Source organism: Deltaproteobacteria bacterium (assembly GCA_016874755.1).
Classification (GTDB): Bacteria; Desulfobacterota; Binatia; order UBA9968; family UBA9968; genus DP-20.
The window spans coordinates 1-57,671 of record VGTH01000023.1 but is presented as its reverse complement, the minus strand read 5'-3'; the positions used below and the strand labels follow the sequence as shown (position 1 = coordinate 57,671).

General features: G+C 57.7%; 53 protein-coding genes, 1 tRNA gene, 1 other RNA gene and 1 pseudogene (1 of these 56 running past the window's edge). 32 read left to right on the top strand and 24 right to left on the bottom strand.

All coding sequences use genetic code 11. The features are described 5' to 3' along the window. From FJ145_15110 to FJ145_15100, 3 genes are all read left to right on the top strand, one after another. Window positions 1-1,611: the 3' portion of a HAMP domain-containing protein gene (locus tag FJ145_15110; protein MBM4262745.1), read on the top strand. It extends 258 nt beyond the left edge of the window; the window shows 1,611 of its 1,869 coding nt (coding positions 259-1,869); the start codon falls outside the window, past its left edge; the stop codon is at window positions 1,609-1,611. A 154-nt stretch (window positions 1,612-1,765) separates the two neighbouring features. Continuing rightward, entirely contained in the window at window positions 1,766-2,380 is a 615-nt protein-coding gene (locus tag FJ145_15105) for a DUF47 domain-containing protein (GenBank protein ID MBM4262744.1), read from the top strand. A gap of 20 nt (window positions 2,381-2,400) precedes the next feature. Beyond that, window positions 2,401-3,393 (top strand): inorganic phosphate transporter, encoded by a 993-nt coding sequence (locus FJ145_15100; GenBank protein ID MBM4262743.1) that lies wholly within the window; start codon window positions 2,401-2,403, stop codon window positions 3,391-3,393. A gap of 148 nt (window positions 3,394-3,541) precedes the next feature. On the opposite strand, the gene FJ145_15095 is transcribed toward FJ145_15100, so the two are convergent. From FJ145_15095 to FJ145_15065, 7 genes are all read right to left on the bottom strand, one after another. After that, entirely contained in the window at window positions 3,542-3,904 is a 363-nt protein-coding gene (locus tag FJ145_15095) for a hypothetical protein (protein MBM4262742.1), read from the bottom strand. A 125-nt stretch (window positions 3,905-4,029) separates the two neighbouring features. Beyond that, complete coding sequence (locus FJ145_15090; GenBank protein ID MBM4262741.1) at window positions 4,030-4,335, bottom strand: hypothetical protein; 306 nt, start codon at window positions 4,333-4,335, stop codon at window positions 4,030-4,032. 3 nt (window positions 4,336-4,338) lie between these two features. Further along, window positions 4,339-4,959, bottom strand: a complete 621-nt coding sequence (recR, locus tag FJ145_15085; GenBank protein ID MBM4262740.1) for a recombination protein RecR — start codon at window positions 4,957-4,959, stop codon at window positions 4,339-4,341. A 127-nt stretch (window positions 4,960-5,086) separates the two neighbouring features. Continuing rightward, a complete protein-coding gene (locus FJ145_15080) occupies window positions 5,087-5,398 on the bottom strand; it encodes a YbaB/EbfC family nucleoid-associated protein (protein ID MBM4262739.1) in 312 nt (103 codons plus the stop codon). Window positions 5,399-5,428: 30 nt separating this feature from the next. Further along, the gene (gene dnaX / locus FJ145_15075) at window positions 5,429-7,141 is read right to left on the bottom strand and encodes a DNA polymerase III subunit gamma/tau (GenBank protein MBM4262738.1); all 1,713 of its coding nucleotides are present in this window, start codon (window positions 7,139-7,141) and stop codon (window positions 5,429-5,431) included. A gap of 110 nt (window positions 7,142-7,251) precedes the next feature. Further along, an RNA gene (gene ffs, locus FJ145_15070) (signal recognition particle sRNA small type) lies at window positions 7,252-7,350 on the bottom strand. A gap of 49 nt (window positions 7,351-7,399) precedes the next feature. Then, window positions 7,400-7,490 (bottom strand) — tRNA-Ser (locus FJ145_15065). 141 nt (window positions 7,491-7,631) lie between these two features. On the opposite strand from FJ145_15065, the gene FJ145_15060 reads away from it, so the two are divergent. The 14 genes from FJ145_15060 to FJ145_14995 all read left to right on the top strand — a co-directional run bounded on the left by FJ145_15060 (window position 7,632) and on the right by FJ145_14995 (window position 21,006). Continuing rightward, window positions 7,632-7,817 carry a 4-oxalocrotonate tautomerase gene (locus tag FJ145_15060; protein ID MBM4262737.1) on the top strand — a complete coding sequence of 62 codons (186 nt, stop codon included), beginning with the start codon at window positions 7,632-7,634 and terminating at the stop codon, window positions 7,815-7,817. A gap of 33 nt (window positions 7,818-7,850) precedes the next feature. Further along, entirely contained in the window at window positions 7,851-9,011 is a 1,161-nt protein-coding gene (locus tag FJ145_15055; GenBank protein ID MBM4262736.1) for a tRNA-dihydrouridine synthase, read from the top strand. 5 nt (window positions 9,012-9,016) lie between these two features. After that, a complete protein-coding gene (gene maf, locus FJ145_15050) occupies window positions 9,017-9,646 on the top strand; it encodes a septum formation protein Maf (protein ID MBM4262735.1) in 630 nt (209 codons plus the stop codon). A gap of 61 nt (window positions 9,647-9,707) precedes the next feature. Beyond that, window positions 9,708-10,139, top strand: coding sequence for a PPOX class F420-dependent oxidoreductase (locus FJ145_15045; protein ID MBM4262734.1), 432 nt, complete (start codon window positions 9,708-9,710; stop codon window positions 10,137-10,139). Window positions 10,140-10,203: 64 nt separating this feature from the next. Next, window positions 10,204-11,193: an LLM class flavin-dependent oxidoreductase gene (locus tag FJ145_15040; GenBank protein ID MBM4262733.1), complete on the top strand. Its 990-nt coding sequence runs from the start codon at window positions 10,204-10,206 to the stop codon at window positions 11,191-11,193. 18 nt (window positions 11,194-11,211) lie between these two features. Next, the gene (locus tag FJ145_15035) at window positions 11,212-11,922 is read left to right on the top strand and encodes a hypothetical protein (GenBank protein MBM4262732.1); all 711 of its coding nucleotides are present in this window, start codon (window positions 11,212-11,214) and stop codon (window positions 11,920-11,922) included. After that, complete coding sequence (locus FJ145_15030) at window positions 11,870-12,757, top strand: 3-methyl-2-oxobutanoate hydroxymethyltransferase (GenBank protein ID MBM4262731.1); 888 nt, start codon at window positions 11,870-11,872, stop codon at window positions 12,755-12,757. Before FJ145_15035 ends, FJ145_15030 begins: the two co-directional genes overlap by 53 nt. A 3-nt stretch (window positions 12,758-12,760) precedes the next feature. Continuing rightward, window positions 12,761-13,756, top strand: a complete 996-nt coding sequence (locus FJ145_15025) for a DUF3834 domain-containing protein (GenBank protein MBM4262730.1) — start codon at window positions 12,761-12,763, stop codon at window positions 13,754-13,756. Further along, complete coding sequence (locus FJ145_15020; GenBank protein ID MBM4262729.1) at window positions 13,749-14,069, top strand: hypothetical protein; 321 nt, start codon at window positions 13,749-13,751, stop codon at window positions 14,067-14,069. Before FJ145_15025 ends, FJ145_15020 begins: the two co-directional genes overlap by 8 nt. 291 nt (window positions 14,070-14,360) lie before the next feature. Further along, window positions 14,361-14,894, top strand: coding sequence for a hypothetical protein (locus tag FJ145_15015; protein MBM4262728.1), 534 nt, complete (start codon window positions 14,361-14,363; stop codon window positions 14,892-14,894). A gap of 177 nt (window positions 14,895-15,071) precedes the next feature. Beyond that, complete coding sequence (locus tag FJ145_15010; protein MBM4262727.1) at window positions 15,072-16,976, top strand: ATP-binding cassette domain-containing protein; 1,905 nt, start codon at window positions 15,072-15,074, stop codon at window positions 16,974-16,976. A 43-nt stretch (window positions 16,977-17,019) separates the two neighbouring features. After that, the gene (gene polA / locus FJ145_15005; GenBank protein ID MBM4262726.1) at window positions 17,020-19,689 is read left to right on the top strand and encodes a DNA polymerase I; all 2,670 of its coding nucleotides are present in this window, start codon (window positions 17,020-17,022) and stop codon (window positions 19,687-19,689) included. A 38-nt stretch (window positions 19,690-19,727) separates the two neighbouring features. Beyond that, window positions 19,728-20,672 carry an ABC transporter substrate-binding protein gene (locus FJ145_15000; protein ID MBM4262725.1) on the top strand — a complete coding sequence of 315 codons (945 nt, stop codon included), beginning with the start codon at window positions 19,728-19,730 and terminating at the stop codon, window positions 20,670-20,672. Window positions 20,673-20,772: 100 nt separating this feature from the next. After that, on the top strand, window positions 20,773-21,006 hold the full coding sequence (locus FJ145_14995; GenBank protein MBM4262724.1) for a hypothetical protein: 234 nt from the start codon (window positions 20,773-20,775) through the stop codon (window positions 21,004-21,006). Between the two features lie 280 nt (window positions 21,007-21,286). On the opposite strand, the gene FJ145_14990 is transcribed toward FJ145_14995, so the two are convergent. Next, entirely contained in the window at window positions 21,287-22,330 is a 1,044-nt protein-coding gene (locus FJ145_14990) for an ABC transporter substrate-binding protein (GenBank protein MBM4262723.1), read from the bottom strand. A 150-nt stretch (window positions 22,331-22,480) separates the two neighbouring features. Between FJ145_14990 and FJ145_14985 the strand changes: the two genes are divergently transcribed. From FJ145_14985 to FJ145_14950, 8 genes are all read left to right on the top strand, one after another. Further along, window positions 22,481-23,329: a hypothetical protein gene (locus tag FJ145_14985; protein MBM4262722.1), complete on the top strand. Its 849-nt coding sequence runs from the start codon at window positions 22,481-22,483 to the stop codon at window positions 23,327-23,329. 111 nt (window positions 23,330-23,440) lie between these two features. After that, window positions 23,441-24,166, top strand: a complete 726-nt coding sequence (locus FJ145_14980; GenBank protein ID MBM4262721.1) for a hypothetical protein — start codon at window positions 23,441-23,443, stop codon at window positions 24,164-24,166. A 103-nt stretch (window positions 24,167-24,269) separates the two neighbouring features. After that, window positions 24,270-24,770 (top strand): flavodoxin family protein, encoded by a 501-nt coding sequence (locus tag FJ145_14975; protein ID MBM4262720.1) that lies wholly within the window; start codon window positions 24,270-24,272, stop codon window positions 24,768-24,770. A gap of 39 nt (window positions 24,771-24,809) precedes the next feature. Then, entirely contained in the window at window positions 24,810-25,871 is a 1,062-nt protein-coding gene (locus tag FJ145_14970; GenBank protein ID MBM4262719.1) for an amidohydrolase, read from the top strand. Window positions 25,872-25,929: 58 nt separating this feature from the next. Beyond that, window positions 25,930-26,943 carry an LLM class flavin-dependent oxidoreductase gene (locus tag FJ145_14965; protein ID MBM4262718.1) on the top strand — a complete coding sequence of 338 codons (1,014 nt, stop codon included), beginning with the start codon at window positions 25,930-25,932 and terminating at the stop codon, window positions 26,941-26,943. Between the two features lie 67 nt (window positions 26,944-27,010). Further along, window positions 27,011-27,841, top strand: coding sequence for an NAD(P)-dependent oxidoreductase (locus tag FJ145_14960; protein MBM4262717.1), 831 nt, complete (start codon window positions 27,011-27,013; stop codon window positions 27,839-27,841). 120 nt (window positions 27,842-27,961) lie between these two features. Then, window positions 27,962-28,201, top strand: coding sequence for a hypothetical protein (locus FJ145_14955; protein MBM4262716.1), 240 nt, complete (start codon window positions 27,962-27,964; stop codon window positions 28,199-28,201). A 121-nt stretch (window positions 28,202-28,322) separates the two neighbouring features. Continuing rightward, window positions 28,323-28,742, top strand: coding sequence for a TIGR03618 family F420-dependent PPOX class oxidoreductase (locus tag FJ145_14950; GenBank protein MBM4262715.1), 420 nt, complete (start codon window positions 28,323-28,325; stop codon window positions 28,740-28,742). Window positions 28,743-28,955: 213 nt separating this feature from the next. On the opposite strand, the gene FJ145_14945 is transcribed toward FJ145_14950, so the two are convergent. The 10 genes and pseudogenes from FJ145_14945 to FJ145_14900 form a co-directional block, all read right to left on the bottom strand. Next, window positions 28,956-29,942 (bottom strand): glutathione S-transferase family protein, encoded by a 987-nt coding sequence (locus FJ145_14945; protein MBM4262714.1) that lies wholly within the window; start codon window positions 29,940-29,942, stop codon window positions 28,956-28,958. 139 nt (window positions 29,943-30,081) lie between these two features. Beyond that, window positions 30,082-31,764: a GH3 auxin-responsive promoter family protein gene (locus FJ145_14940; GenBank protein MBM4262713.1), complete on the bottom strand. Its 1,683-nt coding sequence runs from the start codon at window positions 31,762-31,764 to the stop codon at window positions 30,082-30,084. After that, on the bottom strand, window positions 31,746-32,483 hold the full coding sequence (locus FJ145_14935) for a hypothetical protein (protein MBM4262712.1): 738 nt from the start codon (window positions 32,481-32,483) through the stop codon (window positions 31,746-31,748). The genes FJ145_14940 and FJ145_14935 overlap by 19 nt, the downstream gene beginning before the upstream one ends. Window positions 32,484-32,485: 2 nt before the next feature. Beyond that, window positions 32,486-33,676 (bottom strand): hypothetical protein, encoded by a 1,191-nt coding sequence (locus FJ145_14930; protein MBM4262711.1) that lies wholly within the window; start codon window positions 33,674-33,676, stop codon window positions 32,486-32,488. Next, the gene (locus tag FJ145_14925) at window positions 33,673-34,992 is read right to left on the bottom strand and encodes a B12-binding domain-containing radical SAM protein (GenBank protein MBM4262710.1); all 1,320 of its coding nucleotides are present in this window, start codon (window positions 34,990-34,992) and stop codon (window positions 33,673-33,675) included. Before FJ145_14925 ends, FJ145_14930 begins: the two co-directional genes overlap by 4 nt. A gap of 271 nt (window positions 34,993-35,263) precedes the next feature. Then, window positions 35,264-36,649 (bottom strand): B12-binding domain-containing radical SAM protein, encoded by a 1,386-nt coding sequence (locus FJ145_14920; GenBank protein ID MBM4262709.1) that lies wholly within the window; start codon window positions 36,647-36,649, stop codon window positions 35,264-35,266. A gap of 115 nt (window positions 36,650-36,764) precedes the next feature. Then, on the bottom strand, window positions 36,765-37,823 hold the full coding sequence (locus FJ145_14915; protein ID MBM4262708.1) for a Rieske 2Fe-2S domain-containing protein: 1,059 nt from the start codon (window positions 37,821-37,823) through the stop codon (window positions 36,765-36,767). A gap of 953 nt (window positions 37,824-38,776) precedes the next feature. Beyond that, window positions 38,777-39,724: pseudogene (locus FJ145_14910) on the bottom strand (fatty acid desaturase). Further along, window positions 39,721-40,362, bottom strand: a complete 642-nt coding sequence (locus FJ145_14905) for a nuclear transport factor 2 family protein (GenBank protein ID MBM4262707.1) — start codon at window positions 40,360-40,362, stop codon at window positions 39,721-39,723. The pseudogene FJ145_14910 and the gene FJ145_14905 overlap by 4 nt, the downstream one beginning before the upstream one ends. Window positions 40,363-40,375: 13 nt before the next feature. Next, window positions 40,376-41,458 carry an alpha/beta fold hydrolase gene (locus FJ145_14900; GenBank protein MBM4262706.1) on the bottom strand — a complete coding sequence of 361 codons (1,083 nt, stop codon included), beginning with the start codon at window positions 41,456-41,458 and terminating at the stop codon, window positions 40,376-40,378. 247 nt (window positions 41,459-41,705) lie between these two features. Between FJ145_14900 and FJ145_14895 the strand changes: the two genes are divergently transcribed. From FJ145_14895 to FJ145_14880, 4 genes are read left to right on the top strand one after another with little or no spacing between them, the layout of a single operon-like run. Then, window positions 41,706-42,665, top strand: a complete 960-nt coding sequence (locus tag FJ145_14895; protein ID MBM4262705.1) for an NAD(P)-dependent oxidoreductase — start codon at window positions 41,706-41,708, stop codon at window positions 42,663-42,665. After that, window positions 42,662-43,792 (top strand): amidohydrolase, encoded by a 1,131-nt coding sequence (locus tag FJ145_14890; GenBank protein ID MBM4262704.1) that lies wholly within the window; start codon window positions 42,662-42,664, stop codon window positions 43,790-43,792. The genes FJ145_14895 and FJ145_14890 overlap by 4 nt, the downstream gene beginning before the upstream one ends. Beyond that, the gene (locus FJ145_14885) at window positions 43,750-44,820 is read left to right on the top strand and encodes an ABC transporter substrate-binding protein (protein ID MBM4262703.1); all 1,071 of its coding nucleotides are present in this window, start codon (window positions 43,750-43,752) and stop codon (window positions 44,818-44,820) included. The genes FJ145_14890 and FJ145_14885 overlap by 43 nt, the downstream gene beginning before the upstream one ends. A gap of 47 nt (window positions 44,821-44,867) precedes the next feature. Next, window positions 44,868-45,359, top strand: coding sequence for a hypothetical protein (locus tag FJ145_14880; GenBank protein MBM4262702.1), 492 nt, complete (start codon window positions 44,868-44,870; stop codon window positions 45,357-45,359). A 625-nt stretch (window positions 45,360-45,984) separates the two neighbouring features. Here the strand turns inward: FJ145_14880 and FJ145_14875 are convergent. The 4 genes from FJ145_14875 to FJ145_14860 form a co-directional block, all read right to left on the bottom strand. Next, window positions 45,985-46,434 carry a hypothetical protein gene (locus tag FJ145_14875; protein ID MBM4262701.1) on the bottom strand — a complete coding sequence of 150 codons (450 nt, stop codon included), beginning with the start codon at window positions 46,432-46,434 and terminating at the stop codon, window positions 45,985-45,987. Between the two features lie 356 nt (window positions 46,435-46,790). Continuing rightward, window positions 46,791-48,275, bottom strand: coding sequence for a glutamate synthase subunit beta (locus tag FJ145_14870; GenBank protein MBM4262700.1), 1,485 nt, complete (start codon window positions 48,273-48,275; stop codon window positions 46,791-46,793). A gap of 166 nt (window positions 48,276-48,441) precedes the next feature. Beyond that, window positions 48,442-53,040 carry a glutamate synthase large subunit gene (gene gltB, locus FJ145_14865; protein MBM4262699.1) on the bottom strand — a complete coding sequence of 1,533 codons (4,599 nt, stop codon included), beginning with the start codon at window positions 53,038-53,040 and terminating at the stop codon, window positions 48,442-48,444. A gap of 31 nt (window positions 53,041-53,071) precedes the next feature. Then, window positions 53,072-53,563 carry an Lrp/AsnC family transcriptional regulator gene (locus FJ145_14860; GenBank protein MBM4262698.1) on the bottom strand — a complete coding sequence of 164 codons (492 nt, stop codon included), beginning with the start codon at window positions 53,561-53,563 and terminating at the stop codon, window positions 53,072-53,074. A gap of 404 nt (window positions 53,564-53,967) precedes the next feature. Between FJ145_14860 and FJ145_14855 the strand changes: the two genes are divergently transcribed. From FJ145_14855 to FJ145_14845, 3 genes are read left to right on the top strand one after another with little or no spacing between them, the layout of a single operon-like run. Continuing rightward, window positions 53,968-55,026, top strand: coding sequence for a polyprenyl synthetase family protein (locus FJ145_14855; protein ID MBM4262697.1), 1,059 nt, complete (start codon window positions 53,968-53,970; stop codon window positions 55,024-55,026). A 54-nt stretch (window positions 55,027-55,080) separates the two neighbouring features. After that, window positions 55,081-55,803, top strand: a complete 723-nt coding sequence (locus FJ145_14850; protein ID MBM4262696.1) for a ubiquinone/menaquinone biosynthesis methyltransferase — start codon at window positions 55,081-55,083, stop codon at window positions 55,801-55,803. Window positions 55,804-55,809: 6 nt separating this feature from the next. Further along, window positions 55,810-56,640, top strand: a complete 831-nt coding sequence (locus tag FJ145_14845) for a hypothetical protein (protein ID MBM4262695.1) — start codon at window positions 55,810-55,812, stop codon at window positions 56,638-56,640. A gap of 11 nt (window positions 56,641-56,651) precedes the next feature. Here the strand turns inward: FJ145_14845 and FJ145_14840 are convergent, their stop codons facing one another. Then, complete coding sequence (locus FJ145_14840) at window positions 56,652-56,915, bottom strand: hypothetical protein (protein MBM4262694.1); 264 nt, start codon at window positions 56,913-56,915, stop codon at window positions 56,652-56,654. Between the two features lie 20 nt (window positions 56,916-56,935). Further along, window positions 56,936-57,442: an NADH-quinone oxidoreductase subunit B gene (locus FJ145_14835; GenBank protein MBM4262693.1), complete on the bottom strand. Its 507-nt coding sequence runs from the start codon at window positions 57,440-57,442 to the stop codon at window positions 56,936-56,938. Window positions 57,443-57,671: the final 229 nt, after the last annotated feature.

The following is a 57,671-nucleotide window of genomic DNA, read 5'->3' as shown; positions in this document are numbered from 1 at the left end:
GGCACGGACGGCACCGTGCTCGCCGATTCCGACGAACCGGCCGCCGCCATGGAAAATCACGCAAGCCGTCCGGAGATTCGCGAAGCGCTGGCCGGCGGCACCGGCTCGAGTATTCGCTATAGCTCAACGGTGGGCTATGACATGTTCTATCGTGCCTTTCGCCAGCGCGCGGAGCATCGCCAACAGATCATCCGCGTCGCCATCCCGCTGACCGATATCGACCAGGCCATTCGCACGCTGCGCTCGCAGCTACTGCTGGGCCTGCTGCTGGTCTCAACCGCCGGTCTCCTGCTCGCTTACCTGTTTGCGTCGCGGGCCGCCCGCCGCCTGCGAGCACTGGTCGCCTTTGCCGGAGAAATCTCCGAAGGAACTTTTCCGCAAAGGGAATTTTCCACAAGCGCCAACGATGAGCTGAACGCCCTCGAAGATCAATTGAGCTCCATGAGCCGCCGCTTGAAGAGCGCGCATGGCGAGCTGGTCGGCGAGAAGGAAAAACTCGACGCCATCCTGCATTGCATGAACGAAGGCCTCTTGGTGGTCGATTTGCGCGGCAAGGTTTTGCTGCTTAATGAACAGGCGCGGCTGATATTTCAGATTCCCAGCGGCACCGTATGTGAAGGACTTTCGCTCATGGAGATGTCACGCCACCCCGCCATGCATGAAGTCATCGGCGCCGTGCTGCGGTTCGATTTCACCCACAGCCGCTACGAAACCAATCTCGAATTTCATGAGGGGCGCTGGTTCAGGGTAAGCGGCACCAATTTGCGCGACGCGCAGCTCGACACCATCGGCTTCATCCTGGTGTTTCACGATATCACCGAGCTCAAACGGCTCGAGCGCGTGCGCGCCGATTTCGTTGCCAACGTGTCCCATGAGCTACGAACGCCGCTCACGGCGATTCGCGGCTACGTCGAAACGTTGATCGAGTCGCCGCCCGCCGATCCAGCGGATACGCGGCAATTTTTGGCGATCGTCGAACGGCACTCGGACCGCTTGAGCCGACTCACGGACGATCTCTTAACGCTTTCCGATCTCGAGTCGGGCAATGTCCAGCTCCATCAAACGGCGCTCGATGCGCGCCTTTTGGTGCACCGAGTGCTTGAAGTTGTTTTGGACAAGGCGAAAAAGGCCGAGGTGCAACTCAAAACGAACATTGCGCCAGAGCTGCCGGCGATCTTCGGCGACTCCGATCGGCTGCAGCAGCTGCTGATCAATTTGATCGACAACGCGATCAAATACACACCCCAGGGCGGCAGCGTGACCGTTTCGGCCCGGTCCGCCGAACTGAAAAACCAGGGCAGCGGCATCGAAATCGCGGTGGCCGATACCGGCGTCGGCATCCCTGAGAACCATTTGCCCCGGCTCACCGAACGGTTTTACCGCGTCGATAAGGCGCGATCGCGCGAAATCGGCGGCACAGGTCTGGGCTTGGCAATCGTCAAGCACATCGTGCAGGCGCATAAAGGCGAGTTGCAGATCGCCAGCGTCGTCAACCAGGGAACGACGGTCTCCGTCAGGCTGCCGAGCACCCCAGCGGTCAATGGCGCGGCCAATGAGCTCGCGTCAACCAACCGCCAAGCCTCGCCCAAGGGCAAAGGACTCCGCGCCTAGCAAATCTGTTCTGCCTCACTACATCTTTAAGCCGGTATGAGTCGGTCTGCCTCCATCGTTGTAACCAGTTCGCAATATTCTTGTAACATTTCCTTGAATTCCCGTTGGGGAGTTGGTATCTACAGGCCTCCGAGTTCTCGCGTAAGGCCGAATCATGTTCAATTTTGTCCCGCACAAGGGAAAATTCTTCGATCTGTTCAAGCAGTCAGCGCAAAACGCCTTGGAAGGGGCGCGCGCCCTCAAGGAGATGCTCGACAAGTACGACAACCCACAGGACTCTTGGAAAAAACTCAAAGATCTCGAACATGAGGGAGATCGCATCACCCATCGCACCATTCGCAGTTTAAATCAGACCTTTCTGACGCCCATTGATGCCGAGGATATCCACGCGTTGACCACGGCTTTGGACAACGTCATGGACGCCATCGAGGCGGCGGCGTCCCGCATGGTGCTCTTTCGCATCGACAAACCAACCGTAGAGGCCAAGGAGTTAGCCGACACCATCGTCAATGCCACCGAGCAGCTGGTGAAAGCGGTGTCCCATATGCCGCGGCTGGACGATATCGACGAGTACTGCATCGAGATCAACCGGCTCGAAAATGCCGCCGACGATATCTATCGCAAAGCCATTGGCCACCTCTTTGAGAATGGCAGCACACCCATGGATGTCATCAAATGGCTCGATATCTATGAAATCCTCGAATCGGCCACTGACCGCTGCGAAGACGTTGCCAATACCTTGGAAACGATCGGTCTTAAGAACTCCTGAGCGCTGCGTAGCATTGCCCTATGTTCGACGGACCGATCATTCTTTACGTGGTGCTGTTCCTCATCCTGGCGGCGGAGTTCGTCAACGGCTGGACCGATTCTCCGAATGCCATCGCTACGGTGGTGTCAACGCGTGTCCTTTCACCCTATCAAGCGCTGGCCGTCGCCACCGTGCTCAACGCCTTGGGCGCAATGTCCGGCACAGCCGTGGCCTCGACCATCGGCAAAGACATCGTTCGCCCCGAAGTGATCAATCTTACTACCGTCGGCGCTGCCATGATCGGCATCATCGTTTGGAGCACCGTGGCTTGGTACTTTGGCCTGCCAACCTCCGAGAGTCACGCGCTGATCGCTGGCCTTACCGGCGCTGGCTTGGCGACCGCCGGGCCGGCGAGTCTGGTCGCCGCCGGCTGGACCAAAGTTTTGATCGGCCTGGCGTTTTCTACGTTTCTCGGTTTCTTTGGCGGCCTGTTGATCATGGGAGCACTCTATCGATCGCTCGCCAACAGCCGCCCTGGCACGGTGCGGCGCATATTCGGCCGGCTGCAAATTCTCTCCGCCGCGTTCATGGCGTTTAGCCACGGCTCCAACGACGGACAAAAATTTATCGGCATGTTCGCTCTGGCTCTGCTCCTTGGCGGTGTCATGCCGACTTTTCAGGTGCCGATCTGGGTGATCTTGCTGTGTGCCGTCACCATGGGCATCGGCACGGCGGTGGGCGGTTGGCGCATCGTCAAAACCATGGGACTGCGCCTGACCAAACTCGAACCGGTGCATGGCTTTGCCGCCGAAACCGGCGCCGCGATGACCATCGAGCTGGCCACCCGCCTCGGTATTCCGCTCAGCACCACTCACACCATCAACACGACCATCATCGGCGTCGGCGCAACGCGGCGGTTCTCCGCTGTGCGCTGGGGCGTCACCATCGAAATAGTCACCGCCTGGGTGCTCACCTTCCCGATTTGCGGCGCCATCGGTTGGCTCGCTACCAAGCTGTTTCTGTTGTTCAGCTAGCAGAAGTTCGTTGGGTAAATCGAAGACAGAGGGAACTCCGCTGAAAAGGGGGAGGCTATCGGCTATTTTTCCAACGGACTTCCGGGTCAGGAAACTAGGTGCAAGAAACTGCGCGCCGCTGTGGCGGCGCCATGAATTTGCTCACTTCTTACCCGGTAGATGAAGGTTTTGGGAACGGGTAAACATTGGCCTTGCTGCCTATTTGCATTGGCTCAACCTCCGCTGTGCGTTCATTGTCATCGCCCGTCGAATTTGCCAATCTCGATTGAATGGTATTGGCCAACTCGGCAGCTTCCGACAAAGTTTTTTCGATGGCGTCGAGATGACGCAAATTGATCGCCGGGTTTTTCTGCAATTGCTGGCGCAGACTAAAACAGGAAAGTTGCATCACGCTCATCTGATTCAAAAGCTCGTGGGCAAGCTTGCCGACTCGCGGCTTGCGTTTTTGCTTCTTCCTGGTGCGCGCCGGAGTTTTCATCTTATCAGTCGCAAGCCGTGACAGCTTTTCCATCAGATCTCCTTTGACATGTGTAGTGTCGAGCGTTTATCACGAAATGATGTTCCGCAAAAGAGATATTTCACGATCGAGAAAATTTCTTGCCTTTTTGACTGCGGCGCATAGGTGCTTATGCAGAATCACTTGCCGGTGTAGGAATAACTGCGCACGGTTTGATCGGCGTTGAATAGCACCACCAACTCTTTGGACTCGCGCAGCTGCGCTAGCTCGTAGAATTGATACGAATAGATCCAAATCTCATGGCCGTTTTCGAGGCCGCGCCGGTCGGGCTCACCAAAATTGGCAAAAATCTCGCGCTGGGTGGTGACATTGTTCTTGATTTCGCGCACCGGTGTGACGGGAAAATTGCGACCGTAGTACAGACAACCCGACGCAAACTGGACAATGGTTGACAGCAGTAGACAGGAGACAACAAGATTCCTCATGGCCTAGATTTCACGCCGCCCTTCCAACGCCTTGCCCAGCGTCACCGCATCCGTGTATTCGAGATCGCCGCCCATGGGCAGACCGCGCGCGATGCGCGTGACCGAAACGCCGAGGGGCTTGATCGCCTTGGACAGGTACAGCGCGGTCGCTTCGCCGTCGACCGTGGGGTTGGTGGCGACGATCACTTCGCGCACCGAACCGTCCTTCAGGCGCTCGATCAATTCGCCGATACGCAGCGCCTCCGGGCCGATGCCATCCAACGGCGAGATCGTGCCGTGCAGCACGTGGTAGAGACCGCGGTACTCCTGCGATTTTTCCACGGCCATGAGATCGGCCGGCTCTTCGACGACGCATATCTTGTCCTGCTCGCGCTCAAAATTTTTGCAGATCGCACAGAGCGAAGTTTCACCGTTACTGGCGCTCACCTCGCTGAAACCAAAGCATTGCCGGCACAAACCGATCTCCTGGCGCAGCTTGCCGATGCTCTCGGCGAGGGCGAAAACATCCTCGCGCTTGCCCTTGAGCATATGAAAGGCCAGCCGTGCCGCGCTCTTTTCACCGATGCCCGGCAGCTTGGATAATTCTTGGATTAAACGGGCCATCGGCCCAGGGTAACTGCTCATCGCGCCTCCCCGTGGCGCCAAAATTCGCTTCGTGCAGCCAACGCTCCCATGCCCCCTATCTAAACTCTGGGACTATCTGGAATCTGAAATCTGAAACTTGGAATTCGTGACGCCACAGACAGTAGCGTCACGATATACCTGGGATTTTGAATCCGCCGGTAACTTTACTCATTTCCGCCGCCACCATTTCGCGCGCTTTGCGCATGCCGTCATTGACAGCGGCCAGGATTAAATCTTGCAGCATCTCCTTGTCATCGCCATTGATGACCGCCGGTTCGATGGCAACCGAAACCAGGTTAAATTGGCCATTGACCTTCACCTGCACCATGCCGCCGCCGGCCGAGCCATCGACGGTTTTTTGCGCCAGTTCTTCTTGGATCTTGGCGATGCGCCCCTGCATCTCCTGCGCCTGCTTGAGCAAACCGCCCATGCCCGCCATGCTTTGTGCCATCGATTCCTCCGGAAAAACTTAACGATTGTCGCGCCGCACCGAGCGCACCGAGCCGCCAAAAATCCGCAGCGCCTCTTTCACCATCTCGCTGCGCTCCTCGCTGCCCTGCGCCGGCGCTGGTAGGCAGTTGGGTTCGGCGGCCGCAGTGCTTTCCGACGCAGCGACCTTGATCATCAGATCACGGGCGAAAAACTGCTTGGCGAGGTTTTTCAAGGCTGCCAAGTTCTCGGGATCTTGGAGATAGCTGAGATGATGTTTCTCGGCGACACCGATATGGAGTTCTTCTTCGTTGAAATCGAGCGGCGTGCCCGACTCAAGATGGGAGCCGAGGAATTTCTTCTCACGGCCGACGAAGGTGACAAATTCCTGCCACAGGTTGTCGCCGACAACCATGGGACTGCGCCGCGCCGCGGCCGTCTGCGCCACTGGGGCGGGCACCGGCTGGACCACCTGCACGGGCGCGCTCGGCACGGCTGCAACCGGCGCTGGGGCAGGCGCGGCCTGCGGCTGGGGCGGCCGCGGCGCTGCCGGCGGACGCGCCACTGCGCCGCCTTTGCCCTCTAATTTTTCCAGCCGTTCGAGCAGCTGCGCCACCGGCAGAGTCTGGGGTAAGGTCGCCAACCGGATCAAGGTTGCTTCGAGGGCAAAACGCGGGTTGGCCGAGCGGCTCACACCCTCATCGCCCGCCACCATAAAATCGAAATAGTCGAGCAATGTGTCAACGGAAATGTCTTTGACCTGCGCGCCCAATTCGGCAACCTCCTGATCGGGCAGGTCGAGGGCTTGAATCGGCTCGTTGCCGCGTCGCTCGGTGGCCAACCGAACCACTAGCAGATTGCGAAAATGCTCCACCAGATCGCGCGATATGCGGCCCAAATCGCGTCCTTGGTTCGACGCTTCGGCGATCCGTTCGACACAGCTCTTGGCGTCGCCAGAAATGACCGCTTGCGAGATCGCATGGAGCGTCTGCCGCTCGCCCAAACCTAACATGTCGACCAGCAGTTGCTCATCGACCGCGGCCGGCGCACCCGCCTGATCCCCGGTGCCCGCGCTGGCCAACACCTGCTCCAGCAGTGACTGCGCATCGCGCATGCTGCCGTCGGCTTCGCGCGCCAGCGCAATCAACGCCCCTTCGCTAATCTGGAGTCCTTCGGCTTTGGCGATGGCACCAAGCCGCTGGACGATCTCACGGAGCGCGATGCGCCGGAAATCGTAGCGCTGGCAGCGCGATAGAATCGTTTCCGGCAAGCGATGCGGTTCGGTGGTGGCGAGGATAAACTTAACCGAAGGCGGCGGTTCTTCCAGAGTTTTTAACAACGCGTTGAACGCGTCTTTGGTCACCTGGTGCACTTCGTCGATGATGTAGATCTTAAAGCGGCATTTGGCCGGCTGGTAGCGGACGTTTTCGATGATCTGGCGAATCTCATCGATGCCGCGGTTCGACGCGCCGTCGATTTCCAAAACATCGATGGCGCTGCCCGAAGTAATCTCGACGCACTGGCTGCACTCGTTGCAAGGCGTCGGCGTCGGCCCCTTTTCGCAATTGAGCGCCTTCGCAAGAATCCGCGCCGCGGTGGTCTTGCCGACCCCGCGCACACCGGTAAAAAGATAGGCGTGGGCAATCCGGCTGGCGCGAATGGCGTTCTGCAAAGTGCGCGCGATATGCGCCTGCCCCGCAATATCTTCAAAAGTCTGCGGCCGCCATTTGCGTGCAAGAACGAGGTAGGACATAGGCTGCTGGCTAGTTCCGAAGTAAGCTCAAACCGCAACGAGCAGTTTGAAATTTGAAATCTGCAATTTGAGATGCGCCCGCACCCGCGGGCGCCCAGGTGCCCATTGCTGACAGCCAGGTTTCCCTGTGGCACAGGGGTATCGCCGTTACCGCTGCTTCCTTCCGGACCTGACGGAGTTCACGGTTCCGCCTTGCACAGGACCTAACTATCAGCAATCGACACCCGAGTTCCGAGGGTGACCGCCTATTTCTCGGTGTGGCGGAGAGGGAGGGATTCGAACCCTCGGTACCCTTTTGGGGTACACACGATTTCCAGTCGTGCGCCTTCAACCGCTCGGCCACCTCTCCACGACTTCGACAGACTGCGCCGCGATTGCTGATTGCAAAAAAGCTAGCACACCGCATGATAGTTTTCTACAAACTCGCCGTCTTGTTTTTCCCTTTCCGCTTTCATAATTCATAACTCATAATTACTTTTGGGAGGTTCTCATGCCGGTGGTTCATATCTACATGTACAAGGGCCGCGACAAAGAGCAGAAAAATGAATTGGTGAAACGGATCTCGAAGGATTTCCTCGAGGTCGCCAACGTCAAGCCGGAATCTTTGAACATTCTGTTTCACGACATGGAAAAGGAAGCTTGGGGAATTGCCGGATCGCTCGCCAGCGAGAAGTGACAGTCGGTAACGCGCATGATATTCTAGCGGTTGATGGACAATTTCTGGCAGCAGATCCCGCGCCCGATCATCGGCCTCTCGCCGATGGACGGCGTGACCGATGCGTCGTTTCGCTACATCACCGCGAAACATGGCAAGCCGGATGTGATGTTGACCGAGTTTGTCAATATTCAGTCGGCCATGTACGCGCCGGACATCATGATCAAGGATTTCACTTATGCGGAAATCGAGCGGCCGATCGCGGCGCAGATATACGGTAAGACTCCAGAGCTGTTTTACAAAGTCGCTCATATCGTTGGAGAATTAGGATTCGATGGCCTCGACATCAACATGGGCTGCCCGGCCAAGAAAGTCGCCGCCGCCGGCTGCGGCGCGGCGCTTATTCGCACGCCGGAGCTAGCTCGCGAAATTATCCGGGCGGCGCGTCACGGCATCGAAGACTGGGCCAACGGCCAGACGTTGGAGCAGATCGGCATTCGCCCCAGCGCCATCGCGGCGTTCAAAGCCGCCAATCGCTTGCGCACCGGCAGCGACGACGCACCCAAGCGGCGGATCATCCCCCTGTCGGTGAAAACCCGCATCGGCTATGAGCGCAACGCCATCGACGAGTGGATCCCGAATTTGCTTGAAGAGCGCCCGGCGGCGATCACCCTGCACGGCCGCACGCTGCAGCAAGGCTACAAGGGAGACGCCGATTGGCACGCCATTGCCCGCGCGGCGCAGCATGCCAAAGGCTCCAGTACTCTAGTGTTGGGCAATGGCGATTTGCGCGATATGCCGGACATTTATCGCCGCATTAGTGAGACTGGGGTTGATGGTGTGCTGATGGGCCGGGCCGCCGAAGGAAACCCCTGGCTATTCGCCGGCAAAGGAGAGGTGAAACAGGCGCTCTGCGGCAACGGCATTGTCGGTCCACAGCCAGCCATCGGCTTGGCAGACCGCTTTGAGGTCATTCGCGAGCATAGCGAACATTATCAAAGCGTCGTTCAACTGCGCAGCTTCGTCGGCATGCGCAAGCACTTGATCTGGTACTGCCTCGACTTTCGCGGTGCCGCCGAAATGCGCTCGCGCATGGTGCGCCTGAGCAGCGCGGCAGAGGTCGATCGCTGTTTGCAGGATTTTCTCACCGAGGGCATGAACAACTCGATGCACTGCGGCGAAGCCACTTCAGCTGCGGCATTTGCTTCTATCTAATCGCCATGCGCCTGATCCTCGCTTCCACATCGCCGAGGCGCAAGGAGATTCTCGGCCTTCTTGGCACGCCCTTCGAAGTCATTGCCCCCGATTTCACCGAGACCCTGACCCACGGCCGCGCCATTGAACAGGAAGTGCTCGACTTCGCCGTCGGCAAGGCGCAATCGGTAGCGTCCCGCCAGCCAGAGAGCATTGTCGTAGGCAGCGATACGATGATCGCCATCGACGGCCAGAAGATTGGCAAGCCGGCCGGCTTCGTCGACGCGCGCAGAATTCTCCGCGAGCTTTCCGGCAAAGAGCATCGGATTCTCACCAGCGTGGCGATCGTCGATGGCCAGGGCGGCCCAGGCCTGACGCTGGTCGAAGAAGTGCGCGTCAAAATGCACCCGTACCCTGCCGCTGAAGTCGACGCCTATCTCGCTTGCAACGAGTCCTTCGACAAAGCCGGCGCCTACTCGATCCAGGGCCATGGCCGAGCCTTGATCGAGCGTATCGAAGGCGACTACCTGGCTGCCGTCGGCTTGCCACTGCGCCCCATCGCCGATTATTTAAGCCAGCGCGGCGTGGTGATTAGCCGTGACATCGCCAGCCTTTATCGCGACCGCAGCTTCCTCAACTGGGCGACTTTCGAATAATCGCCGCTGTACTTTTCCCCCGCTTCGCCTGTATAGATGCTCTAGCGAATATCTTGGAGGCATGATGGACATCTCCGATGCCAAGGAATTTCTCAAACACAATCACCACGGCGTCTTGGTGGCGCGCAAAAAAGACGGCGTATCGCTGCAGATGACGCTGGTGTCGCCGGTCCTGGGCGCGGACGGCAACGTCACCATCACTGCGCGCGGTAATACTTTCAAAGTCAAGAATATCCGGCGCAACCCAAATGTATCGCTTTTAGTTTATGGCGATAAATTCAACGGCTCGGACTACATTCAAGTAGACGGCAAAGCGCAGGTCATCGACCACCCCGACGCCATGCCGATCGTGCTCGATTGGCATAAACAGATCCGCGGTGAGCCCAAGAGCTGGGATGAGATCAAACAGAAAACCTTGGCCGAAGGACGGATCGCCATTCGCCTAACCATCGAGCGCTGCGGCCCGCAGGCCACCTCACACGGCAGCCGGTAGAGGTTTTTGCTTTGCGTTCTCCGCGCCTCTGCGCGAGATATTCCGCCGAGATTGATATTTCCAAATGGCAACCAACCTCCGCTTCGGTCTGCTTCTCCCCCATTTTTGCGAGCACGCATCGATGGACGCCTGCATCGCCGGCGCGCGCCGCGCCGAAGCTTATGGCTTTGATTCGGTGTGGGTGCGGGATCATTTGGTCTTCACGCCGCACCGCAGCGACGGCATCGATAACACTCACATCGAAGGCTTGCTGGTGCTGTCCGCCGTCGCCGCGGCGACGCAGAAACTCACACTCGGCACGGCGATGGCAATTTGCCATCGCCAGCCGATCCATCTCGCGCAAGCCTTTGCCGGTTTGAGCGCCATCTCGAAGGGCCGTGTCGTCATGGGCATGGGCTTGGGCGGCTTTCCCCAAGAGTTTGCAGCCGCCGGCTGGCCATCGGCGTTGGCGGACCGCGTGAAACTTGCGCGCGCCAACGTCGATATCTGCCGCCGGCTCTGGGCCGGTGAAACCCTCTCGCACAAAAGCGAGTTCATGGAGTTTCACGACGTCGCGCTGAAACCGACGCCGCAGAAACCGATTCCCATCTGGGTCGGCGGCGGCACGCCGGCCTCCTGCCGGCGCGCCGCGGAGTACGGCGATGGTTGGATGCCGGCGCGCATTACGCTGCTGACATTTGAACAGCGCATCGGCTACCTGCGCGAACTATGCGCCAAGCAAAATCGCGCGATGCTCGAAACCGCGGTGATGCCGTTTACCACCATCGGCAAGAACCAGGAGGACGCGCTCAAAGGCATGCGAGTCGATAACCTGATCGATGAAGCGCATAATTCATCGAGCTGGGTGAAACCGCCGTCGGGAAAATTTTCGACGCTGGCAGATCTGCGCGGCGTGATTCTCGCCGGTGCGACGCAAGATATCGTCAGGGAAACCCGCGCCTATGAGCAAGCCGGTGCCAATCACATCGTCTACGATTTGCGGCTGCGCTACAAAGATTGGCACGAGCAGATCGATCTATTAGGCAAGCACGTGCTGCCCGCTCTGCGTGGCTAAGAACTTGAGCGAGTTTTTATGGAACCACTCAGCATCGGCTTCATCAGCCCCGGCCCGGCTACTTGGCCGCACTATCAAAGCTTCTTGCGGCTCGTGCCCGAGTGGGTGAAATTCGATTTCCAAGGACTGGGCCTCTATGGCCAATCCCTCTACGAAATCACCGGCAAGAAGAGTCAGATCGTTAGCCGCATCGCGGCGCTCGCGAAAGAAAAAAGCTGGCACGCAGTCATCGTCATCGGCGCACCGACGGAAGTCATGAACCCGGGGTTGTTCGATGATTTAAAGAGTGCGCTGCCGATCCCCGTCACCACCGCGCTCGGCGCATCGGTTGCGGCGCTGCGCTGCTACCAAGCAAAACGATTGCTGCTCCTCACCCCTTTCGACGAGCGCCTCAACGAAATGATTTTGAATTACTTGCGCGCCGCCGGATTCGAGGTAACCGCGCCACGGCCGTTTAAAAATCTCGGCGAAGCGAGCAGTCAAACACCACAAGCAGTTTACGATCTGACCGCGCAAGCCTTAAAAGAATCCGGAACGGTAGATGCAATCTATTTCCAAGGCGCCGTGCTCGACCCTTTGAAAGTTCTAGAGCGCATCGAACACGAGCTAAAAACCACGGCCATCGCCAGCAACCCAGCCATGCTATGGGATATCCTATCGCAGCTCGGCCACCGCCATGTTATTCCCGGCTATGGCAAATTGCTGGCCGACTGGCCAACGAACATTTGATTCTAATCTTTGCGGCCTCGCCGCCTCTGCGCGAGTCGATGCCCGAATCAAGGAGCTAACAATGGCAAAACTCACAATCAAAGACCTGCAGCAGATGAAGCACGACGGCAAGAAGATCGCCGTCGCGGTGGTGTACGAATATCAAATGGCCAAGATCTGCGAGCGCGCCGGCGCCGATCTGCTCTCGGTCGGCGATAGCCTGGGCCGAGTCTTTCTCGGCTTGCCGCACACCGACGATTTCACCATCGACGATATGCTGCCCTTTGCCAAAGCCGTCGCCTGCGCCGCCGAACGCGCGGTCGTCAACGTCGACATGCCGACCGCCACCTGCAACGCTGGCCCGAAAGCCGTCGCCGCCGCGGCGCTGCGCATCAAAAACGAAGTCGGCGCTGACATGACCAAAGTCGATATCCGCCAACAGGAAGAAGCGTTGTTCGATGACGTGCGCGCGGTGGTTGAAACCGGCCTGCCGGTCTATCCTCAGATCGGTTTTCCAGCCGGCGCCGGCAGCACCATTCACGGCAGCAAAGCCGACCACGAGCATATGCTCAAATGGGCGCACCGGCTCGAAGACGCCGGCGCGGTGGCGCTCGATCTTACCAGTGTCACACCGGAAATTTACGCCGACGTTTGCAAGAGCGTAAAAATCCCCGTCCTAGGCGGGCAGACAGGCCCAGAGGCCGATGGCAGAATCTACGTCAGTTATGGCCTGGTCGGCTATCAGGCCGCCACCATCGATCGCGCCGGCGCGCCGAGCACGGCCAAATTCATCTTCGATCAGATGAAAGCCGCCATCGACGCAGTCCACTCGGGCCACTGGAAGGCTGGGCACTGAGAAATGATCAAGCTTCTCCGAATTATTGTTTGCAGCTCTCTGATATTCCTCGGCGGCGCAACGAAACTCTTCGCGCTCGACAAAATCCGCATCGGCATGGGCGCGTTGAGCCCCACCAATGCGCCCATCTGGGTCGCCGAAGAGCGCGGCTTTTTCAAAAAACACAACCTCGACGTCGAAGCGATTTTCATCGGCGGCGGCGCCGCCCGCGCCGTCAACGCCTTGGTTGCCGGCGATATTCAGTTCGGCAGCGCCAGCGGCGGTCCGGTGATCAACTCGATCCTTAAAGGCGTTGACATCGCCATGGTCGCGGCGTTGAACAACAAGGGCGTGCACCGGCTCCTGGTCCGCTCCGATATCGACACCCCCGAAGCGCTCAAGGGCAAGCGCATCGCCATCACCGCCTTCGGCACCGCGTCGCATACAGTGCTCTCGTTGCTGCTCAACCACTGGAATCTGCGCCAGGAAGATATGAGCGTGCTGCAGATCGGCTCGTCGCCAACGATGCTGATCAGCTTGCAGAAAAAAGTCGTCGACGGCGCCGTCCTCACCGATCCGTCGTATTTTATCGCCGAGGACAATGGCTTTCGCGTGCTCGCCGACCTGGCAAAGATGAACATCCATTATCTGCAAAGCATGCTGGTGGCCAACCGCGCCTATCTACGCGCCAACCGCGATCAGGCGACCCGCGTCATGCGCGCCTACGTCGAGGGCATCGCCTATTTCAAACGCAACAAGAAAGACAGCGTGCGCATCATTCTCAAGAAAATGCGCATGGAGGCGGACAAAGAAAAATACGCCGAGCGCACCTGGGAACAATACGCCAACGTTTATTTCGAGCGCGCCCCCTACCCCTCCGTCAGCGGCATCCGCACCGTGCTCGATTCCCTGGCCAAGGAAAACCCCAAAGCGCGCGGCGCCGAGCCGCAGCTATTCGTCGACAATACGATTTTGAAAGCGTTGGAGGACGGCGGTTTTATCAAAGCGCTCTATGATTAATTTCGCCGCTCGGCCCATAACGGCGTGGCTGCGGACCGCACTCGTGCTGCTCGTCGTGAGTTCGTGTGACCGCGGCACCACCTTGGGGTCAGAGCTCCCGGCTGAGGTCAAGCAATTTCAAGAGTCGCGCGATCTCTGCGATCACTTTAGAGGCGAAGAAGGCTACGATGCCGAGCGGCGCGAGTTCTTGCTGAAACAGATGAAGACCCACTGCACGGGGACCGATGAGAAACTGCGAGCATTGCGCCGCAAATATCAGAGCAACCAAGCTGTTCTAGAGCAGCTTAAGAAGTACGAAGATAAAATTGAATAGCGAACAACTGGCCAGGAGGGCACCGCATTGAGTGTTATCACAGCATCGGTGGGAAAAAACGGCGCGAATCGAACCGATGTCCGCACCGTGCAAACTCTGCTTAACAAACATCGCCGGCAGCAACCCTGTGCTGCACACCGTCGGCGCATACTACGGTGTGTTCAAGCTGCTCTCCGATCCGCCGCACTGGTCGGTCGACGGGCGTTGACGGACGCGCAACACATGCTGAAAGGTATTTAGTGGAGAGTTCGTGATACACAAGAACGTAGTGCTCTCTTCAGGAGGTAATTCATGTCCCTCGTTAACGACTTGACCCAATCGCGCAAACAACATTTCACCGCTTTAATTCTCGACAACGAAGTCACTGTCAGCGAATTTGTCACCGAGCCGCCGCTGCCCTGGGCGCGCATCGTCCAGGTGGGTGGCGTGTTCGGCATTGCCGCCGGTTACCCGAAGGAACTCACCACCGCGCTGGGTAAAGCAGAGATGCGCAATTGGGATCAGGTCTCGCTCCCGGGCATCAACAGCACAATCCCCGGTCTCGCCGACGCCATCGATTATTTCGTCATCGGCAACAACGCCGGTCAGGGCGTGCCGCTGGCACAAGCCGTGCCCCAGGCTTTACGCGCAGCGCGCGCTGGAATCATTTACGCCAGCAGCCTACCAGAGCAGAGTGTTTACGAATTGCTCGGCTACCGCAATTTTTTTCGCCGTAGCGAAACCACCGCGCGCTTACTCGCTTTAGCGGAGCGCGCGAATCGTTCCCTCGCTCTCTATTTCATGAACACGATTCAGCACAATGAAATGAATTACAATGACCCATAAACCGCTGTGGGCGCAAAAACCGGGCACAGTCACTTCCCCAACGGCGCCAGCGTCACCTCGATCCCCCAAAGCCAGCAGCACCAACTCCAGAGAGTTCTTCGATAACCGCCTCATAGATGAAATCCTACGCTAGAAGCGCTATCTTGGGTGATTGACACTTACGCACAATGATCCTTCATGCCCCTACTCCACCTCGATAACGTGTCGTTGGCCTACGGCCATCTGCCGCTCCTGAAACACGTCGACTTTCAGATCGACCTGGGCGAACGGGTGTGTTTGATCGGCCGCAACGGCACCGGCAAGACGACGTTAATGCGCGTGATTACCGCCGCCGCCGCGCCCGACGAGGGAGAGGTGTGGCGCCAAGACACTTTGCGGGTCGCGCATCTCGAACAAGAAGTGCCGCCGGATACCGACCAAACCATCTTTGAAGTCGTCGCCAGCGGCCTGGGTGAGCTAGGGTCCCTTTTGAATGAATTTCATCATGCAACCCACGCAGCCGACACGACCAGCGCAGCGGCGATGCACGGTATCGCTGCTTTGCAAACCCGCATCGAGTCGTCCGGCGGCTGGAACGTCAACCAGAAAGTCGAGACCGTGCTGACTCGATTGGGTCTGCCCGAGGAGAAAAAGCTCGCCGATTGCTCCGGCGGAACGCGGCGTCAGGTAATGCTCGCTCGCTCGCTCGTCAGTGAGCCCGATCTCCTACTGCTCGACGAGCCAACCAACCACCTCGACATCAACGCGATTACCTGGCTGGAAAAGTTTCTGCTCAACTATCGCGGCGCGCTGATTTTCATCACCCACGACCGAACTTTAACCCGTCATCTCGCCACCCGCATCGTCGAGCTGGACCGTGGTAACTTAGCTTCGTTTCCCGGCGATTTCGATGGCTATCTGCAAAAAAGGGACGCGCTGCTCGAAATCGAAGAGCGCGCCGCGGATAAGTTCGACAAGAAACTCGCCGAAGAAGAGGCCTGGATTCGGCGCGGCGTCAGGGCACGACGGACCCGCAACGAAGGGCGCGTGCGAGCATTGATGACGATGCGCCAGGCCCACGCGGCACGCTTGAAAGTTCAGGGCAGCGCCAGCTTCGGCATCGATGCCGGCGATATCTCCGGCAAACTGGTCGTCGATCTGCGACGTGTCAGCTTCGCTTACGACGACAACATTGTCGTCCGCGATTTCTCAACCCGCATCATGCGCGGCGACCGGGTCGGTATCATCGGTCCCAATGGCTCGGGCAAAAGCACGCTGCTCAAATTAATTCTCGGCGAGCTTAAGCCCACCAGCGGCCAAGTGATCATGGGCACGCGCTTGCAGCTTGCCTATTTTGACCAGCATCGCCGCTTGCTCGACCCGGAGAAGACCGTGCGCGATAATTTGAGCGACTCAAACTATGTTTCCGTCCGCGGTCGGAATCGCCATGTGATCGGCTATCTGAAGGACTTTCTCTTTCCGGCCCAGCGCATCGACTCGCCGGTCGCGGCACTCTCCGGCGGCGAGCGCAATCGCCTCCTGTTGGCTAAAATATTCACTCAGCCGGCGAATATGCTGGTGCTCGATGAACCGACCAATGATTTGGATGTCGATACTCTAGAATTGCTTGAAGAATTGTTGGCGGACTACGAAGGGACTTTGCTGCTCGTGAGTCATGACCGCAGCTTCCTCGACAACGTGGTCACAAACACGCTCGTTTTCGAGGAAAACGGCAAGATCGGCGAATACGCCGGCGGCTACGAAGATTGGGAGCGCTACCGTCAGTATGTTACGAGCCAGCAGGCAGAGACGGCGAAGGCCGCTCGGCCTGCGCCGGCCAACGACAAGCGCAGCGCCGACAAAGCGAGCGACAAGCCACGCAAGCTCACTTACAAAGAGCAGCGCGAACTTGAAGCATTGCCTGAGAAAATCGAAACACTCGAAGCTGAGCAAACCGAGATTCACGCGCGTATGGGCGCCGCAGATTTTTACAAGCAGCCGAGCGACAAGATAACCGCCGCGATGGAACGTCTGGAGGCCGTGAAAAGCGAGCTCGAAGCATGCTATGAAAGATGGCAAGCATTGGAGGTCGTCGCCTCTTAAAGATCAACTTTAACAAAGTTCAACCACCACATAAGCCAATACAGTGCCGCCCAAAACCAAAGCTAAGAAATTAAGCAACAGCACTGCGTCAGCCAAGACCTCCAGCGGCGCGCGCAAAGTTATCCTGCTCGATGGTCATTCCCTCGCCTTCCGGGCTTTCTTTGCTTTGCCTGAGACACTCGTAACGGCTTCTGGGCAAGTGACCAACGCGGTCTTCGGCTTCACCTCGATGTTAATTAAGCTGATGGCCGATGAAAAACCAACCGCTGTGTTGGTTTGCTTCGACAAGGGTGCGCCGCAGTTCCGTCTCGACAAGTACAAAGAGTACAAAGCTGGCCGCGCTGAAACCCCGGAACACTTTCGCCAACAGATGCCACTGATCCGCGAGGTCTTAGGAGCACTGAAAATCCCGCTGGTGGAGCTGCAAGGCTTTGAAGCGGATGACTTGCTAGCGACGATTACCAAACGCTGCCGTGACCACGGCGATGAAGTCATCGTCGTAACCGGCGACCGGGACATTATCCAACTCGTCCGAGAAGGCGTCGAGGTCATCATGACCCGACGTGGCATTTCGGACGTGATCCGTTATGACGAGCCAACAGTCGCCGAACGTTACGGCGTCACGCCGGCGCAATGGCTCGACTTCGTCGCGCTCAAGGGCGAAGCGGCGGACAACTTGCCCGGTGTTCCCGGAGTCGGCGACAAGACCGCCGCGCAACTTGTTGTGAAATACGGCGACATTGAACAAGTCATCGCCCATGCCGGCGAGCTCACCCCGAAATTGAAAGAATCGCTGAAAGCCCACGCCGATCAGGTGCGCATTAATAAAGATTTGGGCCGCCTGCTCGACGACGTGGAGCTGCCGCTCGATCCGACGGGCCTAGAATTACAGCCGTGGGATGACGAAGAGGTCCGCAGGGTTTTTACGTCACTAGAATTTCGTACGCTGCACGATCGACTCAAAGCGCTCAACCTTCATCGCGTCACGGCCGCTCCCGCTTCGGCGGTTGAACTCACAATCGCCGATCTCACCGACAAGAAGGAGCTGACTGGTGAGGGCGCCACCGCGATCGCCTGGAGCGATCAATGGGTTGCGCTTTGCAACACCGAAGGAAAAGCTCTCACCCTGCCGTCTTCTAAGGCCGCGGCGGAGCTTGCAGACTTCTTGCGCGATGCCAAACGCCCAAAGGTTGCGCACGACGCCAAGCCACTTTTCCGCAACGCTTTGAAGTCAAGCCAAGAGGTCGCGGGTCTTTACTGCGACACCAAGGTCGCGGCCTACCTTCTGGAACCCGGCTCCCCTTCCGGCTATTCCCTGGAAGAGGCAGCGAGCCGCTACCTCGGCATGAACCTGCATCCGGCCAATACTGCGTCACCCGGTGAACAAACGAGTCTCGTCTTCGACAGCGACGATAAACAGCAAGCGGCGCGTCAAGCCGTGGCACTGCACGCGCTCGCGCCAAAACTTGAGGAGCAGCTGCGTGCCAACGGCACCTGGCAGCTAGCCGTGGAATTGGAATTTCCCCTCGTCGGAGTGCTCGCGCGCATGGAGCACGCTGGAATCCTTATCGACAAGGCTTATCTCAAAGAGCTCGACGAAAAACTCGGCAAAAAATCCGTTGAGCTAGAGCGTGCAATTCAAGCGCATGCCGGCGAGCAGATCAACGTCAATTCACAGCCGCAGCTGCAAAAAATTCTCTTTGACAAGCTAAAACTGCCGAAGACGCGCAAGATAAAAACCGGATACTCGACCGACGCCGGTGAGCTGGAAAAACTCAAAGGCAATCATCCCATCATCGACGCTTTGCTCGAATATCGAGAAGTTGCAAAACTTAAGACCGGCTTCACCGACATGCTGCTTGAGTTAATCGACAAAGAGACCGGTCGGATTCACACCACATACGACCAGGCCATCGCCGCCACCGGCCGCCTTTCTTCGACGAATCCGAACCTGCAAAATATCCCGATCCGCGATGAGCTGGGCCGGCAAATCCGCCGCGCGTTCGTCGCGCCACCGGGGCATGTCCTGCTGTCGGCAGATTATTCACAAATCGAGCTGCGCGTGCTGGCGCATCTTTCTCAGGACGAGACTTTTCTCCAGGCATTCCACCAGGGCCACGACTTCCACGCCGCCATCGCCTCGAAGGTCTACAACGTGCCGATCGCCGAAGTGACGCCCGATCAGCGCAGCCAGGTTAAGCAGTTCTCCTACGGCATCGCCTACGGCATGTCCGCGTTTGGCGTTTCACAGCGCCTCGGCATTGAGGTCGGCGCGGCGGCGCAATTCATCGAAATGTATTACGCTCAGTTTCCCAAAGTGAAAGCGTTTCTCAACACGCAAGTAGACCAAGCCAAAATAGACGGCTATACCACGACCATGTTCGGCCGGCGCCGCTACCTGCCGGAGCTGCGCTCGGATAATTTTCGCATGCGCGCCATCGGCGAACGCATGGCGCTCAACACGCCCATCCAAGGCAGCGCAGCGGATATTCTCAAACGAGCGATGATCAATGTCGACCGCGCGCTGCACCGGGAGCCCATCGCCAAGATGCTGCTAACGGTGCACGATGAGTTGGTATTTGAAGTTCCGAAGGAAAATCTTAAACAGGCCCACTCGCTCATCGAAGAAGAGATGTCGACGGCAGCACAATTGAGCTGCGGATTAGTGGTCGACATTCATGTTGGGAACAACTGGGCGGAAGCGCATGCGTGAAGAAGGCAATAGGCATGAGGCAACAGGCAATAGTCTGAATCGGAATCGGAGGAATTGTCTTGCAGTTTCGAATTGCTGCGGTTGATCTCGTTAGTAACACTTGCTTTCCGTGTCTGGCTGCGGACGAGCTGGGTTACTTCAAAGCCGAGGGGCTCGATGCCCGCATCGAGCTGGTTGCCATGTTGGGCGCCACCAAGGCACTGCGCGATGGCAGTGCTGACGCGATGATCGCGGGCTCGGTCCACGATGTGCTAACCGAGTTTCCCAACTGGAACGGTGTCAAGATCGCTGTTGCGCTGTCTCAAGGAACGCCGTGGCTACTGACCGTGCGGAAAGATTTGCCAGCGGCGCGCGGCGACTGGAGCGGCTTGAGGGGCCTGCGCTTGACCGCCGCCGAAGGGCCAGACCTCGCACTCAAGCAAATGCTTCGTATTGCCAAGATAGACCCGCAAAAAGATTTACAAATTATCGAGCTGCCCGGCGCCAAGAAGCGCGATGTCTCCTTCGGCGTCTTCGCTGCCCGTGCGCTTGAAGCTGGCCAGATGGACGGCTTCTGGGCCAACGCAATGGGAGCTGAAACTGCCGTCTCGCGTGGCGTCGGCAAGGTGCACATCGATGTGCGCCGCGGCGACGATCCCGGCGAAGTGCGCCGCTTCACATTCGCTGGCATGGCTACCACAGACGCATTCATGCAGAGCGAGCCCGAAACTGTTGCCGCCGCCGTGCGCGCCATCGTCAAAGCGCAAAAGGCGCTGCGCGCCGACCCCAAACTCGCTGCCGCAGTCGGCAAGAAAAAGTTTCCGCCGGACGCCGCTGCGCTAATTGCCAACGTCGTCGAACGCGATGCGCCGTTCTACGATCCGTTTATCTCCGAGGAATCAATTGCGGCGATGAACCGCTTTGCCATGTCAGTGGGCCATCTCTCGGGCCCGGTGCCCTACGAACAGGTGGCGGCGGTAAGATACCGCGAGCTGTGGAAGTAAGCTCTAAGAAATATCTCGCGCAGAGACGCAGAGTGCGCAGGGCTTGAAACCTGTTTTCTCTGCGATCTCTGCGCCTCTGCGCGAGGTCATCTTCTTGCCGATGACGCACTGTTCACACGCTAATCTCGAACTCCTCCCCGAGCGCAAAGAAACCCTGCGCTGCCGCCATTGTCATCTCACGATTGCCGCCGATGAAATCGGCGAGGATGGTTACTGCCCCGAATGCTTCGATGCCACAAAGGCACGGCGTGCCGATTTCGAAAAGATCACCCACGACAGCGGCAAAGTTCGTTACCGCTGCGAAGACTGTGGCGCCCTCATCGAGAGCGCCTAGTGTCGTATCGAATTTTAGTTGTGGGTTTTAGCCCTGACGTTGAAACATCCCTCTTTGGAAATGATGCGGGTTGGCTCCGATTTCCCTCTTTGGAAAGAGGGGTTAGGGGAGATTTCCGGGGCGTGGGTAGAGAGGCTCATGATTTTCCACATCCTCAAGGGGCGATCGGTGGGAATTTCTCAAGCGCGTTGAATGCAAATCCCCCTCGGTCCCCCTTTTTCAAAGGCGGAAGACGGGAGTCGTTATCACCGCATTTCTGTCCCATCGCACTGAGGACATCTCACTGATACAACGACTTAATAAACCCGCTGTCCTCCAATGGCCTGATCAAGCTGTTGTCGATGAACGAGTTGGGGTCTGCGCTCTTTGCTTTGGGAAAATCCTTCGCAAGAAACTCCAGCACCGTGCGCGTACCGGAGACCGATGGGTACGGCGCGGCTTCGATGTAGTGCTGTGCATAGAGCTGGTAGGAACGCTCCAGATAATTCTCTTTCCCCTTCTCGATGCGCATCTTCTTCATCAAGATTTTCATCGACTCGTCTTTGTTGCGCTTGAAAAACGCTGCCCCTTCGACAAAACCTCTGATGAATCGGCTAGCGGCATCGCGGTGACTGCGCACCCAGGCGCGTGACGCCGCGACGACGTTTTGCAGGTATTGGATATCCAACGCCACCGGATCGCCGAGCGTCTTAAAACCGCTGTCCTCGGCCATGAAAAACGATGGATCCTGCAAAACCGCGGCATCGATGCCGCCCTTCTGCAAATTCACCAGCATGACCGGCGAGGAACCGAGCTGCGCTACCGCCACGTCATCAGGATTGAGCCCCCACTTGCGAAACATGAGCAGCATCGCGAGATGCCCCGACGAGCCCAGCGCCGTCACACCAACTCTTTTGCCTTTGATTTGCTCCGGGGTTTTGATGTCGGGCTTTACAATCAAGCGCTGGATCCCTTTATTATTGCCCGCCGCATACATGGCCACGTCCGCGCCGCTGAAGTTGGCGCTGATGATCGCATTGCCGCCGGTGGTGCCGAATTGCAAATCGCCCGAGATCACCGCACTCACCGAGCGCGTCGCGCCGCCGCCCACCACAATCGCTTCGACATCGACGTCATGCTTCTTGAAAAAGCCGCGCTCGTCGGCGATCCACACCGGGCTGTTGGCAAGGCTAATCGCGGAAAAGCCCACGCGTACCCTCTCGGCTCCCAGCAGCTGCGAAGGAATAGTGAGCAATACCAGCAATAGCAAGCAAGTAACGCTAGTAAATTCGATCCCCTCACCCGCTTCCGGGAGAGGGTTCGGGTGAGGGCCCAAACGCGCCATATGACGGTCCTTCCTAAACCAAAAGTTAATCTCTTTTGGTTAACACCTCTCTCGCTCAGCTGCAAAGAGGCAGCCCTTTTCCCCTTGCCGATGCCAGCCGCTTCGGCTACCGTGAGGCCAACTATCACTCCAACATAGGGAGAACAAAAAATGGAAGAACGTCATTTTGACAACCAAATCGACTGGCCCGAAGGCAAACGGATGGCGGTATTCTTGAGCTTCGACTTTCAAGGTGGCGAAGACCTGCGGCCGAACAAGGCCGGCATCATGAATCACGAAGAGTGGACCCAGGCCGAGTACGGCCCGCGCACCGGCATCTGGCGCATTCTCCGGCTGCTCGACGGATTGGAAGTCAAAGCGACGTTTCTCACCTGCGGCGGTATCGCCGAGCGCTATCCCGATCAAGTCAAAGCCATCGTCCAGCGCGGCCACGAGGTCGCCGGCCACGGCTACCATCACGAGACCGCACGAGACCTGACCAAAGACGAAGAGCGCGACGTCATCCAACGCACGACGGCGATGATCGAAAAACGCACCGGCAAGCGGCCGGTAGGCTGGCGCTCCTGCACGCAGAGCCCCAACAGCATCGAGCTGCTGATGGAGCATGGCTACCTCTGGAACAGCAACTCGTTTTCCTACGATCTGCCCTTCCTCTGGGAGAAAGAAAAGCATTCGCTCGTCGAGCTGCCGCGCCAGCCCTTCGGCGACGGCCGCACCTACAGCCACCGCGACTCGGGCAACAAGAACGACACTCTGGTCATCTGGAAAGGCATGTTCGATGACTTTTACGAAGAATCGAAGTTCGGCCCGACCTTTTGCCCATTCCAATTCCATCCCTACATTTCGAGCCGCCCAGGCCGCTGGAGTGCATTGCGTGAAATCATCTCGTACATGAAAAAGCACGAGGGTGTCTGGTTCGCCAAAGGCAGCGAAGTGGCAGAGCTAGCACTCAAGCTAGGAAACAAGAAACCGGTACTGAGGGAAGCTGTCGGCTCGTAAAGCAAATTGCGTAGGTTGGGTTAGCGCAGCGTAACCCAACAATTCCGATTCCAACTAAGCAGGGCCCGGTGCTGAAGCGCTGGGCTTTGCCGTTTTAGGAAGGATCACTCAATGGCAAACCCAATCAAAATCGGCTTTCTCGGCTCGAGCTCCCCTTCAAGCTCGCACCACGCGAGCTTCAAGAAATTCATTCCCAGCGACATCGATTTTACCTTCATGCAGGAGCGCGGCGAGAACGCGTCCCTCTACGACGCCAAGGGCAAAGTCGGCAGCTTGATCGCCCAAGCAAAAGAACTCATCGCTGAGCGCAACTGGAATGGCCTGATCATCAGCGGTGGACCCAAGGAAGCGCTGAACCCGTCCATGTGGGAAGAAGTGAGCGCCGCGCTGCCGGTGCCGGTGTCATTGGCGCTGCGCTCCTCGGTCGCAGCTCTGACTGCTTTTGGCGCTAAACGCATCCTCTTGATGACGCCGGTGGATGATCAGTTGAAGCAAATGTACCGCGACTACATCGCGCGGTTCGGCATGGAAACTTTCTTCCCGCCGCAGATCTTGCGCGCCCACACCGACGCGCAAAAGCTCACATCGCGCGACGTCGAAGAGATGACACGCAAGGCGCTCGGCGAGTATTCCAATGTCGATGCGATTTATTTCCAGGGCGCCTTGCTCGACCCCATCCCGATCTTGGAGAAAATGGAAAATGAGCTAAAGCTGCCCATCATCGGCAGTAATGCGGCGATGCTCTGGCTGGTGCTATCCAAGCTGGGAAAGCGTTACTCGATCGCGGGTTATGGTAGGCTGCTCTCCTCGTGGCCAGCGGTACCGGGGCCGTTCTGACAAGCTCGGAGGGCGGGTTTCAAACCCGCCCCTACGGATTCCGAACTTTGCGTACTCTGCGTTCTCTGCGGTTAAATTTCCGGTTCCGAATCTTTGTGTTTAGATCAGCACAATGAAAAAACTGCTCATCGTTTTTCATTCTATGACCGGCGGCACACTGCAGATGGCCGAAGCTGCCGTGCGTGGCGCCGCAGCCGAATCGGAAGTGGCTGTTGACCTGCGCCACGCCCGCGACACCGATTCCAGTCATGTGCTTTCATCGGACGCCTATATTTTTGCCACGCCGGAAAACCTCGCGATGATGTCGGGCATGATGAAAGACTTTTTCGATCGGACCTACTATGACGTGCTGGATCGCATCGTTGGCCGCCCCTATGCAACCCTGATCTGTGCCGGCAGCGACGGCGAAAACGCCGCCCGCCAGATCGCGCGTATCTGCGTCGGTTGGAAATTGAAGGCTGTTGCCGAACCCACCATCGTCATCACCCACTCACAGACGCCGGATACGATCCTTTCCCCAAAAACGGTTGGCCCCGATGATCTGGAGCGTTGCGAAGAAATCGGCGCAACCCTTGCAGTCGGCCTAGCGCTTGGGATTTACTAAACACGAACCGCCACCAAGCAAATTCAGGAAGGAATCGCCATGGGAGCCATCGATGCCGACGCTCATGTCATTGAGACGGTGCAAACCTGGAGCTATCTCGACCAAGCCGATCGACGCTTCACCCCCCAACTCATGACTCAAACCTCCGGCGCCAGCCTTTTGAGCAACGAAGGGCGGGTTGTCCCGGACTTTTGGGTGATCGAAGGGCGGGCGCACGGCAAGGACCGCAACGTTGGCACCAATACCTCGAAGGAGTCGCGCGAGATGCTCAGCGTCGAGGCGCGCCTTGCCCACATGGACAAGCTTGGCATCGAAATCCAGGTGCTCTACCCGACATTGTTTCTCCGGCCCATCGTGCAAGACGCCGAGCGCGAGCGCGCGCTGTGCAGTTCCTACAACCGCTGGCTTGCCGATCTGTGGCGTCAAGCGAAAGGCCGACTGCGCTGGGTCGCTAAACCGGCTCTTAAGCTTCTGGAGAAAAATCCGAATGCCGTGAGAGACGAACTGGCATGGGCAAAAACCAATGGCGCCTGCGGCATCTTCATGCGCGGTCTCGAATGCGAGCGCGCGCTCGGCTCGCCCTATTTTTATCCGCTCTGGGAAATCGCCGGCGATCTCGGTCTGCCGATTGGCGTCCATTCGGCCAACGGCAGCTTTGTGCATCATGACTTTTTCACCGACGACACGTCTTTCACTAAGTTCAAACTCGCGGTGGTCGGCGCTTTTCATACCGTCCTAGAAAAAGAGCTGCCGAACAAATTCCCCAAGGTGCGCTGGGGTTTCGTCGAAGTCAGCGCCCAGTGGGTGCCCTATGTGCTCAACGATCTGGCCGATCGTTTGCGCCGCCAGGGGCGCGCTTTTTCCGCTAGCGCGCTCGCCGACAACCGCATGTGGGTCGCGTGCGAGAACACCGACGACCTGCCCTACGTGTTGCGCCACACCGGCGAAGATTGCCTCATGATCGGCACCGACTATGGTCATCACGATCCCTCCACCGAGCTCGACGCGGTTCATCTATTGCGCCGGGACCAACGCATTTCCGATACCGCGAAAAACAAAATTCTTGAAAACAATCCGCGGGTTTTCTACGGCCTAAACTAAGGCGAACGGGCTCGCGCGGCTTTGATTTTCGCTCGATTCACGATATATCCGGCCTGGTATGAAATTTGGAATTTTCGACCATCTCGATCGCAACAATCTTCCTCTGCACGAGTACTATGAGGAGCGCCTCAAGCTCATTGAGCTCTACGAGCGCGCAGGCTTCTACGCGTACCACGTCGCCGAGCACCACTCGACGCCGCTGGGCATGGCGCCGTCGCCGAGCGTGTTTCTTGCGGCAGTGGCACAGCGCACCAAGCGGCTACGCTTCGGGCCGTTGGTTTACGCGCTGCCGCTCTATCATCCGATTCGTTTGATCGAAGAAATTTGCATGCTCGATCAGATCAGCTGCGGTCGCTTGGATATCGGCTTTGGCCGCGGCGCTTCGCAGATCGAAGCAGCCCTGTACGGCAACGATCCTTCCAAAGCAGAATTAATGTACGTTGAGGGCCTGGAATTGATCATGCGCGGTCTGACCAATAAACGCCTCGACTTCAAGGGAGATTTTTTCAAAATCGACGATGTGCCGATGGAGATCCCGCCGTATCAGAAACCGCATCCGCCCGTTTGGTATGGCGTGCACTCGCCGGTCAGCGCCGAACGCGCCGCCCGCCAGGGATTGAATATCGTCAGCCTCGATCCGGCGGATAAGACGCGCGAGTTTACCGATCGCTTTCGCGAGGTCTGGCGCCAAGCGCAGCCGGCTGACAAGAAAGCGCCGCTGGTCGGCCTGGGCCGTTTCATCTTTGTCGCCGAAACCGACGAGAAAGCTGCCGCCATCGCGCGCCGCGCCTATCCACGTTGGCACCAGAGCTTTAACTTTTTATCCCATCTTCGCGGCGGGCGCGGCCCGGTGCATCAACGGCCGGCAGAGTATGACAAGTTGCGCGAAGTCGGCCAAGGCTGCGCCGGCAGCCCGGCGACGATTCTCGAATTCATTCAAGACGAAATGAGCCAAGCGGGAACCAACTATCTGGTCGGACAGTTCGCCTTCGGCGATTTGTCGCCCGCGGAATACACCAACTCGATGGAATTATTTATCAAGGAAGTGATGCCTGTACTCGCGAAAACATGATTCACCACGATTGTCACTTGCACAGATTCTCATGAATACGAAACACTCATCGACGTAGGAGGATTCTATGGAAAAAATCGGATTCGTCGGCACCGGAGCCATGGGCACCGCATTACTGTCGCGTTTAAAACTCGCCAACGTCCCCGCTGTCTCTTTTGATATCGCGGCCAAAGCGCAAGAAGGCGCGAAAGCGGAAGGCGCCACACCGCTAAACTCCGCCAAAGAAGTAGCGGTGGCGAGCACCATCATCGATGTGGTCGTGCGCACCGACCAAGATGTCATCGATTGCTGTCTGGGCGCCAACGGCGTTCTTGAAGGCGCCGCGCCCGGCTCCTTGGTCTTGCTGCACAGCACCATCCGGCCGACGACGACTAAGAAAGTCGCCGAAGCCGCCGCCGACAAGCGCGTCAACGTCATCGACGCCTGCATGACCGCAGTGCCGCGCGTGGTGCGCGAGGGCGGCTTGACCTTTCTCGTCGGCGGACAAAAGCCGTTTTTCGAACGCGCCAAGCCGCACCTGAAAAACATGTCCAAAGACGTCGTCCACATGGGCCCGCTCGGCTGCGGCAACGTCACCAAGCTTTACAAGAACATGGTGACGGCCTCCGAAGCACTCATTGTCTGGGAAGCCTTGCAGATCGCCAAAGCCGGCGGCATCAGCGCCAAGGCCGCGCTCGATCTCATGCAAAAAACCCGCTCCGCCCACGTGCTCGACCGCTGGGAAGGCCGCTACGAGCTCGACGGCAACGAGATCAAGTTCAACCCCGGCACCAATCTGTATGACAAAGACCTGCCACTAGCAGCCGACGTCGGTAAAGCACTCGGCGCGGAGATTCCGGTCGTCGAAGCGCTGGCGCAGCTAGGAATCAAGTTGAACGGCGGCAAGGTAAGCATCTGAAGAAAACGCGGAAACGCGGAAAGCGGAAAACAGAATTTTCGGCATGGCAGCGTTGTTCGGTTGCTGCGAAAGGTTACAGTTTCCGCTTTCCGTTTTCCGTGTTTCATCGTTTGACCGAAAATGCGTTCTCGCAACTACCGCGGCTACCGGGTCGAATTCGACGCCGAACAAGATCGTCACGGCGATTGGATCCCGCGCGCGACCATTGTTTTCTTCGAGAAGAAAAAGGAAAAGCGCATTCCCATCTTCGGCCGGCGGCGCGGGACCTTTGACAACCAAGAAAAGGCGGATGCGTACGCTTTGGAGTTAGCAAAGATGTGGATCAACGGGCGGACTTGGGGCACCAATGGCCACGGCTAAAGCAACATGCTTCGACAGGCTCAGCATGAACGGATTTCTTAACCGGGTTTTGCTTGGTCCGTTCGCCCTGACTTTTTGAAGGGCTCCGAACCACTGTGAGCCAAGAATTTACGGGGGAAAAATGCAAATCGCCGACGCGCAGAATTTCCTAAAAACCAACCACCGCGCCTGCATCGCCGTGCGCCAGAAGGACGGCTGGCCGCAGATGACCTTCGTCACGCCGGGCATTGACGAGCAAGGCCGCGTCATCATCACCTCTCGCGGCACAACCTACAAAATCAAACACATCCGCCGCGACCCGCGCGTCTCGATGCTCATCTTCGGCGAACAATACAGCGGCTCGAAATTCGTCCAGATCCATGGCACCGCCGAGATCATCGATTTGCCGGCGGCCATGGACACGTTAATCTATTGGTACAGGCAAGTGCGCGGCGAGCACAAAGATTGGGAAGCTTGCAAGAACCAGATGCAGGACGAAAAGCGCGTGATCATCCGGGTCAACATCGAAAAAGTCGGCCCGCAGACGGTCAATCGAATCTAACCCGAAGATTTGCAAAAACGTCCGCTGGGACTTGTTCACCACGAAGGGCACGAAGGACACGAAGTTCGGAGAAGACTTTTTAAATTTCTTCTCTTATCTTCGTGTCCTTCGTGGCGAGTATCCCCTCTCCCAGTTTTGCGTGTTATGCGTTTTTTGCAGCCAATCTTTGATTGCGGCTGCGCTGCGCCGGGCTCTTTGTGGTTAATCGCTCTTCTAACTCTTACCCCCCAAAAGCCCGCGATCATGCGGCGCTTCTAGATGGCTCACGTCCGGTCCTAACGGCACAATTCCAGTCGGATTCACATTGCGCTGGCCGTAATAGCCTTTCTTGGTTTCTTCCAAATCCAACGTGTCTTTGATGCCCGGCCACTGGTACAGCTCGCGCAGGTAGTTGGCGAGATTCGGATAGTCCTGCACGCGCTTCAAATTGCACTTGAAGTGGCTGTAGTAAACCAGGTCGAAGCGCAGCAGCGTCGGAAAGGCACGCCAGTCGGCTTCGGTGATGCGATCGCCGGCGAGATAGCGCCGCTCGCCTAACCACTGTTCCATCTGGTCCAAGCAGACGAAAACTTTCTTTACCGCTTCATTGTACGCCTCTTGGCTGCGCGCGAAGCCTGTGCGATAGACGCCGTTGTTGAAATGGCCGTAGACGAAATCGTTGATGCGGTCGATCTCTGGACGTAGGTCAGCGGGATAGAAATCGTAGCTCACGTCGGTATGCGCGGCGAAGCCGGAGTTGAGCATGCGGACGACTTCCGACGACTCGTTATTGACGATAGTCCGCTTCTCGCGGTCCCACAACGTCGGCACCGTAACCTTGCCGGTATAGTTGCGATCTGCGGCGGCATAGACCTGTGACAACCGAAAGACACCGTCAGCCGCCGTCGTAAAGTCGTCAATCGTTTCGGAATAAGCCCAGCCGTGGGCCTTGGGCTTGTCGGCCAGCGACAGACTGATCACGTTTTCCAATTTTTTCAGCTTGCGAAAAATAATCGTGCGGTGCGCCCAGGGACAATTGTACGAGACGAAAAGATGATAGCGCCCTGGCTCGGCTTTGAACCCCGCGCTACCCGATGGGCCAGCACTGCCGTCGGCGGTGACCCAGCTACGAAACTGCGAATCGGCGCGCACGAACGCGCCCTTCGCATCGGCCGGAATCGTGTCGTCGTCGACCCATTTGCCATTCATCATGTGTCCCATGATAGTCGCTCCTTTCGGAATGTCTTGCGCAGAGACCCTGAGCTCGCAGAGTTAATCAATTTGTAGGGGCGGGTCTGAGACCCGCCCTGCGCAACTCTTCGTAGGGTGCGCCGTGCCGCAACGCCTTCTAACCAAATCATTACTTCGGAGCGACCGATGGCGTCAACGCCTCAAATCTTTCCGCCCACCCCGGCCAATTATGCATCACCGTCGGCTTGATGTCGCCGAGCTTTTGGCCCCGCGTCAAACATTCGCGCTCGTACAACGACCAGGCCGAGGCCGCGCTTGGCGGTAAGACCCGCACTTGAAGTCTCGAGAGCTGCCCGATTCGAACCGCGTAGCGATAGTAGGGATTGCCGTCGAATCCGGTCTCGATCTCCTCTGTCAGGTGTCTGATCTGGCCAGCAGTTAACACAATTCCCTGCAAATAGAGCCGATAACGGCGCACGCCGTTGTCTACGGGCACGAGCATCGAGAAACTCGGAGCTACCCCATGGCGAGCAAACACCTGGTCGAGCACCGCACGCACATGCATCTCGTCGAGTTTTTCGCCGACTAGATCGCTGACCCGATCGGCGCGGCCGACAAAGCGAAGCAGCGGACATTGATTTTCAAAACCGACAACCTCGACCATGTCACCCAATCGATAGCGATAGAGTCCGCCGCCGGTTGTGACCACGACTTGGTAGTAACCACCCTCTTCCAGTTGATGTGCCAGCTTCATTTCTCCATGCGCGTCGAGAAATTCGAAAAAGTGCGAGCGCAGCGCCAACACGGCACCCTTTCGACCGGCCAATGGGAACGACACGAACGCTTCGGTAGCCAACAGTCCCTTGGGTTGGATCGCGACGTGCCGAAACAGTTGCTGCAACTCTTTTGCGTAGCGTGCCGACGCTCCGTCGGCCCAGCAGCTAATCAACGCGAGCCGCGGCCAAATACGCCGGAGCTTCCAAGTCGGCGATTGATTCGCGCTCAGGATGACAGCAACCTCGTCGGCCCGTTCTTGTCGGCCCGTTTTGTTTGTTGCCAAGGCGGCGTGCAAATCCGCACACAAGCGCTCGGCGCCGCTGTCGAGCTGGGATAACAGAGCCGTCAAGAAAGTCGGACTCCATATGGAAATCAAAACCAGATCATCCGCGGCCAACAAGTGTAGCAGCGTTTGATAGCGAAATTCCTCCAGGTCGCTCACCTTTGCCAGCTCCGGTGGCACGGCGAGCAGCCGCTTCATGGCCCAGCACTCGGCCACTCCCAAATAGGCGGTGTCGTCGTCAAAGCCGATCGGAATCCCGCTCGGCGTCTTGCGCGACGGTCCCAGCGCCGGAGAGATGGACCAATAGGCGCGGCCCTGGCGCACGTCTGGATAGGACGCCATGAGATCAGCAATCCACGCATCGATGCCGCACTGAAACTCGGCGCGAAGAGGCGCAGTGTAGGGAATCAATTTTTCGCCGCCGCTGCTGCCGCTGGTGGGCTCAAGGAGCAAAACTTCTTGTTCTGTAAGAAAGCCTCTGTCCGCCTGGTTTGGGCAACCACAAGGGTTGCCCCTACAATCATTCGCGAGGCGACCGATGGCTGGGCGAAAATCGTCATAGGTTGCCAGCGATACGCGCTGCTGAAAGTCGCCGGGTGCACGGATCTCGGCAAAATCATGGGTTCGGCCGAATTCGCTATTGCGGTTTTGAAGGACAATCTGGCGCAACACTTGAGCCTGCGCCTGGGCGACAGCATGGGTCGCCCGTTGGAAGCGCCTGAGCTCAGCATGGCATTTCCACATCCAAGCGGTGTTGAGCCAGTACGCCGAGTTCATCCGAGCGCGCTCCATGCCGCCGCTTCACCGCGCAGCGGTCGCGCCGCCGCGAGCGAAAAGTTCTCTCGCGTGATCGGCGCGAGGCAACAAAGCTCATCGCCCTGACCGTGACCAGGGTTTCGCTCCTTGAAAAATCGAATATGAGGATCGCGCAGTCGCGCATCCGCAAGCTCGGCAACGCCACGACGAAGCCGACAACCCGATGGCTCGGCGCGCACGATGCCGCGCCACGGCTCGTAGAGCGCCGGGTATTTTTTCACTCCCAACACGTCGATGGTTTTCCGCGCCCACTCCGGCGTGACGGCGTCAAAGCGCGGATAAAACTCGCGAAAGAATACCGGCAAATAACGGTAAGTCTTGTAACCCTTGCTGATCAGAAACCAAAACAAATCCCGCGGCGAGTTGTCGTCGATCAAGCTCAAAGCCAACTGTCCCCAGGCCTGCGCCAGCACACTCTGTCCCCAGCAACCACGGTCGACGATCGTATCGCCAGAAAACAGCGCGCGAATCGGCTGCCCGCGCACTTCCACAGCGATCACCATCTGCGTCGAAAAGCCGCGCAACTCTTGTGTCCCTTGGTCAATGAGCTCGATGACCCATTGCTTCTCACTGAGATCGTTCTCGAAAGTCTCGCGCTTCATGCCCGCATAGTATTGCTCCATCAACGCGAACATCTCGTCGCGCCGGCGGCTCGCGACTTCAGCGATGGGAATTACCTGCGCGCGGAGTCTCATGGTTAGAGGCACCCAAGCTCCAGGTATGGCGGCCGGTCGTCCAACTGCGCGCGCAAAGACTCACCCTCTTCCCAGCAAACATAGTAGACTCCAACCGAGTAGATGGTGGTTTGATATTTTTCCACCACCGGACGCAACGGATCGCGCTCGTGCAGGCCGATTAACAAATACTCGGCGCGCGGATCGCTTACATTGGAACGCGCCGCCTGTAGCAGCGGCTCGAAAATTTGCGGATCGTCGTTTTTCACCAGCGGCAGCGCGCCGCTCACGAAACGAAACGGCTCTCCTGCCTTTGGCAAAGTCACTGCGCCGCGCAGTTGCGCCCAGCTATTTACCAATGGCCGCACCCAACTCACGGCGGTACTGTAACTCTCGACTACGGTTTGGCGGAAGGCGATTTGGTTCCAACAAGCCAAGGTGCCGACAATCTCGGAGCCACGAAAGGTTAATAGTATGTCGCTCTCACGCAAATCGCGAAAACTACCTGATGCACTGAAAAAATCAGCAACACCGTACACCGGAAAGAATTGGCGTACCTGACCAGACTGATTCAAGAATTCGATCAACCGAGACACGTCTTCAGGCTTTGCCTCCCGCACGAATACGCCGTTTCGTCCCGCTTCCCCCTTTGAAAAAGGGGGATAGCAGGGGATTTGATCTTCGCGCGAAGGGTTAGAATCCCCCCTACCCCCCTTTTTCAAAGGGGGGTTCTTTCGAAGCGGGATCACCGCAGTGTGGTAGTCACCAGCATAGTGATACCTCGGCAAACAAGCGCGGCCGGTCGTCAGCGCGGATGCCGCGACCTGGTTGCCTTTAGCTATAGTCGAGAGATAGAGCCTCGCACGCCCATCGCGGTGCAAACAACGCAGATGACGAAAGCCGCGCGCTAGAATCGACTGATTGCGATACTGCGGTAGAATTCTCAAGTTGCTCAAAAAACCGATCGGCGTCGGCACGCCATTGACAAAACGCTGGCGCACGGAGCGGTCCCCCACTGCGGCAACACAGCCGCTTTCCCGGTCACGCGCCACGATGGTTTGACGGAACGGGCCTTCCACCACAGCCGCATCGAAATAACTCGGCTCGCGCCGAAAAGAGACAACCACCTTGCCACCCGAGGGCGTTGCCGCCATCAAGTTGCGCAGCACGGCATCATCGCTAGGCTCGGCGAGGCCAAATTCAAACCGGTTCATGCGTACGCCCCGAGTTTAGCGGAGTAGCGATTCGTGTCTGCTTTGATGAGTTGCCCATGCCAATTGCGATCGCCCAGCGGCAGCCCGTTGCGGCTTTCTACGTCCCACTGGTGCATGGCGTTGATGATGAAGAAATTAGCCAGCATATAGGGGCTGTGCAGATGCAGCGGCTGGCTCGATCTCTTAAAGATACTCGGCCAGGAGTAAAAGCTGCGGCGCGCTTCGACGCAATGATCCGCCAGCTCTTCGGGCGACATATTTTTTGGTTGAAACGGGATCATGTTGTAGGCGTAGCGCTCGTCCAACCACCAGGGATCGAACAAGAGTCGGCCTTCTTTCTGCATTCTCTGATACAGCGGCGTGCCGGGAAACGGCGTGATGTGATTGAACGCAGCGATAAACAGGCCCTGCTCTTTGGCGAACTCAACTGCTTGAGTGAAGGTCTCCGCGGTGTCGTGATCGTAGCCGAATATGAACGTCCCGTAGACACGTAGATTGTGCCGGCGCAAATTGGCCAGCGCCGCCGCCGGCCCGCCATGCAGCATGTTGAAGCCCTTCTTCATCTGCCGCAGCGTGTCCATGTGCAGCGATTCGAAACCGATGAGAATCCCCTGGCAGCCGCTGCGCTGCATGAGATCGAGCGCCTCTTCATCCCAGGCTACGTTGATCGCCGACTGGCTGACCCAACGAATCTTGAGCGGGATCAAAGCACGCATTAATTCTTTGGCATCGTCGAGGCTCGACGTGATGTTGTCATCGATGAAGAAAAACATCTGTCCGGGCCGGCGCACCTGTTGAATCTCATCGATCACCCGGTCCACCGGCCGGTGATTGTGTGTGCCGTCGAAGAAGGATTGGATCGCGCAGAAATCGCAGCGAAAGCGGCAGCCGCGGGCAAATTCGACGAGCTTGATGCGCAAATATTTCTTGTCGCAAAAGATCGAGCGGTCTGGCGTTACGACCAAGCGCGGCCGCTGCTGGCTTTGGTAAATCTTCCGCGGCCGCCCGTGGCGATAGTCATCGATCACCTCGGGAAACAGCTCTTCGGCCTCGCCGACGACCAGCGTCTCGCAATACTCTGCGACTTCATCGGGACAGAGCGATGCATGAAACCCGCCCATCACCACCGGCACCCCGCGCTTGCGATATTCGCTGGCGATCTGGTAGCAGCGCTTGGCCGTATAGGTCTCCACGCTCATCGCCACCAGGTCGGTGGGCTCATCGACGGGAATCGGCTCGAAGCGATCGTCGTAGAATCGTTTTTCCACAGCCGCTGGACTCAACGCTGCGATCATCGCGGCGGGGATCGGCTCCATCTGCCAAGTCCGGATGTAGCGCTTCATGCCGACGAAGCGGCCAACGCAGGGGTGGATGATGGTGAGGCGAAACGGTTGGGATTTACCCGAAGGTTGCATAAACAACAAGCCGCGGTTGCGTCAGCACTCGTTGATTCCCCGCTTTGAAAAGGCGGGGCAAGCGGGCATTTTCTTCCGCCCACAGGGACAAATCCCCCTTAGTCCCCCTTTGTCAAAGGGGGAAACAATCCGGCATTCCCTGAAGCACGTTTTGTCTACAAGCATGACGAAACTACTTAGAAGCCGGTGCAAGCGCGCGCGCCCTAGCGCCGGACTCTTGCCACAACGGCGACGACATCCAATCGCAGTTGTAAAATTTGTGCAGCCGATGCGCGTAGTAGCGGTAACTGAGATTGGTAAACAGCGCCACGTGCCAGGGCGCCGCCGTGTAGCGCAGCCGTTCGGCCATATGGCTCCAACTATAGCCATACTTCCACGCCGTCTCGGTGCCGCGCTGCAATTGATCGACGCTCATCTGCAGCGGCTGAAAGACGACATGCTGGCCGTCGTAGCGCTCCCAGTCGCGCGTCAGAATGCGCCCTTCGCGATCCAGGCGCTGATGCAGATCGGTGCCGGGAAAGGGCGTAACCACCGCGAAGCGCGGCAGATCGATGCGCGCCTTCACGGCAAATTCCGCGGTCTTGAGAAAAACGTCCGGCGTGTCTTCGTCCAGTCCGAAGACAAAGCAGCCCTGCAGCGCAATCCTGCGCTGGTGCAATCGCTCGACGACTTGCGGATATTTTTCCGGATCGTTGAAGCCCTTGCTGCTCGTGCGCAGATTGCGCTTGGAGATCGACTCCAAGCCCATGAGCAGGCCGCGGCAGCCGCTGCGCTCGACCAAATCTAACAACGGAATATCGTCGCACAGCATCGTGGTTGCTAGACCGTACCATTCGATCTTCAAGGGAATCAGCGCCGTGAACAGCTCGGCGGCGTACTCTTTATCCGAGATCAGATTCAGATCGATGAAAATCGCCCGGCGCGCCCGCTGCCGCTTGATGTCCTCAACGATGGCAGCCACAGGTTTCTTGAAAGGCTTGCGTCCCCAGGCGGCCGGCACGACGCAGAACGAACAGTTGTGAATACAGGCGCGCGAGGCTTCGAAAACGTTGGACGTCGAATATTTCCAGCGCGGCAAAACGCTACGGTCGGGCAGCGGATAGCCGGTCAATTCCAAATCCGGCGATTGCGTGTAGCGCGGCTTCATCTGACCCGCGGCGAAATCGCGCAGCAAGCGCGGCCACTCTTCCTCGGCATAACCGACGACGGCGCTATCGGCGTGCGGCTGCGCATCGTCGGGAATCAAAGTCACATGCGGCCCGCCGAGTACTACCGGAATATTGCGCGAGCGAAAATGATCGGCCAATTCGTACGCCCGCGGCGCAGTGCCGGTAATCACGGTGATGCCGATGAGATCGCTGTGCAGATTCAGATCGACATCGCCGATGCCTTCGTCGATGCAGGTCACTGTCGCCTGCAGCTCCTTCGGCACCAAGGCCGTCAGTGTCGGCAGCGTTAGCGGCATGTAGCGCAGCGATTGTTTAAAAATACCGCCGCGGTGACGATAGAGCGGCCCCTTGGGGGAGATCAGCGTAATGTGAAAGTTTGAGCGCGGCATGCAAGCCTGACCAGAAACAGAGTCAATGATAGTATTAAGTTGGGATAAATGCACCTGGGCTCTGAGAGGGTTGGCGCTGTGTCATTTTGTCGGGAGGGCGGCCAACCGGTCGCCCCTACAAAGCGGAACCCACGAGATGAGGTAAAACATCTGACTTCGACTGCGGCAGTGCAGCCACCCAGCGAAAATATTCGATCATCTCACGGTCCGCTTCGATTAAACGCTGCGGCGCGTAGCGCGGACGGCCGAGGCTGGACACCTCGTCTACCAGATAGCCGCGGGTCAGTAGCTTTCGCACGGCGAGGCTGAACGGATCCCAAAGCAATTTGCCGAGCGCCCTTTCGCTTTGTTTTTTAACGACGATCACCGAGCACTCCGTGCGGTGATCGTCCAGTGGATTTAACACGATCATAAATCGGCTCTGCACCCGGCCAAAGTCACCGGTGATCATGACCAAGCTCCCACCCCAAGTCGTAATCGAGATCGTCACTTGGCGCGACAACAATCGGCGCAATGTCCTATCGTAATATTTCTCGCCGACGATCTCCGCCGTGTAGCAGCTGCGGCGCGCAAACACCGCCGGGCAATCGACCGCCAACGGCCCGATGAGCTGGCGGCCATGGACGGTGGCAAAATGTTGCCGGTCGTAGCCATGGGCCGCCACCATGTACCAAGAGCATTCGGCCAGAAACCGCGCCGGTTTCTCGGCGATCCAGCCATCGCTCGCCTCGTCCGCAAATCGTGGCAGCGGGAACAAAGCCTCTGGCCCGTTGAAAACAAATATCAATCCATGACGCTCCTCGACAGGATAGGCCATTTGCCGGGCAAACGCCGGGATGTGATTGGCATTGGGAATCGCCAGACATTGGCCGTCCGTTCCGTAGGCCCAGCCGTGAAACGGACAGCGAATGTTTTCCCCCTCGACGTGACCCTTGCTCAAATCGGCACCGAGATGCGAGCAACGGCTATCCATGATTACGGGCACGCCGCTCGCGGTGCGAAATGCCACGAGCTTGCGCCCGAACATCGACTTGCCCACCGCCTTTTCCGTCAAGTCAACCGCGGTCGAGAACAGATACCACGAGGCCGGAAACTTAACGAAAGCCGTAGCCGGCGGCGCGCGAAGCGCTTCTGGGCGAATGGCAATAACTTCAGCGGGCGTTGTGCCACTCATGTCGCCTTCCAATCTTCCGCTGGACTTACCGTGTCGACCTTTGGGACAGTCGTATCCTTCGCGACGCCAGCGAAAACTTCAGAATCCGCAAAAAATTCCGCATGGGCCTTGATGTAACGGCCATGAAAACCAGCCATGGACTTGGCAAAAAGCGCCAGGATGCGTGCCCCTGATTGATGTTTCAGTGCAATGCTGTGTTCAACAAACCAAACGAGATGCTGCTTCCCTTCGCCATGGAGCTCACGAATCCATTGCCGCACCGCGGCCGTACTCGTTAGCGAGGCATAATTGAGTTTGGCACCCTCCGCCATCGCCCGCTCAACGACGTCCTTGGGAATATTGAACAGCCCTTTCTCGATATCCTCGGGCAGATCGCGCAGGGTCGAGCACCAGCCGAAAGCGCGCACCAGATCTTGTGCATCCACGGCGCGCAATTCGGCGCGGGCCGCGATCAACATTAAATTGACCGAATGATGAAACGTCTGACGGTGATGCTCGGCTAATTCCTCGCGCGTGAGCAACAGCCGCCGGCGCACCCGCTCCCGGTCAAAGCGCATGACACGCAAAAGTTCGATCAATTCGCCAAGCGGCTCGTCGCGTTCGGAACGTAAGTTCTTCAACTCCACCGCCACACAATGGGTCAGGTTACCCAGGTCGGTCGATGCGAAATTTCCCGTATCTAACTGCCCGATGACGGCATCGACATAATCACCCGGCTCACCGGGAATTTTGAAGTCCCCATCGAGAACATCGTCAAGATGCTGCGCCAAAGCGTAAGTAAACCGAACCGAGCGCGTGGCGCGCCAGCGAAACAGGGAATAACGGCAGATGATGAGAAACACAATGAGATACCGCAGGTGACGCCGAATAAAGCGCGCGTTAAAGCGCAAGCAAGTCAACTCGGCGCGCCTCGGACTCGCGAGCGAGGGAGCGGCGCCCATTGAATTCCCGTCGGGAAACGGCCGCAAGCCGCGCCACATGCTGAGGTACACGGACAAAAAGCGCGGCCGTGGCGCGGCGAAATCGACGTAGCGCGGCAGATAAAGCCACGGTACTTCGGGACGCTGATGGTGCGCTAGATGATGGTGGTAGTTGAGAAACAGGTATTGGACGATTTTGTTTACGCGCAGGTTCCAGGCGCCTTGGCGCACGTCGAGCACCGACCAGGCATGATCGGCGTATTGGAGCGAGCTCCAATTGAAGGCGAAGGCAGCGTAACAAGAGCCCCATCCAATCAAGCTTAGGTCGAGCGCATAAATCAATCCAAACTGAGCCGCGGCGCCCAAGACAACCTCCGCGCGCATCCACCAGGGCGATGCTTTTTCCAAATCGCTGAACATGGCATCGGCGCTCGATTGCTGCGCCAGCTTGGACTCCTTCGAGCGCAGCGCCCGCGAGCGCAACACCCACGGCGCGAGCAGATAAACCACGCAGCCCAACGGCACGAACGCCCAATATAAACCCGTCAGGATCGAGTACCACTGGGCATATTTGAAAAACTTGTTGTCGCCCGGATGAAGATAATCGAACTGCTCCACCGCGCTGCGATTGCGCTGGTGATGGCCGAGGTGAAACACCCGCTGCATGGAGTAGGAGGTCGGGAAAAACACCGCGGCCATGCGGCCAAAGGCATCGTTTAATTTTGGATTGCGATGAAACTGGCCGTGCACCGCCTCGTGCAGCAAGGAGAACATGCTGTTGTTGACGAAGGAAAAAGCGATCGCAGCGCTGACGAGTCCGACCCAAGAAACCGCATGCGACGCCGCCCACAATAGGAATAGCGCGCTAGTCGCCGCGGTCAGCAAGAGGGCGATGTTGAGCGCAGCGGGAATCAGCGCCGAATTCTCACGGTGCGGTTTGATAACCGCTTTAGCGAATCTCAGCGGAGTCCCGCTCCTCATCTAAGCAATGATCGCGCTTTGCGCCGTCTGCCGAGCAAATAGCCTATGAGCAGCCCGACCAATCCGGCAGCCGCCGCCAGCCAGTAAAGTGTGCGCTCCAACTGCTGCGCGATGGGGTTTTCGAAAATACTCGGCGCGAACTGGAATCCGGCGATCAGCCACTTGTCGTTTTCCTTGACCATCGTGCCGAGCCAGGTTGCCTTAACGTCCAGATTGACCCCGCCGGTGAGGACATATTTGCCGCGCGTGTCACCGTAAGCAATCGCCGTATCGTCGCCGTAAAGAACCGACAAAGCGTCGACGTTGAATTCATGCTGGACACTCTGCACGGTGCGATTCTCGCCCACCATCGTTTGGCGGAAGTACCTGCGGATGCCGTCATGTCCGACGGCGCGCGCGCCGTTCATGGCATTCAAAACCACATTCTTGTGCGCATATCGAAGGACCGCGTCGAGATCTTCTTCTTTGCCCGAGGCGCCGAGCTTGTTGAAAGCCGCGGTGACGCCGTCCTTCAACGCGCGCAGCTCGTTGTGGGTTGCCTCCGCGCCTTCGGCCCCAAAAGCGGCCGAGGCGTAGCGCAGCGCGGCAACACCCAGCACAATCGCCAGGGCAAATTGAACCTTGGCAAACCGTTTCATCGACTCTCCTTCTCTACGCCAACCGTTCCTTCAACCATTGGATGATCACCGCTTGCGAATTGCCGCCGCCCATGTGGCCGCCGGGATAGAAGCGCGACGATTTCGGCTTGCCATGTTCGAGTAACAAATACATGTCGGCGATCGGAAACACCGTGTCGTTCACGCCGTTGACGCACAAGAGCGGCGCACACGGCCGCTCGAGCACACCCTGATCGAGCAGCGACAACTTGGGCGAATACTCGATCCACTCTTCGCCGGTGGAACGGCCGAACGCGCAAGCGGCGGTCTCGGCTAGCTCGAAGGGATACTCGCCGCACTGGGCTTTGACGATCCAGTCTTTTTTAAATGCAAAGTGCGCCGGGCCCCCTTGGTTGACCGCCGCCTTCAAACGGCTCGCATGGGTGTGGGCAACTTTGGTCGCCCAATAGCCGCCGGTGCTGCCGCCCACGATGCCGACGCGATGGGCGTCGAGGTCGGCGCGGCTGGCGATGAAGTCGAACACGGCGTCCCACAATCGCTCACCATCTTCCGAACCGGCGAGCGGCGCATCGGCGACGCCCGGCATATCGATGCACAACGTGCCCAGGCCGGCTTTTAGGTAGGGGTCGCTGGGCCGTTCCTCTTTGAAAGCATCGATGCCGCCCCAGATCACGACCACCGCAGGCTTGGTGACGCCCTTGGGTTTGCGCAAAAGACCGATCGACGCTTTACCCTCGCCGGCGCGCCCTTTGAACGGCATCTCGACGCGTTCGAGCGGCGGATCGAAATACGGCGCAGCTTTGTGGTAATACTCCTGCGACTTGCGATAGGCCGCCAGCTTTCCCGGCGAATTGGGCGCCGGATAGCGCGCCACGTGACAATAGTCATAGGCGATCAAATATTCCTTGCGCGCGGTTTCCTTGTCACCTGCTGCTTCGGCTTTAGCGGCACGCTCGGCATGAGCCGGCGCCAGTGCCGTGAACGCACTGGCCCACCCTTCACGATCGACCGACTTAAGCCCGCTGACCGCCGGCGCGATCTCTTCGTAAATCGTAAACAAAAACGGATTGCGATTTTCTTTGGCGCGACCGAGCAGTTCCTTTTTAACTTCGTCCATCGGGCGCGGCTCGAATGGGCTGGCCATAAATTTCTCCGTCCGTGTCTCGCCGGCAAAAGTTTGCGTTGACACTTCAATCTCACATCTCCTATAAATTTGCCAGTTAATGATTCGCAAGGTGAAAAACTGAGAATGCTTCGACAGGCTGCTATGAACGGACGTCCTATGAACGATTTCAACTCTGATTCCGTTCGTCTTGAGCTTGTCGAGGGACTCCGAATGATTTTAGCATAATCAAGGAGCACGCATGGAAACAATTGGTTTTATCGGACTCGGCAATATGGGCGGCCCCGTCGCCGGCCACATTCAACAGACCGGCTTTCCGATGGTCGTTTATGATCTGCGCGCCGACGCGATGAAGCCGTTCTTAGAGCGCGGCGCCACGGCGGCACATTCGGCAGCCGAGCTGGCGCGCCAAAGCGACGTTATCATCAGCGCGCTGCCAATGCCGGCGGATGTCGAGAAAGTCGCCTGCGGCGACGGCGGCGTTCTCCAGGGCATCCGCGCCAAGTCCATCTACATCGACATCTCCACCAGTCCGCCGGCGTTGATCCGCAAGCTCGAACCGCTTTTTCGCGCCAAAGGCGCGTTCGTGCTCGACGCTCCCGTCGCCTCCGGTCAACCCGGTGCAGCACGGGGAATTCACGAAGTAATGGTCGGCGCCGCGCCGGAGGTCTTCGAGCGCGCCAAGCCAGTGCTTTCGGCCTTTGGCGATCAGGTAATTCACGCCGGCCCACTGGGATCGGGTAGTATCTGCAAGCTCGTCCACCAGATGATCAACAGCACGATCGCACAGTCCATCTCCGAAGGTCTCACCCTGGGAGTCAAAGCCGGCGTCGACACGAAAGCGCTTTGGGAGTGCGTGCGTCGCGGCATGGTCGGGCGCATGCACGTGCTGCACGTGCAGGTGCCGCAGAATGTTTTCACCGGAAACTACGAAACCGATACATTTCCGCTCAAACTGTTGCGCAAAGATGTTGGTCTAGCGACAGCGCTCGGGCGTGCTTTAAACGTGCCATTGCCATTGGCCTCAATAAACGAACAAAACCTTGTTGAAGCGATCAACCACGGTTGGGAGAATCTGTCGGCCTACACGGTGGGATTTCAACTTCAGGAAGAGGCTGCACAGGTAAAACTGCGCGCCGAGGTCGATGCCGAGTACGCGGCAAAATATATTGCGACGAATCCCAATCTTGAGGTCCTATGAAGCACGGTTACAAAGCTTTAGACAGCGACATGCACATTTTGGAGCCGGCCGATCTCTGGCAGCGCTATATCGATAAAAGATTTAGAGACCGCGCGCCGATCGGTATGACCGAACATGTGCGCGACTTGCGCATGGTCGGGCCGGACGGCAAAGCCTGGGGACGCCCGGTCGATCCACCACTGGGCACGCTGCCGCCGCCGGGATATATTTTTCACAAGAACCAGAAACTCTTTGCGCCGCACAAAGCGCGCGGCTGGACGCCGCAGGTTCAGCTCGACGCTATGGCCGAGGAAGGACTCGATTTGGCGATTCTCTATCCCAGTCGCGGACTGAACGTGCTTAGCATCCCGGAGCTCGATGCCGATTTCGCCGCTGCGTTGGCACGGGCCTACAACGATTGGCTCTATGACTTCTGCGACGCGGACCGCAGCAAGATGATCGGCGCGGGCATGGTCTCGCCGTTCGACGTCGACAGCGCCATCAAAGAAGCCGAGCGCTGCGTCAAGCAGTTGGGCTTTCGGGCGATTTTCCTGCGCGCCAACATCGTCAACGGTCACAATTGGCATGACGCGTACTATGAACCGCTCTGGAGCGCGCTCGAAGAACTAAACGTCGCGCTAGGATTTCATGAGGCGAACAACTCACTGGCGCGCCAATCGGGCGATAACTTCGGCTACGATTTCATGCTGCGCCACACTTACGCCCATCCGGTCGAGCAGATGCTCGCCGTCGGCAGTTTTTGCGGCGGTGGCATTCTCGACCGCCATCCCAAGCTGCGCATCGCCTTTCTCGAAGGCAATTGCGGTTGGCTGCCGTTCTTGCTCTGGCGCCTCGATGAGCATTGGGAACAATATGGCGATCAGTGGGCGCCCGGCTTGAAGCATCCGCCCAGTTTCTATTTTAAACGACAATGCTACGCGTCGGTCGAGTGCGACGAAGAGCCGGGAAAATACGCCATCGATTTTCTCGGTAACGAACGGCTGATTTTTTCCACCGACTTTCCCCACGTCGATACCAAGTATCCGAAAGCGGTGGAGCGTTTTCTTGAACTGCCGTTTACCGGCGAAGACAAACGAAAAATCTTATGGGACAACTGCGCGACCTATTACGGACTGCAAAGAATGTAACAAAAATGTCGACGACCATTTTTCGTAGGGGCAGGCCCCTGTGCCTGCCCTCCAGGCGGGCAACCGCAGGGGGTTGCCCCTACATCGGGTTGGCGATCCTCAAGTTCGTCCTCGCGCTCGGACTAACCATGTTAGCAACCATCGCGCATGCCGCCGATGCGTCAAACAAGATTCGCATCGGCTATCCCTCCTCCGCGGTATCCACGCTGCCCTTCGACATCGCCAAGGAAAAAAGCTTCTACGCCAAACACGGCCTCGAGGTTGAATACATTCAAATGCGCAGCGCCTTGGGGCCGCAGGCGATTTTGAATGGCAACATCAATTTTTTCACCTCGCCGCAATCTGCCATCAACGCAGCCGTCGCCGGATTGCCATTAGTTGTCGTCTTGTCACTGTACCGCGACGCCCCGTGGGTTTTGGTCACCAACAAAGACATCGCCAAAGGCCAAGACCTCATCGGTAAGCGCATCGCCATCTCCGATATTCGCTCGTCGCCTTACTATTACGGCCGCGCGGGGTTGCGAAAGCTCGGCCTCGACGAAAAGCAAGTGGGCCTGGTTACCACCGGTGGCACTTCCAATAGCTTCACCACCCTTCTAACCAACCAGGTTGTCGGCGCCGTATTGAGCCCGCCCTTCGATGAAAAGGCGGTGACCGCTGGCTATAAGAAATTTCTCTTCCTGGGCGACCTCGTCGACATTCCCTACGTTGGATTGTTTACTTCGCAGGCTGAGGTCCGCGCCCAGCGCGAGCGCATTCGCCGCACTAATGCCGCGGTACTTGACGCGGTGGCCTGGCAGAAAAACAACCGTGCCGAGGCGGTAAAAATGATCGTGCAAAAGTTCAAGCTCAGCGCCGGTGAGGCGGAGCGTTCCTACGAAACCATGGTCGCGATGTTCTCTGACGGCAGCGTCCCGACCAAGAAAGTGCGCAGCTATTTGAACCTGCTGCGCGAGGGAAGGCCCGTCGCGGAGGACATCGACCCTGACAAGCTGGTCGATTTCTCGATGCTGCCGACACCCCGGTGACAACGAGCCCTGTTGCAATGACCGTAGCCAATTGTCACGCTTCTCTTATGAGACAAATAGCGCTCTCCGTGCTTTTCTGGTTGGCCATATCGCTGATTCCCGCAGCGCCCGCTAGCGCCGCCGAGGCAACCGAGGAGCTCAAACAGGAAAACGACAAAGCCAAGCAGCAGCAACAGCTTAAAGAGTTGGAGCGCGCACAGCAGCTTGAGAACCTCAAGAGCGACCAGCAACTAAACGATACGCAGCAACAACTGAATAGCCTGAAACAGCAAGCACCCCGCGCTGTCACTACACAGCCGCAAGCCAGCCAACTGCAGCGGCAGTTCGACCAAATGAGGACCGACCAGCAGCTCGAACGCCTGCAGAACCAGCTGCAAATCGAGCGAGCGCGGCGCGAAACCAATCCGGCGCGCCAGCAAGAACAGGTTCGCGAGCTGCAGCGCCAGCAGCAAATGGATCTTTTACAAGAGCAGAACCGCAAGACCTACATGCAGCAGGAGCTCGACCGGCTGCGCCAACAGCAGCAGAATCAGCGTTGAGCGAGCGGGCGCGATGAATTGCGCTCCACCACACCCATTGCGAGACTTCGCGGCCTTTGCGCGCTTTACGCGAGGAAATCAGACGACGCCATTCGACTGACTTCGAGGCTCTTTCTATTGCACTAATCTAATCAGTGGCCTTCGAACAAAATACTCAAGCAACGATGCCGGCACCCTCGGCGAACGTGGCGGGTGCTGAAACCCTGCCGGTTTTCAGCCGATCCACTGGGCGCGACTGACTCGGTAGAATCCTGCCGCCGCTCTTGGCGATCGCCAGCGTCATCGTTATCTGGTCGCTGCTCTATCTCATCTATCCACGTCTTTTACCGAGCCCGATCAGCACGACGAAGACTTCTTTAAGTCCAAGGCGAAAGAATTTTTCAACCTGAGCATGCCCGAAGAAGTGGCGGCCGGCATCAAGGTCAACAAAGAGAATTTTTCCGACAAATGGGGCGACAGCTTCTTCCAGTCGCAGAATAGGATTCTGCAGTCGGGGATTGGCTTGGGACTGCTGCCGAATATCGGCGACTTGAACGTGCTCTGGGTGAAGTAATCGACTCTGGCGTTGAAAAAGCAACGGCGGGCTCGCTGGCCCGCCGTTCTTGCTTGTAGAATCTTTTGACGATCAATTGGCTCGCTTCAGACGCTTCTTACGTTGCTGGAACATGCCTTTCCACGCCCGGAAGTGATGCTCCATGCGCCGCGTCTCCTCACGTATCTCACCCGGCTCCTGCTCATAGCGTATTTTCAATTGCTTGCCGTCATTGGTGACGCTCACCAAAGAACGCTTCGGATCGGCATCGATCAGCGAGCCGACACTGCGGAGCTTTTCCGCCAGCGTAAACGGGTCCGGAGTTTCATGGCGATGGCCGCGTTGGCTGCGCGCTTCGTCGTCCAATTGCAACAAATCTTCGTGGGAGTATTGGATCTCGAACGACTGCGCCTTAGGCCGTTTCGACTTCGGTGTCTCCAACAGATAGCCAAAACTCGCAACCACACTTTGCACCAGACTTCTTAACGAAGACCGCTGCAACGCCGCGTTGCGCACGACGTAGACCCCGCTGTGATAGGTCATTTCGAACGTCGCTAAGTTTTGTGCATCCAAAGCCTGCCCCAAAGCCCGCAGAAACTTCGGAAATGAGTAGTTTTGCGCAGGTGCTGGAGACTGCTGATCTGCTGCGCTTTCGGTTTCCAAAAGAGCCAAATTTCCGTAGGAGCTTCGCTTCATCGTCACCTACCGTTAGAGCTATGATTGCGGCATGGTGACCCTGAGCAATGACGGTGCCAAAAAGGCCCAAAGCTCGCCGAAGCCCACGAGGAAGGATCTTTACCGTAGTCGAGCCGACAGCAGGGAATAGCAGCGAGCGAATCGGTCCATGAAAATCGCCGCCAAAAAACGGCAACTTCCGGGGAGTTGTCGTCGCGTGTCACTTACGGCAGGTTGGTCTGTCCCATCAAATAGCGATCGCATTCACGTGCCGCGCCCCGCCCCTCGTTGATCGCCCACACGACCAGGCTTTGGCCACGCCGGCAATCGCCCGCCGCGAAAATCCCCGGGACAGTGGTGTTGAATTGGCCGTACTCGGCCTTGGCGTTGCTGCGCGGATCGCGCTCAACGCCCAACTGCGTGAGCACCGGATCTTCCGGACCCAAAAAACCCATCGCGAGTAGAACCAGGTCAGCTTTCAGAATCTTATCGGTACCCGGCACCCTTTTGGGAATAAATGCGCCTTGCTCGTTTTTCGCCCACTCAACGTCGTAGATGTGCAGCTCTTTAACGTTGCCGTTCTCATCGCCGACGAACTTCTCACCGGTGGTGAGATAAACCCGCGGGTCGGCGCCAAAGCGCGCGGCCGCTTCTTCCTGGCCGTAATCGAGCTTGTACACCTTGGGCCACTCCGGCCATGGGTTGTCGGCTTGGCGGCTATCGGCCGGGCGCGGCAAGATTTCCAGTTGCGTCAAACTCTTGCAGCCATGGCGCATCGACGTGCCAACACAGTCTGTGCCGGTGTCGCCACCGCCGACCACGATGACATGCTTGTCTTTGGCTGGAATATAGCTGCCGTCTTTGTGATTTGAATCGAGCAGGCTCTTGGTGTTGGCGCGGAGAAAATCCATCGCCATGTAGATGCCTTTGAGCTCGCGGCCGGGGATCGGCAAGTCACGGGCCTTGGTGGCACCCGTGCAAATGACTATGGCATCATTTTGAGCCTTCAGCTCAGCCGCCGAAACATCCACGCCAACATGAGCGTTGGTCACGAACTTCACACCTTCCGCGGTCATCAAATCGAGGCGCCGTTGGACAACGTTTTTATCTAATTTCATGTTGGGTATGCCGTACATCAACAAACCACCGATGCGGTCGGCGCGCTCGTAGACCGTCACCTGATGACCAGCGCGATTGAGCTGGGCGGCGCAGGCGAGACCCGACGGGCCCGAACCGATCACTGCCACGTTTTTCCCCGTGCGCTTTACCGGCGGCTCAGCCGTCACCCAACCTTTCTCGAAACCATTGTCGATGATTGAACACTCGAGGTTTTTGATGGTGATTGGCAACTCGTTAATGCCAAGGACACAGGAGCCTTCGCAGGGCGCTGGACAAACCCGGCCGGTAAATTCGGGGAAGTTATTGGTCTTATGCAAACGCTCCAGGGCCTCTTTCCACAGACCGCGATAAACTAAATCGTTCCACTCTGGGATCAAATTGTTAATTGGACAGCCCGACGCCATGCCGCTAATCAATTGGCCCGTGTGGCAAAACGGAATGCCGCAATCCATGCAGCGCGCGCCTTGTTGCTGCAACTTCGCCACCGAAAAGTGCTCGTGAAACTCCTGCCAATCGTTAACGCGTTCCAACGGCGAGCGGTCCTGCGGCAGCTCCCGGTCAAACTCCATGAATCCAGTCGGTTTACCCATCTCTTCAGCTTTCTCTTCGCAAAATACTCGCCGGTAAAACTCACCACGAACACACGAAAGTAAGGGGAAAAAACTTTTCCGAACTTCGTGTCCCTTCGTGATCTTCGTGGTGAAAAACATGCGAGCGTGTCACAACAATAAGCACGTTTATTAGTGAGACACTACGCTAGTTGCCGCTCACCCGCGACGCATCGTTTTTGTTCGCTTCGAACGCCGCCATCAGCGCGTCATCGCCGGTGAGACCCTTGGCCTCGGCCTCTTGCAGCGCCTCGAAGACACGCCGATAGTCGCGCGGCATGACCTTGACGAACTTGGGCGCGTTCTCTTCCCACAGCGCAAGAATCTTCCAGGCGCGCGCGCTGCGCGTGTACATGGCGTGGCGCTTAAGCAGCTCTTCGACTTCCTGAGCGTCGCGCGCATCGAGCGGCTCGAGATCCACCGTTTCGAAGTTGCAGCGATTCTTGAAGCTGCCGTCTTCATCGAGCACATAGGTGATGCCGCCCGACATACCGGCTGCAAAGTTGCGGCCGGTCTTGCCGATGACGACGACACGCCCGCCGGTCATGTATTCGCAGCCATGATCGCCCACTCCTTCGACTACGGCGCGCACACCGCTGTTGCGCACGCCAAAGCGTTCACCGGCCATGCCGCGAATGTAGGCTTCACCGTTGGTCGCTCCATAAAACGCCACATTGCCGACGATGATGTTCTCTTCCGGTGCAAAAGTAGACCCCTCCGGCGGATAGAGCACCAACTTGCCACCCGAAAGTCCCTTGCCAAAATAGTCGTTAGCGTCGCCTTCTAGTTCCAGCGTCATACCCGGCGGGATGAAGGCGCCGAAGCTCTGCCCCGCCGAACCTTGGAAGTGAAAATGGATGGTGTCTTCCGGCAAACCGTGCGGGCCGTGCTTGCGCGTCACCTCGCTGCCAAGAATGGTACCGACCACACGATTGGTATTGCGAATGTCGAGCTTGGCTTTGACCTTCTCGCCGCGCTCCAACGCAGGGGCCGCAAGATCGAGCAGCACTTGATTGTCGAGCGCGTTCTCTAAACCGTGGTTCTGCGAGATCTGACAATAACGCCCAACCGCCGGTCCCACCTTGGGCTGGTAGAGAATCGCGGCATAGTCCAGACCTTTGGCCTTCCAGTGACTTACCGCGCGACGCACTTCAAGCATATCGGTGCGACCGACCATTTCGTTGATCGTGCGAAAGCCCAACTTCGCCATATGCTCGCGCATCTCCTGCGCGATAAAGCGCATAAAGTTGACGACATAGGCTGGGTCACCGGCAAACTTCGCGCGCAACTCAGGGTTTTGCGTCGCCACACCGACAGGGCAGGTATCCAGGTGACAAACCCGCATCATAATACAACCCAGTGTCACCAGCGCCGTGGTCGCGAACCCGAACTCTTCGGCGCCAAGCAGAGCCGCGATGACGACGTCCCTGCCGGTTTTCAACTGACCGTCGGTCTCGACGACGATGCGGCTGCGCAAATTGTTCATGACCAACGTCTGATGCGTTTCCGCCAAGCCGAGCTCCCACGGCAAGCCCGCATGCTTGATGCTCGTCTGCGGCGAAGCACCGGTGCCGCCATCGTGGCCGCTAATCAGCACGACGTCGGCGTGGCCTTTGGCGACGCCGGCCGCAATCGTGCCGACGCCGATCTCGGAGACCAGCTTCACGCTGATGCGCGCATGATGGTTGGCGTTCTTCAAGTCGTGAATCAGCTGCGCCAAGTCCTCGATCGAGTAAATATCATGATGCGGCGGCGGCGAGATCAAGCCAACGCCGGGCGTCGAGTGTCGCACCTTTGCGATCCAAGGGTAAACTTTGCGGCCCGGCAGCTCGCCGCCCTCACCCGGCTTGGCGCCCTGCGCCATCTTGATCTGCAATTCTCGCGCTTGAGTTAGATAGTAACTCGTCACACCAAAGCGGCCGGACGCGACCTGCTTGATCGCGCTGTTTTTCGAATCGCCGTTGGCCTCGAGGGTATAGCGCGCCGGATCTTCACCGCCCTCGCCGGTGTTGCTCTTGCCGCCCAGGCGATTCATCGCGATCGCCAGTGCCTCGTGAGCTTCTTTGCTGATGGAGCCGTAGGACATGGCGCCGGTCTTGAAACGCTTGACGATCGATTCCACCGGTTCCACTTCGTCGATGGGAATCGGCTGTTTGGCATATTTCAATTCCATCAAGCCGCGCAGTGTCGCCATTCTTTCGGACTGGTCATCGATCAAGCCGGTGTACTCTTTGAATGTCCGATAGTCGTTGATGCGGCAGGCTTTCTGCAAAAGATGGATCGTGCGCGGATTGAACAGATGCAGTTCGCCGTCTTTGCGATATTGATACTGGCCGTAAACTTCTAACGTGTGGCCGTTCAACGGATAGGTCGGATAGGCCCGCCCGTGCTGCCGCTGAGCTTCGCCGGCAATTTCTTCGAGGCCGATACCGCCGACGCGGGACGGTGTCCAGGTGAAATATTTGTCGACCAACTCTTGGCCCAAGCCGACAGCTTCGAAGATCTGCGCGCCGCAGTAGGATTTCACCGTCGAGATGCCCATCTTAGCCATGACTTTGACCACACCTTTGTAAACGGCTTTGTTATAGCCCTTCACCGCGTCGGCGTAGCTGATGTCTTTCAACAGGCCTTGGTCGATCATGTCGTTCAGACTCTCGTAGGCGAGATAGGGATTGATCGCTTGGGCACCGTAGCCCAAGAGCAAACAGAAGTGATGCACTTCACGCGGTTCACCCGACTCCAACACGAGACCAACCCGCGCGCGCGTGCCGGCGCGAATCAAATGATGATGCAAGCCGGCGCAGGCGAGCAATGCCGGAATCGGCGCATGGCTGCGGTCGACACCGCGGTCCGACAAAATCAAAATAGTCGTGCCCTTTTGGATCGCCGCGTCCGCGGCCTTGAACAATGCCTCCAAAGCTTTTTCGAGGCCCGCTCTGCCTTCCTGAGGATTGAACAGAATCGGCAGAGTCGCCGAACTGACACCCGGCAAATTGATCTGCCGGAGCTTGGCCAATTCGCCATCGCGCAGAATCGGATCGTGTAAGCGCAACTGCCGGCAGCTCTCCGGCTTGGGTTCGATCAAGTTCCCTTCGCTCCCCAGCGTCAGCGTTGTCGAAGTAATCAACTCCTCGCGAATCGGATCGATGGGCGGGTTGGTCACCTGGGCGAACAATTCTTTGAAATAGTTGTAAAGCAGCTGCGGCTTGTCCGACAACACGGCCAACGGCGTGTCCGTGCCCATGGAACCGACCGGCTGAATACCGTTTTGTGCCATAGGCCCCAGGTTGATGCGCAGGTCTTCAAAGTTGTAGCCGAACGCTTGCATACGCTGCAGCGTCGCCTGGTGATTGGCCACCGGCTGTTTTTCTTCGGCTGCGGGTAAATCCTCGAAGTGGACTAGATTTTCCTTGAGCCATTTTGCGTAGGGCTGGGCCTTAGCCATTTCTTGCTTAATTTCATCGTCGCTGATGATGCGCCCTTCGCTGGTGTCAACCAAAAACATCCGGCCGGGCTGCAGGCGACGCTTCTCCAACACTCGCTCCGGCGGCACGTCGAGCACTCCGACTTCCGAAGCCATGATGACGAGATCGTCCTTGGTGACGTAGTAGCGCGACGGCCGCAAGCCGTTACGATCGAGCACCGCGCCGACCACCGTGCCGTCGGTAAACGCGATCGATGCCGGTCCGTCCCACGGCTCCATTAAGCTTGAGTGATACTCGTAAAAAGCCCGCTTGGCGGGGTCCATGCTCTCGTGATTTTCCCATGGCTCGGGAATCATCATCATCACCGCATGGGGCAGCGACCGGCCGCTCAACGCCAAGAACTCCAGACAATTGTCGAACTTGGTCGAGTCGCTGCCGTCCTCCTGGATGATCGGGAAGATATTCCGCAAATCGGTGCCGAAGATACCGCTGGCCAGCATGCCCTGGCGCGCGTGCATCCAATTTTCGTTGCCGCGCAGCGTGTTGATCTCGCCGTTGTGAATCAAATAGCGGTAGGGATGCGCCCGGCCCCAGCTGGGAAACGTATTGGTGCTAAAGCGCGAATGCACCACGGCAATGGCACTTTCGATTTCTGGGTCGGAAAGATCAGGATAAAAAGTCACCACCTGGCGCGGCGTCAGCATGCCTTTGTAAATAATTGTTCGGCACGACATACTCGGCACGTAGAAAAAGTCGCCGCCCGGCAGCTTGTCGTAGCGAATCGCATTCTCGGCGCGGCGCCGAATCACGTAAAGCTTGCGCTCGAAGGCTAGCTCGTCGGCAACGCCCTCGCCGCGGCCAATGAAAACCTGGCGCACAAACGGCTCGCAGGCCTTTGCCGTCTCACCGAGATAAAGGTTGTCGGTGGGAACCTTGCGCCAGCCGAGAACCTTCTGGCCCTCTTCGACGATGATCTTCTCGATCATCTTTTCGAACTTGGGGCGCTGTTTGCGATCGTCAGGCAGGAACAGCATACCGACGCCATATTCGCCCGGATCGGGGAGCTTGAAACCCAGCCCCTCGCAAGCTTGCGCGAGAAACTTGTGCGGCACTTGCAGCAAGATGCCGGCGCCGTCGCCGGTGTTTTCCTCGCAGCCGCAGGCGCCGCGGTGATCGAGATTTTGCAATACCGTGAGCGCCTGCTCGACGATTTCGTGGGATTTGACTCCTTTGATGTTGACGACAAAGCCAACGCCGCAGGCGTCATGCTCAAAGCGCGGATCATACAGTCCCTGCTTTTCCGGCGGTCCTGATTGCTTCATACACTTGCCCTTCTACCGATGAATTCTTACTCTACTGCTTGCTTCTTTTGCCGCTCGAATTTTCCGCCAAACAAGCATCCAACTCCAAGACTTGGCTTTCTTTCGCGGTCGACAAAACCACTTTGGTCACCGTCCGGGTGACACCTTCGACCGAGCGAATCTGCGCCAAGAGCTTTTCCAATGCGCTGGTGTTCGCCGCTTTAACTTTGAGAATGAAACTCTCGTCGCCGGTCACGTGATGACATTCCAGAACGTCGGGATGTTGCATCATGTGCGCGGCGAACCGATCGATGTCGCGCTGATGGCCGATCGAAACGCCGATAAAAGCCGCTATGTCTTTGCCAACTTGCTTGGCATCGAGCAACGCTTGATAACCGCGAATGACGCCGTTGGCCTCGAGCTTCTTCACTCGCTCCATCACCGCTGGCGCCGACAAATCTACTTCTTCAGCGATGTCCGCCAGACGAGAACGCCCACGGTTCTGAAGAATAGAAAGTATTTTTAAATCTATACGGTCTAACAAGTTAAAAAACTAAGGCGGCAAGACTAAAATACTTAAACTTCTTATGTCATCGGTCAATAAAATTGTCAACTGCAACATCAGTGCGGTTGAGCCTAACCTCAGCCACAGAGCCATTTTTTCCGGATATTCTGACCGGTATCGGCTGCCCTGTGTCACCAACGGGCGGGGGAGATCGGCAGTTGCCATCGTGGGGAAATATTCGGTTCGCCGAGACCCTCTCCAGGTTCCTTCGCGACACACTTCTCACCAGCGACGACAGCTGCAGAGTGCGCAACTTAAGGCGAGACGATTTTCATGCCATATCACTTGCGAGGCGTGGGTCACGATGCCTTTTGTTGCGCGCAATTAGCTTGACCTAACCGGTGATCTATGCCATTTTTCTGGCTAACTTCCCTTCCTGAAAAATAAACGGAGCCATTCTGATTCAAGAGACAAAATCTAAGTCCGTCACCGCCAACCACACGGCATCGCGGGTAACGGAACGGCGAATTCCTTCACTACAAGGCGCCACCGATCCTTTTAGTTACGTCGCTGAAGAACTGCAATTGGTCGAGCAAAGCCTCACGCGTGCCATTCGTTCGCGCGAGCAAGGTCTTACCGACATCGCCGCGCATTTGATTGATGGCGGCGGCAAGCGGGTGCGCCCTCTGATCACCTTGCTGGCGTTTCTCGCCTTTGGCGGCAAACGTACCCAGGACATTGTCGATATCGCCACCGCCATCGAACTGATTCACACAGCCACCCTGCTGCATGACGACATCATCGACGGCGCAGAAACCCGCCGCGGCAAGATTTCCGCGTTTAAGAAGTTCGGTCTAAAATCCACTTTGGTCGCCGGCGATTTTCTTTTCATCAAAGCCTTCGAGTTCGCCGGCAAGTTTGACGACACCGTTGTCGAGTGGACCGCCGATGCCTGCGCCATGTTGACCGAAGGCGAAATGCTGCAAGGCCACTTCAATCGTAATCGCGCGGTCACCATTGACGACTATATTGAAATCGTCACGCGCAAAACCGCCTCGTTGTTTCAGACCGGCGCCAAGATCGGTGCCCACCTAGCCGGCGCCAATTCGGCAGCCGTGGCGGATACGGAAGGCTACGGCCTGAAAATGGGCATCGCCTTTCAAATGGTCGACGATATTCTCGACGTCACCGGACATGCGGAGCTCTTGGGCAAGCCCACGGGCATCGACCTGCGCGACGGCAACCCGTCGCTGCCGATTATCCTCGCCGTCAATGCCGGCGCTCCGGAGGTTTGCGAAGCCTTTGAGCAAAATCAGCCGACCGAAGAGCAAATTAGCGCCGCACTGGCCCTGATTCGCTCCAGCGACGCCATCTCGGAGGCCACACTGTTGGCCAAACAATACGCCGCCGATGCTCTCAAGTCGCTTAAGAAACTCCCGCCTTCACGCTACCGTAACGGCTTGAAGACTTTGGTCCAGTTGATCATCGATCGAGATTTTTAGCCGGCGCCAGCCCGCAGCTGCGCACGCGCGCTGAGTCTGCCCTGCCACCATCGGATGCTTGCCCTGGATAATTCGAGAGATCGCGCAGTTCAATCCATTTTCGACCGCATCGCCGGTCGCTATGACCTGCTCAATCGGGTCATCAGTTTTCGCTTAGACAATCGTTGGCGGGCCGAAGCGATTCGCACATTGGCCACCCAGCCCGGCGACATCGTTCTCGACTTGGGCGCCGGCACGGGCGATCTTACGTTTGCCGCCGCCAAGCGCACCGCCGGCCGCGTGCGCATCGTCGGGCTGGATTTTTCTTTGCCCATGCTGCAGCTCGCCCAGCACAAGAAGCGGCGAATTTCGCACGGCGCTCAAACCACTTTCGTCCTGGGTAGCGCCATGGCTGCGCCGATCAAAAGTGCTGCCTGTGATGGCGCGATGACGGCCTTCGTGTTGCGCAACGTTTCCGATCTGCCGCGGTTTTTCGCCGAAGCGTTTCGCATCATGAAGCCGGGCGCGCGCTTTGTTTCTCTAGACATGTTTCCGCCGACGGCGCGTTGGTTTGCACCGTTTTACAATCTTTACTTTTATCGCTTGGTGCCATGGATCGGCGGCGCCTTGGCCGGCGACCGCAACGCTTATAGCTACCTCTCTCGATCGGTGCGCCAATTTCACTCGCCGGAGACAGTGGCCGGCATGATCGCGGCTGCCGGTTTTCGCAACGTCGCCATTCGTAAGTTTCTCAATGGCGCGGTCTGCTTGCATAGCGCGCAAAAACCGCCGGCTTGACCTTCCATGCAGGGATTTTCCAGCAGCTTTCTGATTTTCTTTTACCAGGTGGCGCTCGGCGGACTGCTCGCCCTCGCGGCGACACCGTTTCACGAACTGGATCGCGCCTTTTACAAATCCACCGCCGGAGTGTTGTGCTTCATCGCTATTCTCGGGCTGTGGGGCAAGAGCAGCTTCTATCAGCATAGCCTGGCGACGGATTTTTCCGCCATCGTGCTCCTGGAAGTTATCTTCCACGCGGTCTACGTGCTCTGCTATGTCGGTTACGTGATTTCGCTATGGGGAGAACGGCAAAAATTTCGCGCCCGTAGTTTCGCCGGCGCCATTCTCTCCGGCATCGCGGGCCTTGTCTGCAGTGCCCACAGCTTCTACTCCGCTGCGTTTTTTTCGGTCGAAGCGCTTATCTATCCGACGAGTTTCTTTCTCTCCGCGCTGCTGCTTGGCAGCGTGACCGTAGGCATGTTGATCGGCCATTGGTACTTGATCGACACCGGCCAGAGTCTCGATCCATTCGTCAAAGTGTTTCGCTTTTTTGTTTACGCGCTGATCGCGCAGAGTGTCTTCATGGTGCTGGCGCCACTGGCCATTTCGTTCCTCGGTACCACTGCCAGCACCAACGCCCTAAATACGCTTTGGCGCAAACACTCGACGTTGCTGACGCTGCGCGTGATCGTCGGGCAAGGCGCGCCGTTGGTGCTGTCATGGATGATTTGGCGGACGCTTTTGATTCCGCACACCATGGCGGCGACGGGGCTGTTCTATATCGCGCTCCTTGGAGTCTTTGTCGGCGAGATCTTAGGACGGCAGATTCTTGCTCTGAGCACCCTGCCGTTTTAAGCCGGGGCGGCTCAGCTCGGCTGCTTGGGATAGGTCTTGATTTTGGTAACCATCATCCCCTTCGGTGTCCAACCCAAATCGTAGCCAACCGCTTCACCCTCGGTGAGGTCCAGCGGCGACTTGGCTCGCCCGAGTAGGATGACAAACTCATAGGAAAACGGCACTTCGCGGCCGCTCTCAATGCGCACAATCCCCATGTTGTTCGATGGAAAGAGCTTGGTGATGGTTCCGTGGTGATAGGAATTTTCCGGAAGCGGGCCTTCGGTATCAGCCATCGGTGCAGACAAGCGGGTTATTAGATCGGTTGTTTCCGCGCGGCGATGCGACTTTGGAGTTCCATTAGTCCGTCGAGCACCGCCTCCGGGCGCGGCGGACACCCCGGGACATAGACATCGACGGGAATGATCCGATCGATTCCTTGCACCGTCGCGTAGTTGTCGTAAAAGCCACCGCTGGCGGCGCAAGCACCAAATGCCATCACCCATTTGGGCTCGGACATTTGTTCGTAGACACGCTTCAACACCGGCGATAATTTGTGGTTGACCGTGCCGATCACCATGAGCAAGTCGGCTTGGCGCGGACTAAAGCGCGGCAGCAAGGCGCCGAAGCGATCGATGTCGTAGGGTGACATCGACAGCGCCATGTATTCCATGGCGCAGCACGCCGTCGCAAACGGATAAGGAAACAGCGAGTACTTACGCGCCCAACCGACCGCTTTATCGAGCTGCGTCAGCACAACCGTGTCGGCCAGGAGTTGTTCTTGACCGAATCGAGAATCGCCGTTAGACGCCGGGTTCACCATACAATAAGCCGATCAACAAACTTGATTTATGCTTTAAGCTACACTGTTTTTTACGTACTCTCAACAAAATCGCCGACTCAAGCTTTTCTTACGTTGATCCCCGAGCTATGATCAAAGCGTGTGGAAATAGGAAATAGGTAGGCGTACCCTTTCGCGAATCTAAAAACGAAAGGCTGCCTGTTGGCGCAGGCAGGAAAGGATACGCCGATGAGAGAAAAGCACACTGAGG

Coding starts and splice junctions, on each gene's coding strand:
- FJ145_15105 (MBM4262744.1), top strand. CDS start 1,766: ATGTTCAATTTTGTCCCGCACAAGGGAAAATTCTTCGATCTGTTCAAG.
- FJ145_15100 (MBM4262743.1), top strand. CDS start 2,401: ATGTTCGACGGACCGATCATTCTTTACGTGGTGCTGTTCCTCATCCTG.
- FJ145_15095 (MBM4262742.1), bottom strand. CDS start 3,904: ATGGAAAAGCTGTCACGGCTTGCGACTGATAAGATGAAAACTCCGGCG.
- FJ145_15090 (MBM4262741.1), bottom strand. CDS start 4,335: ATGAGGAATCTTGTTGTCTCCTGTCTACTGCTGTCAACCATTGTCCAG.
- recR (MBM4262740.1), bottom strand. CDS start 4,959: ATGAGCAGTTACCCTGGGCCGATGGCCCGTTTAATCCAAGAATTATCC.
- FJ145_15080 (MBM4262739.1), bottom strand. CDS start 5,398: ATGGCGGGCATGGGCGGTTTGCTCAAGCAGGCGCAGGAGATGCAGGGG.
- dnaX (MBM4262738.1), bottom strand. CDS start 7,141: ATGTCCTACCTCGTTCTTGCACGCAAATGGCGGCCGCAGACTTTTGAA.
- FJ145_15060 (MBM4262737.1), top strand. CDS start 7,632: ATGCCGGTGGTTCATATCTACATGTACAAGGGCCGCGACAAAGAGCAG.
- FJ145_15055 (MBM4262736.1), top strand. CDS start 7,851: ATGGACAATTTCTGGCAGCAGATCCCGCGCCCGATCATCGGCCTCTCG.
- maf (MBM4262735.1), top strand. CDS start 9,017: ATGCGCCTGATCCTCGCTTCCACATCGCCGAGGCGCAAGGAGATTCTC.
- FJ145_15045 (MBM4262734.1), top strand. CDS start 9,708: ATGATGGACATCTCCGATGCCAAGGAATTTCTCAAACACAATCACCAC.
- FJ145_15040 (MBM4262733.1), top strand. CDS start 10,204: ATGGCAACCAACCTCCGCTTCGGTCTGCTTCTCCCCCATTTTTGCGAG.
- FJ145_15035 (MBM4262732.1), top strand. CDS start 11,212: ATGGAACCACTCAGCATCGGCTTCATCAGCCCCGGCCCGGCTACTTGG.
- FJ145_15030 (MBM4262731.1), top strand. CDS start 11,870: ATGTTATTCCCGGCTATGGCAAATTGCTGGCCGACTGGCCAACGAACA.
- FJ145_15025 (MBM4262730.1), top strand. CDS start 12,761: ATGATCAAGCTTCTCCGAATTATTGTTTGCAGCTCTCTGATATTCCTC.
- FJ145_15020 (MBM4262729.1), top strand. CDS start 13,749: ATGATTAATTTCGCCGCTCGGCCCATAACGGCGTGGCTGCGGACCGCA.
- FJ145_15015 (MBM4262728.1), top strand. CDS start 14,361: ATGTCCCTCGTTAACGACTTGACCCAATCGCGCAAACAACATTTCACC.
- FJ145_15010 (MBM4262727.1), top strand. CDS start 15,072: ATGCCCCTACTCCACCTCGATAACGTGTCGTTGGCCTACGGCCATCTG.
- FJ145_14995 (MBM4262724.1), top strand. CDS start 20,773: ATGACGCACTGTTCACACGCTAATCTCGAACTCCTCCCCGAGCGCAAA.
- FJ145_14990 (MBM4262723.1), bottom strand. CDS start 22,330: ATGGCGCGTTTGGGCCCTCACCCGAACCCTCTCCCGGAAGCGGGTGAG.
- FJ145_14985 (MBM4262722.1), top strand. CDS start 22,481: ATGGAAGAACGTCATTTTGACAACCAAATCGACTGGCCCGAAGGCAAA.
- FJ145_14980 (MBM4262721.1), top strand. CDS start 23,441: ATGGCAAACCCAATCAAAATCGGCTTTCTCGGCTCGAGCTCCCCTTCA.
- FJ145_14970 (MBM4262719.1), top strand. CDS start 24,810: ATGGGAGCCATCGATGCCGACGCTCATGTCATTGAGACGGTGCAAACC.
- FJ145_14965 (MBM4262718.1), top strand. CDS start 25,930: ATGAAATTTGGAATTTTCGACCATCTCGATCGCAACAATCTTCCTCTG.
- FJ145_14960 (MBM4262717.1), top strand. CDS start 27,011: ATGGAAAAAATCGGATTCGTCGGCACCGGAGCCATGGGCACCGCATTA.
- FJ145_14955 (MBM4262716.1), top strand. CDS start 27,962: ATGCGTTCTCGCAACTACCGCGGCTACCGGGTCGAATTCGACGCCGAA.
- FJ145_14950 (MBM4262715.1), top strand. CDS start 28,323: ATGCAAATCGCCGACGCGCAGAATTTCCTAAAAACCAACCACCGCGCC.
- FJ145_14945 (MBM4262714.1), bottom strand. CDS start 29,942: ATGGGACACATGATGAATGGCAAATGGGTCGACGACGACACGATTCCG.
- FJ145_14940 (MBM4262713.1), bottom strand. CDS start 31,764: ATGGAGCGCGCTCGGATGAACTCGGCGTACTGGCTCAACACCGCTTGG.
- FJ145_14935 (MBM4262712.1), bottom strand. CDS start 32,483: ATGAGACTCCGCGCGCAGGTAATTCCCATCGCTGAAGTCGCGAGCCGC.
- FJ145_14930 (MBM4262711.1), bottom strand. CDS start 33,676: ATGAACCGGTTTGAATTTGGCCTCGCCGAGCCTAGCGATGATGCCGTG.
- FJ145_14925 (MBM4262710.1), bottom strand. CDS start 34,992: ATGGAGCCGATCCCCGCCGCGATGATCGCAGCGTTGAGTCCAGCGGCT.
- FJ145_14920 (MBM4262709.1), bottom strand. CDS start 36,649: ATGCCGCGCTCAAACTTTCACATTACGCTGATCTCCCCCAAGGGGCCG.
- FJ145_14915 (MBM4262708.1), bottom strand. CDS start 37,823: ATGAGTGGCACAACGCCCGCTGAAGTTATTGCCATTCGCCCAGAAGCG.
- FJ145_14905 (MBM4262707.1), bottom strand. CDS start 40,362: ATGAAACGGTTTGCCAAGGTTCAATTTGCCCTGGCGATTGTGCTGGGT.
- FJ145_14900 (MBM4262706.1), bottom strand. CDS start 41,458: ATGGACGAAGTTAAAAAGGAACTGCTCGGTCGCGCCAAAGAAAATCGC.
- FJ145_14895 (MBM4262705.1), top strand. CDS start 41,706: ATGGAAACAATTGGTTTTATCGGACTCGGCAATATGGGCGGCCCCGTC.
- FJ145_14890 (MBM4262704.1), top strand. CDS start 42,662: ATGAAGCACGGTTACAAAGCTTTAGACAGCGACATGCACATTTTGGAG.
- FJ145_14885 (MBM4262703.1), top strand. CDS start 43,750: ATGGGACAACTGCGCGACCTATTACGGACTGCAAAGAATGTAACAAAA.
- FJ145_14880 (MBM4262702.1), top strand. CDS start 44,868: ATGAGACAAATAGCGCTCTCCGTGCTTTTCTGGTTGGCCATATCGCTG.
- FJ145_14875 (MBM4262701.1), bottom strand. CDS start 46,434: ATGACCTATCACAGCGGGGTCTACGTCGTGCGCAACGCGGCGTTGCAG.
- FJ145_14870 (MBM4262700.1), bottom strand. CDS start 48,275: ATGGGTAAACCGACTGGATTCATGGAGTTTGACCGGGAGCTGCCGCAG.
- gltB (MBM4262699.1), bottom strand. CDS start 53,040: ATGAAGCAATCAGGACCGCCGGAAAAGCAGGGACTGTATGATCCGCGC.
- FJ145_14850 (MBM4262696.1), top strand. CDS start 55,081: ATGCTTGCCCTGGATAATTCGAGAGATCGCGCAGTTCAATCCATTTTC.
- FJ145_14845 (MBM4262695.1), top strand. CDS start 55,810: ATGCAGGGATTTTCCAGCAGCTTTCTGATTTTCTTTTACCAGGTGGCG.
- FJ145_14840 (MBM4262694.1), bottom strand. CDS start 56,915: ATGGCTGATACCGAAGGCCCGCTTCCGGAAAATTCCTATCACCACGGA.
- FJ145_14835 (MBM4262693.1), bottom strand. CDS start 57,442: ATGGTGAACCCGGCGTCTAACGGCGATTCTCGATTCGGTCAAGAACAA.